At 67.8% G+C, this 53,943-nt stretch carries 50 protein-coding genes and 1 pseudogene (1 of these 51 running past the window's edge); 21 read left to right on the top strand and 30 right to left on the bottom strand.

The genetic code is table 11. The annotated features are described in order from the left end of the window. The 5 genes from L880_RS32350 to L880_RS0112825 form a co-directional block, all read left to right on the top strand. Nucleotides 1-354 carry the 3' portion of an IclR family transcriptional regulator gene (locus tag L880_RS32350; RefSeq protein WP_043329364.1) on the top strand. The gene continues 474 nt to the left of window position 1, outside the view, so only the last 354 of its 828 coding nucleotides appear in the window; the start codon falls outside the window, past its left edge; the stop codon is at nucleotides 352-354. Between the two features lie 18 nt (nucleotides 355-372). Then, entirely contained in the window at nucleotides 373-2,094 is a 1,722-nt protein-coding gene (locus L880_RS0112810; RefSeq protein WP_027476017.1) for an FAD-dependent oxidoreductase, read from the top strand. Nucleotides 2,095-2,139: 45 nt separating this feature from the next. Next, a complete protein-coding gene (locus L880_RS0112815; protein ID WP_027476018.1) occupies nucleotides 2,140-2,766 on the top strand; it encodes an NIPSNAP family protein in 627 nt (208 codons plus the stop codon). Between the two features lie 10 nt (nucleotides 2,767-2,776). Next, entirely contained in the window at nucleotides 2,777-3,580 is an 804-nt protein-coding gene (locus tag L880_RS0112820) for a sugar phosphate isomerase/epimerase family protein (protein ID WP_027476019.1), read from the top strand. 89 nt (nucleotides 3,581-3,669) lie between these two features. Next, entirely contained in the window at nucleotides 3,670-4,446 is a 777-nt protein-coding gene (locus L880_RS0112825) for an IclR family transcriptional regulator domain-containing protein (RefSeq protein ID WP_027476020.1), read from the top strand. Between the two features lie 389 nt (nucleotides 4,447-4,835). Here the strand turns inward: L880_RS0112825 and L880_RS0112830 are convergent, their stop codons facing one another. The 3 genes from L880_RS0112830 to L880_RS0112840 form a co-directional block, all read right to left on the bottom strand. Continuing rightward, entirely contained in the window at nucleotides 4,836-5,723 is an 888-nt protein-coding gene (locus tag L880_RS0112830) for a sugar phosphate isomerase/epimerase family protein (protein WP_027476021.1), read from the bottom strand. Between the two features lie 11 nt (nucleotides 5,724-5,734). Then, on the bottom strand, nucleotides 5,735-6,619 hold the full coding sequence (locus tag L880_RS0112835; protein ID WP_027476022.1) for a 4-hydroxyphenylpyruvate dioxygenase: 885 nt from the start codon (nucleotides 6,617-6,619) through the stop codon (nucleotides 5,735-5,737). A 196-nt stretch (nucleotides 6,620-6,815) separates the two neighbouring features. Next, nucleotides 6,816-7,586, bottom strand: a complete 771-nt coding sequence (locus L880_RS0112840; protein WP_027476023.1) for an IclR family transcriptional regulator domain-containing protein — start codon at nucleotides 7,584-7,586, stop codon at nucleotides 6,816-6,818. Nucleotides 7,587-7,814: 228 nt separating this feature from the next. Here L880_RS0112840 and L880_RS0112845 point away from each other — a divergent pair, with 228 nt between their 5' ends. Both L880_RS0112845 and L880_RS0112850 read left to right on the top strand, forming a co-directional pair. After that, complete coding sequence (locus L880_RS0112845) at nucleotides 7,815-9,206, top strand: MFS transporter (RefSeq protein ID WP_157462842.1); 1,392 nt, start codon at nucleotides 7,815-7,817, stop codon at nucleotides 9,204-9,206. A 119-nt stretch (nucleotides 9,207-9,325) separates the two neighbouring features. Then, nucleotides 9,326-10,162 (top strand): shikimate dehydrogenase family protein, encoded by an 837-nt coding sequence (locus L880_RS0112850; protein WP_027476025.1) that lies wholly within the window; start codon nucleotides 9,326-9,328, stop codon nucleotides 10,160-10,162. A gap of 4 nt (nucleotides 10,163-10,166) precedes the next feature. Here L880_RS0112850 and L880_RS0112855 read toward each other — a convergent pair whose 3' ends face one another. The 4 genes from L880_RS0112855 to L880_RS0112870 all read right to left on the bottom strand — a co-directional run bounded on the left by L880_RS0112855 (nucleotide 10,167) and on the right by L880_RS0112870 (nucleotide 13,805). Beyond that, the gene (locus tag L880_RS0112855) at nucleotides 10,167-10,997 is read right to left on the bottom strand and encodes a KilA-N domain-containing protein (protein WP_027476026.1); all 831 of its coding nucleotides are present in this window, start codon (nucleotides 10,995-10,997) and stop codon (nucleotides 10,167-10,169) included. A 75-nt stretch (nucleotides 10,998-11,072) separates the two neighbouring features. Continuing rightward, complete coding sequence (locus L880_RS0112860; RefSeq protein ID WP_019577516.1) at nucleotides 11,073-12,023, bottom strand: AEC family transporter; 951 nt, start codon at nucleotides 12,021-12,023, stop codon at nucleotides 11,073-11,075. A gap of 239 nt (nucleotides 12,024-12,262) precedes the next feature. Beyond that, nucleotides 12,263-12,709 carry a type II 3-dehydroquinate dehydratase gene (gene aroQ / locus L880_RS0112865; protein WP_027476027.1) on the bottom strand — a complete coding sequence of 149 codons (447 nt, stop codon included), beginning with the start codon at nucleotides 12,707-12,709 and terminating at the stop codon, nucleotides 12,263-12,265. A gap of 46 nt (nucleotides 12,710-12,755) precedes the next feature. Then, nucleotides 12,756-13,805: a Gfo/Idh/MocA family protein gene (locus L880_RS0112870; RefSeq protein WP_027476028.1), complete on the bottom strand. Its 1,050-nt coding sequence runs from the start codon at nucleotides 13,803-13,805 to the stop codon at nucleotides 12,756-12,758. 115 nt (nucleotides 13,806-13,920) lie between these two features. Here L880_RS0112870 and L880_RS0112875 point away from each other — a divergent pair, with 115 nt between their 5' ends. The 6 genes from L880_RS0112875 (at nucleotide 13,921) to L880_RS32355 (ending at nucleotide 19,447) form a co-directional block, all read left to right on the top strand. Further along, nucleotides 13,921-14,844, top strand: a complete 924-nt coding sequence (locus tag L880_RS0112875) for a LysR family transcriptional regulator (RefSeq protein ID WP_027476029.1) — start codon at nucleotides 13,921-13,923, stop codon at nucleotides 14,842-14,844. Between the two features lie 70 nt (nucleotides 14,845-14,914). Continuing rightward, nucleotides 14,915-15,070 carry a hypothetical protein gene (locus tag L880_RS35625; RefSeq protein ID WP_157462844.1) on the top strand — a complete coding sequence of 52 codons (156 nt, stop codon included), beginning with the start codon at nucleotides 14,915-14,917 and terminating at the stop codon, nucleotides 15,068-15,070. Between the two features lie 92 nt (nucleotides 15,071-15,162). After that, nucleotides 15,163-16,323 carry an acyl-CoA dehydrogenase family protein gene (locus L880_RS0112885; protein ID WP_027476030.1) on the top strand — a complete coding sequence of 387 codons (1,161 nt, stop codon included), beginning with the start codon at nucleotides 15,163-15,165 and terminating at the stop codon, nucleotides 16,321-16,323. Between the two features lie 8 nt (nucleotides 16,324-16,331). Then, nucleotides 16,332-17,942 (top strand): acyl CoA:acetate/3-ketoacid CoA transferase, encoded by a 1,611-nt coding sequence (locus L880_RS0112890; protein ID WP_027476031.1) that lies wholly within the window; start codon nucleotides 16,332-16,334, stop codon nucleotides 17,940-17,942. A gap of 60 nt (nucleotides 17,943-18,002) precedes the next feature. Beyond that, nucleotides 18,003-18,788 carry an IclR family transcriptional regulator domain-containing protein gene (locus tag L880_RS0112895; protein ID WP_019577509.1) on the top strand — a complete coding sequence of 262 codons (786 nt, stop codon included), beginning with the start codon at nucleotides 18,003-18,005 and terminating at the stop codon, nucleotides 18,786-18,788. Further along, nucleotides 18,785-19,447 carry an HAD family hydrolase gene (locus tag L880_RS32355; RefSeq protein WP_043329367.1) on the top strand — a complete coding sequence of 221 codons (663 nt, stop codon included), beginning with the start codon at nucleotides 18,785-18,787 and terminating at the stop codon, nucleotides 19,445-19,447. Before L880_RS0112895 ends, L880_RS32355 begins: the two co-directional genes overlap by 4 nt. A 1-nt stretch (nucleotide 19,448) precedes the next feature. Here the strand turns inward: L880_RS32355 and L880_RS0112905 are convergent, their stop codons facing one another. Continuing rightward, the gene (locus L880_RS0112905; RefSeq protein ID WP_027476032.1) at nucleotides 19,449-20,303 is read right to left on the bottom strand and encodes a shikimate dehydrogenase family protein; all 855 of its coding nucleotides are present in this window, start codon (nucleotides 20,301-20,303) and stop codon (nucleotides 19,449-19,451) included. A 617-nt stretch (nucleotides 20,304-20,920) separates the two neighbouring features. Between L880_RS0112905 and L880_RS0112910 the strand changes: the two genes are divergently transcribed. Next, complete coding sequence (locus tag L880_RS0112910) at nucleotides 20,921-22,009, top strand: porin (protein WP_027476033.1); 1,089 nt, start codon at nucleotides 20,921-20,923, stop codon at nucleotides 22,007-22,009. Between the two features lie 88 nt (nucleotides 22,010-22,097). After that, entirely contained in the window at nucleotides 22,098-24,005 is a 1,908-nt protein-coding gene (locus L880_RS0112915) for a bifunctional sugar phosphate isomerase/epimerase/4-hydroxyphenylpyruvate dioxygenase family protein (RefSeq protein ID WP_027476034.1), read from the top strand. A gap of 20 nt (nucleotides 24,006-24,025) precedes the next feature. On the opposite strand, the gene L880_RS36660 is transcribed toward L880_RS0112915, so the two are convergent. The 10 genes from L880_RS36660 to L880_RS0112965 all read right to left on the bottom strand — a co-directional run bounded on the left by L880_RS36660 (nucleotide 24,026) and on the right by L880_RS0112965 (nucleotide 34,647). Next, on the bottom strand, nucleotides 24,026-25,981 hold the full coding sequence (locus L880_RS36660) for a putative bifunctional diguanylate cyclase/phosphodiesterase (RefSeq protein ID WP_051443279.1): 1,956 nt from the start codon (nucleotides 25,979-25,981) through the stop codon (nucleotides 24,026-24,028). 155 nt (nucleotides 25,982-26,136) lie between these two features. Further along, nucleotides 26,137-27,321 carry an ABC transporter substrate-binding protein gene (locus tag L880_RS0112925; RefSeq protein ID WP_027476035.1) on the bottom strand — a complete coding sequence of 395 codons (1,185 nt, stop codon included), beginning with the start codon at nucleotides 27,319-27,321 and terminating at the stop codon, nucleotides 26,137-26,139. Nucleotides 27,322-27,358: 37 nt separating this feature from the next. Next, nucleotides 27,359-28,063, bottom strand: coding sequence for an ABC transporter ATP-binding protein (locus L880_RS0112930; RefSeq protein WP_027476036.1), 705 nt, complete (start codon nucleotides 28,061-28,063; stop codon nucleotides 27,359-27,361). Further along, the gene (locus L880_RS0112935; RefSeq protein WP_027476037.1) at nucleotides 28,060-28,782 is read right to left on the bottom strand and encodes an ABC transporter ATP-binding protein; all 723 of its coding nucleotides are present in this window, start codon (nucleotides 28,780-28,782) and stop codon (nucleotides 28,060-28,062) included. The genes L880_RS0112930 and L880_RS0112935 overlap by 4 nt, the downstream gene beginning before the upstream one ends. A gap of 20 nt (nucleotides 28,783-28,802) precedes the next feature. After that, the gene (locus tag L880_RS0112940) at nucleotides 28,803-29,789 is read right to left on the bottom strand and encodes a branched-chain amino acid ABC transporter permease (RefSeq protein ID WP_027476038.1); all 987 of its coding nucleotides are present in this window, start codon (nucleotides 29,787-29,789) and stop codon (nucleotides 28,803-28,805) included. 35 nt (nucleotides 29,790-29,824) lie between these two features. Then, nucleotides 29,825-30,676 (bottom strand): branched-chain amino acid ABC transporter permease, encoded by an 852-nt coding sequence (locus L880_RS0112945; protein WP_027476039.1) that lies wholly within the window; start codon nucleotides 30,674-30,676, stop codon nucleotides 29,825-29,827. Between the two features lie 16 nt (nucleotides 30,677-30,692). Next, nucleotides 30,693-31,535, bottom strand: coding sequence for an SDR family NAD(P)-dependent oxidoreductase (locus L880_RS0112950; RefSeq protein WP_043329372.1), 843 nt, complete (start codon nucleotides 31,533-31,535; stop codon nucleotides 30,693-30,695). A 186-nt stretch (nucleotides 31,536-31,721) separates the two neighbouring features. After that, nucleotides 31,722-32,099, bottom strand: a complete 378-nt coding sequence (locus tag L880_RS0112955; protein ID WP_027476041.1) for an NIPSNAP family protein — start codon at nucleotides 32,097-32,099, stop codon at nucleotides 31,722-31,724. Then, a complete protein-coding gene (locus L880_RS0112960) occupies nucleotides 32,096-33,802 on the bottom strand; it encodes an FAD-dependent oxidoreductase (RefSeq protein WP_027476042.1) in 1,707 nt (568 codons plus the stop codon). Before L880_RS0112960 ends, L880_RS0112955 begins: the two co-directional genes overlap by 4 nt. A 20-nt stretch (nucleotides 33,803-33,822) precedes the next feature. After that, the gene (locus tag L880_RS0112965; RefSeq protein ID WP_027476043.1) at nucleotides 33,823-34,647 is read right to left on the bottom strand and encodes an SDR family NAD(P)-dependent oxidoreductase; all 825 of its coding nucleotides are present in this window, start codon (nucleotides 34,645-34,647) and stop codon (nucleotides 33,823-33,825) included. A 111-nt stretch (nucleotides 34,648-34,758) separates the two neighbouring features. On the opposite strand from L880_RS0112965, the gene L880_RS0112970 reads away from it, so the two are divergent. Continuing rightward, entirely contained in the window at nucleotides 34,759-35,676 is a 918-nt protein-coding gene (locus tag L880_RS0112970) for a helix-turn-helix domain-containing protein (RefSeq protein WP_027476044.1), read from the top strand. A gap of 207 nt (nucleotides 35,677-35,883) precedes the next feature. On the opposite strand, the gene L880_RS0112975 is transcribed toward L880_RS0112970, so the two are convergent. The 7 genes from L880_RS0112975 to badH form a co-directional block, all read right to left on the bottom strand. Then, nucleotides 35,884-36,915 carry a zinc-binding dehydrogenase gene (locus L880_RS0112975; protein WP_027476045.1) on the bottom strand — a complete coding sequence of 344 codons (1,032 nt, stop codon included), beginning with the start codon at nucleotides 36,913-36,915 and terminating at the stop codon, nucleotides 35,884-35,886. 55 nt (nucleotides 36,916-36,970) lie between these two features. Then, nucleotides 36,971-37,774 carry an enoyl-CoA hydratase-related protein gene (locus tag L880_RS0112980; RefSeq protein ID WP_051443280.1) on the bottom strand — a complete coding sequence of 268 codons (804 nt, stop codon included), beginning with the start codon at nucleotides 37,772-37,774 and terminating at the stop codon, nucleotides 36,971-36,973. Then, on the bottom strand, nucleotides 37,764-38,750 hold the full coding sequence (locus L880_RS0112985) for a Bug family tripartite tricarboxylate transporter substrate binding protein (protein WP_027476047.1): 987 nt from the start codon (nucleotides 38,748-38,750) through the stop codon (nucleotides 37,764-37,766). The genes L880_RS0112980 and L880_RS0112985 overlap by 11 nt, the downstream gene beginning before the upstream one ends. A 37-nt stretch (nucleotides 38,751-38,787) precedes the next feature. Then, the gene (gene aliA / locus L880_RS0112990; protein ID WP_027476048.1) at nucleotides 38,788-40,443 is read right to left on the bottom strand and encodes a cyclohexanecarboxylate-CoA ligase; all 1,656 of its coding nucleotides are present in this window, start codon (nucleotides 40,441-40,443) and stop codon (nucleotides 38,788-38,790) included. A gap of 71 nt (nucleotides 40,444-40,514) precedes the next feature. Next, nucleotides 40,515-41,669 carry a cyclohexanecarboxyl-CoA dehydrogenase gene (aliB, locus tag L880_RS0112995; RefSeq protein ID WP_027476049.1) on the bottom strand — a complete coding sequence of 385 codons (1,155 nt, stop codon included), beginning with the start codon at nucleotides 41,667-41,669 and terminating at the stop codon, nucleotides 40,515-40,517. Between the two features lie 16 nt (nucleotides 41,670-41,685). Beyond that, nucleotides 41,686-42,468 (bottom strand): 2-ketocyclohexanecarboxyl-CoA hydrolase, encoded by a 783-nt coding sequence (gene badI, locus L880_RS0113000; protein WP_027476050.1) that lies wholly within the window; start codon nucleotides 42,466-42,468, stop codon nucleotides 41,686-41,688. Between the two features lie 40 nt (nucleotides 42,469-42,508). After that, nucleotides 42,509-43,276 (bottom strand): 2-hydroxycyclohexanecarboxyl-CoA dehydrogenase, encoded by a 768-nt coding sequence (badH, locus tag L880_RS0113005; protein ID WP_027476051.1) that lies wholly within the window; start codon nucleotides 43,274-43,276, stop codon nucleotides 42,509-42,511. 130 nt (nucleotides 43,277-43,406) lie between these two features. Between badH and L880_RS0113010 the strand changes: the two genes are divergently transcribed. The 5 genes and pseudogenes from L880_RS0113010 (at nucleotide 43,407) to L880_RS0113025 (ending at nucleotide 48,641) form a co-directional block, all read left to right on the top strand. Continuing rightward, nucleotides 43,407-43,910 carry a MarR family winged helix-turn-helix transcriptional regulator gene (locus L880_RS0113010; RefSeq protein WP_027476052.1) on the top strand — a complete coding sequence of 168 codons (504 nt, stop codon included), beginning with the start codon at nucleotides 43,407-43,409 and terminating at the stop codon, nucleotides 43,908-43,910. A 220-nt stretch (nucleotides 43,911-44,130) separates the two neighbouring features. After that, nucleotides 44,131-45,114 (top strand): Tll0287-like domain-containing protein, encoded by a 984-nt coding sequence (locus L880_RS0113015; protein ID WP_027476053.1) that lies wholly within the window; start codon nucleotides 44,131-44,133, stop codon nucleotides 45,112-45,114. 4 nt (nucleotides 45,115-45,118) lie between these two features. Then, a complete protein-coding gene (locus L880_RS36665; protein WP_027476054.1) occupies nucleotides 45,119-46,846 on the top strand; it encodes a mechanosensitive ion channel family protein in 1,728 nt (575 codons plus the stop codon). A 199-nt stretch (nucleotides 46,847-47,045) separates the two neighbouring features. Then, nucleotides 47,046-47,447: pseudogene (locus tag L880_RS36670) on the top strand (methyl-accepting chemotaxis protein); the annotation flags it as partial. Between the two features lie 81 nt (nucleotides 47,448-47,528). Then, nucleotides 47,529-48,641, top strand: coding sequence for a methyl-accepting chemotaxis protein (locus tag L880_RS0113025; RefSeq protein ID WP_281174766.1), 1,113 nt, complete (start codon nucleotides 47,529-47,531; stop codon nucleotides 48,639-48,641). A 103-nt stretch (nucleotides 48,642-48,744) separates the two neighbouring features. Here the strand turns inward: L880_RS0113025 and L880_RS0113030 are convergent, their stop codons facing one another. Genes L880_RS0113030 through L880_RS0113050 form a run of 5 tightly spaced genes read right to left on the bottom strand, consistent with a single transcriptional unit; the run spans nucleotide 48,745 to nucleotide 53,251 of the window. Further along, nucleotides 48,745-50,043 carry a tryptophan--tRNA ligase gene (locus tag L880_RS0113030; RefSeq protein WP_027476056.1) on the bottom strand — a complete coding sequence of 433 codons (1,299 nt, stop codon included), beginning with the start codon at nucleotides 50,041-50,043 and terminating at the stop codon, nucleotides 48,745-48,747. A 50-nt stretch (nucleotides 50,044-50,093) separates the two neighbouring features. Next, a complete protein-coding gene (locus L880_RS0113035; protein WP_027476057.1) occupies nucleotides 50,094-50,768 on the bottom strand; it encodes a site-2 protease family protein in 675 nt (224 codons plus the stop codon). Between the two features lie 47 nt (nucleotides 50,769-50,815). Then, complete coding sequence (locus tag L880_RS0113040) at nucleotides 50,816-51,451, bottom strand: L-threonylcarbamoyladenylate synthase (RefSeq protein WP_019577478.1); 636 nt, start codon at nucleotides 51,449-51,451, stop codon at nucleotides 50,816-50,818. Between the two features lie 17 nt (nucleotides 51,452-51,468). Then, on the bottom strand, nucleotides 51,469-52,350 hold the full coding sequence (locus tag L880_RS0113045; protein WP_019577477.1) for a DMT family transporter: 882 nt from the start codon (nucleotides 52,348-52,350) through the stop codon (nucleotides 51,469-51,471). 43 nt (nucleotides 52,351-52,393) lie between these two features. Next, nucleotides 52,394-53,251 carry a 3',5'-nucleoside bisphosphate phosphatase gene (locus L880_RS0113050; protein WP_027476058.1) on the bottom strand — a complete coding sequence of 286 codons (858 nt, stop codon included), beginning with the start codon at nucleotides 53,249-53,251 and terminating at the stop codon, nucleotides 52,394-52,396. Nucleotides 53,252-53,943: the final 692 nt, after the last annotated feature.

Below are 53,943 nucleotides of genomic sequence, written 5' to 3' on the forward strand. Positions count from 1 at the left end.
GGCCTGGGCGAGCCCGGCAAGTACGGCCCCAACGCTCCCACCAGCCTGCAGGCCGTGATGGCCGAGGTGCAGGCCACGCGCCAGCGCGGCTACAGCCTGACCTGCGAAACCTACACCGCCGGCCTCAATGCCATGGCGGCCCCGGTGCGCCTGCACGGCCAGCCGCCCCTGGGCACGCTCAGCATCGCGGGCCCCACCGTGCGCTTCACCCCGGAGCGCATGCAGGCCCTGGGCGATGAGTTGCTGGCCTGTGCCGCCCAACTGGCGGCGGCCAGCGGCAGCTCGCCTTTCTTCAGCAAACCTGCCCAGGGCCTGCGCGCCACGGCGGGCGCCAAACCCATTTACGCGGCCTGAGGGCCCCAGCACGCCTCCATGAACCCTGCCAGCACTGCTTCAAGCTCCGATGTCGATTTGCTGGTGGTGGGCTCAGGGGCCGGGGGGCTGGCCACGGCCGTGACCGCGGCCCACCTGGGCTTGAAGGTGCAGGTGCTGGAAAAAGACCCCCAGTACGGCGGCACCACCGCCTGGTCGGGCGGCTGGATGTGGATCCCGCGCAACCCGCTGGCCCTGGCGGCCGGCATCGATGAAGACCCGGCCCTGCCCGAGACCTACCTGCGCCACGAACTGGGCGACCAGTTCGATGCTGAGCGGGTGAGCGCCTTTTTGCGCCAGGGGCCGCGCATGGTCGAGTTCTTTCAGCGTCAGACGGCCTTGCAGTTCATCGACGGCAATGGCATTCCCGACTTCCATGGCCGCAGCCCGGCTGCTGCCCTGGGCGGCCGCTCGGTGTGCGCTGCCCCCTTTGATGCGCGCCGCCTGGGCCGCCACATCGACAGCCTGAAACCCCCGCTGGCCGAGACCACGTTGTGGGGCATGGGCATCGCTTCGGGGGCCGAGTTGCGGCACTTTCTGAACGCGCTGCGCAGCCCGCGCTCGTTCTGGCACGTGACCCGGCTGGTGCTGCGTTACTGGCGCGACTGCCTGCTGCACGGGCGTGGCCTGCGCCTGGTCAATGGCAATGCCCTTGTGGGTGCGCTGGCGGCCTCGGCCTTCGAGGCCGGGGTGTCGATCCGGGTCGGTACGCCGGTCAAGCGCCTGTTGATCGAGGGCGGACGTGTGGCCGGGGTGCAGACTGCGGGCCCCGAGGGCCTGCGCACCGTGCGCGCCCGCTGCGGCGTGGTGCTGGCCTGCGGGGGCTTTCCGCACGACGAGGCGCGCAAGCGCGAGTTGCTGCCACACGCCCCCACCGGGCGCGAGCACTGGTCGGCCGCCTCGCGTGGCAACACGGGGGACGGCCTGCGCCTGGGCGAATCGGCCGGCGCCGTGGTGGCGCGCGATCTGCACAGCGCGGCTGCATTGGCCCCGGTGTCCCTGGTGCCGCGCGCCGATGGCTCGGTGGCGCATTTTCCGCACCTGATCGAGCGCGCCAAGCCGGGCCTGATCGCGGTCATGGCCAATGGCCGTCGCTTTGTGAACGAGGCCGACTCTTACCACGACTTCATGAGTGCCTTGCTGGCCGCCACCCCGGCCGGCCAGCCGGCCCAGGCCTGGCTGCTGTGCGACCACACCTTCATCCGCCACTACGGTCTGGGCGCCGTCAAACCTGCGCCCATGCCGCTGGGCCCCTGGCTGCGCCGGGGTTACCTGTTGCGCGGCGCCACGCTGAGCGAATTGGCCCAGGCCTGCGGCATCGATACCGCCGGCCTGCAGGCCACGGTGCAGCGCTACAACGCCGCCGCGCTGCAAGGGCGTGACGCCGACTTTGCCAAGGGCGAGACCCCCTACAACCGCATCCAGGGCGATGCCGCCGCCGGCACGGCCAACCCCTGCATGGCGCCGCTGCAGCAAGGGCCGTTCTATGCCGTGCGGGTGCTGCCCGGCAGCCTGGGTACCTTTGCCGGCCTGCGCGCCAATGCCCAGGCCCAGGCACTGGACGCCCAGGGGCGCCTCATCCCCGGCCTGTACGCGGCCGGCAACGACATGAACAGCCTCATGGGCGGGCACTACCCCAGCGGGGGCATCACCCTGGGGCCGGCCATGACCTTCGGCTTCATTGCGGCGCACCACGCCGCCGGCGTGGCCCTGCCGGGCTGAGCCTTGCCTTCTTTGTTTTCTCTCTCACTTTCCACGGTATTGCCCATGTACTACGAACTTGCCACCCTGACCCTTCCCTTCGGCACCGCCGGCCAGGCTGCCGCCCAGGTGCAGGCCTTTGCCAGCGCCCCCGAGGCGCAGGGCGAACTGCTGGCCTGCTGGACCACCGACATCGGTGAACTCAACCGCATGATCGTGCTGCGCGGCTTTACTGATGTGGCCACGCTGGAGGCCGAGCGCCAGCGCACGCAGCACAGCGCCAGCCCCTTCGGCTGCGGCGACCTCTACCATAGCCTGAGCCTGGAGAGCTTTCGCGGCTTCCCGTGGATGAAGCCGGTGCGCCCCAGTGCCGAGTCGGGCATCGTGGGGCCGGTGTACGAGATCCGCACCTACGGCATCAAGCCCGGTGGCGTGCAGGCCACCATCGATCTGTGGGAGCAGTACGTGCCCCCGCGCGAAGCCCTGTCGCCCTGTGTGGTGGCCATGGTGGCGCTCGACGGTCCGCTGCGCTTCACCAACATCTGGGCCTACCCCACGCTGGACGCCCGCAGCAAAGCCCGCGCCGACGCGGTGGCCCAGGGCATCTGGCCGCCCAAGGGTGGGCCGGCCCACCTGACCACGCAGATGGTCTCGACCATTGCCCTGCCCACCGCGGTGTCACCTTTGAAGTGAGGCCCGGGCCATGCGGACCTACTCATTGGCCTACCTGACAGCCGGGGCTCTCACCCCCGCGGCGATGCTGCGCCTGGCCGCCGAACTGGGCTATGCCCATGTCGGGCTGCGCTTGCTGCCCAACGGCCCCGGCGGCCCCTTTCAGGCCTGGCTGGACGACCCGGTGCAGCAGCGCGAAACCCTGGCCGCCCAGCGTGACACGGGGGTGGGCGTGTTCGATCTCGAGATCATCCGCATCGGCGAGGGCTTTGACCCGCTGGCCTACCGTCCCCTGCTCGAAGCCGGCGCCGCCCTGCGGGCCAAGGCCCTGCTGGTGGCCGGCGACGACACTGACGAAGCCCGCTTGGTCGAGGGCTATGCCCGTCTGTGCGAGCTGGCCGCGCCTTATGGCCTGAGCTGCGATCTGGAGTTCATGCCCTGGACGGCCGTGCCCGACGCCCGGGCCGCGCTGCGCGTGGTGCAGGCTGCCGGCACGCCTCGGGCGGCGGGCATCCTGGTCGATGCCCTGCACGTGGGGCGCTCCAGCACCACGCTGGACGACCTGCGCGCCCTGCCGCGAGAACTGCTGCATTACGCCCAGATCTGCGATGCCCCTGGCGGCCCCGACCTGACCGTGCCCCAGATGATCCACACCGCCCGATGCGAGCGGCAACTGCCGGGCGAGGGCGTGATCGACCTGGCCGGCATTTTTGCCGCCTTGCCGGCCGACCTGCCCATCAGCGTCGAGGTGCCGCACCAGGTGCGGGTGGCCCGCCTGGGTCAGACGGCCTGGGCGCGTGCAGCTTTGGCGGCCAGCCGTTCTGCATTGGAGTGACCGTTCCTGGTGGGTAGGGTGCGCGACATGCGCGCAATGTGGGCGCCAGCCGGGTGTTTTGAGGGATATCACCAGGGGCTGGAGCGGCGATGCGCGGCACAGAATCGGTGATGGAAGTTGCGCGCAAGAACATCATCGACGGTCTGGGCAAGGGGTTGCGGGTCATTGAGGCCTTTGACGACGAGCACGCCCGGCTCACGGCCTCAGAAACCGCGATCCGGGCTGACATCTCGCGCACGGCGGCGCGGCGCTATCTGCTGAGCCTGGTGCACTTTGGTTACGCCTACACCGACGGCAAGCGTTTCTGGCTGTCGCCCCGGGTGCTGATGCTGGGGCAGAGCTACCTCAGCGCGGCGCGACTGCCGCGTCTGGTGCTGCCCTTCATCCAGCGGCTGGCGGCGGAATGCGGCGAGAACTTCAATTTCAGCGTGCTCGACGGGCACGAGGTGGTGTACCTGGCGCGCAGCCAGAGCAACCGCATGGTGACGATCGGGTTTCCGGTCGGGGCCCGCGTGCCGGCCCATGTGGTCACGCCGGGGCCGGCCATCCTGTCGGCCTGGGAGCCTGCGGCCATGGAGGCCTGGGTGGCCGAGCATGAGTTCAGCACCTTCACCGCCAACACCCCCACCCACGCCGAGGTGTTCCGCCGCGACGTGGAGGCGGCGCGCGAACTGGGCTACTGGGTGGCCGAGCAGCAGCTCAGCTCGGGCCTGCGCGGCTTTGCCGTGCCCATCAAGACGCGGCGCGGTGAATGCGTGGGCGCGGTGGGCGCCACCATGACCATGCACCAGAGCCGCGAGGCCATGGTGGCGCGCTTGCTGCCGCGGGTGATGGATGTGGCGATGCAACTCCAACAAGTGTTGTGACCCCCCCTGAGTCGCCTTCGGCGCCTTCCCCCCGAGGGGGACAACACCAGCGGCCTGGCAAAGCCAGCTCCGCGGTGTCTGCTTGCATGGCTTGCTCCGCAGCCTTTTGAATGTGTAGGCCCTTGTTCTTCAGATGCAGCGCCCAGTCGCATAGGTCTGGGTAAGGTCCCCAATTTCAGGCTATCGAGCCCCCACGGGACGACACCAGCGGCCTGGCAAAGCCAGCTCCGCGGTGTCTGCTGGTATGGCTTGCTCCGCAGCCTTTTGAACGGTGAGGGCGGGGTGGAATCGGACGGTATGGGTCCTCGCACAGTGACTTGGCTGCGTTCTGTTTTTTGCTCAGGTCTGCATGCGCAGCCCCAAGACATCTCGGTCGGCTGGGGTGCTTTTCAGCAGGTGTTTGCTTGGGCTCGGGTCCAGTGGGGCAGGGGGGCGGCGCGGTGCAGGACGTCGTCGTTGAGCCAGCCGGCGCTTTGGCGGGCTTGGGCGGCGACGTGTTCGGCTGGGAGTTGGGCGTAGTCGTCGTTGCTCACGTCCAGGCTGTAGTCGCCGTTGTAGCCCAGGCGGGCCAGGCGCAGCACGAGGTCGGCCAGTTGTTCGCTGTGGGCGCCCTGGCCGGGGAAGACGCGCAGGCTGCGCGTGGTCTGGCCGGGGATTTCGGGGGCGGGGATGTCGCCCATGAAGTCGGACAGTTGCACCTGGAAGATGCGCTCGGGTTCGAGCTCGATCAGGTCGTCCAGTGAGTCGCCGTTGGCGAACATGTGGAAAGAATCCAGGCCCAGGCCCAGGTTGCTGCAGTTGGCATCGCTCACCACATCCCAGGCATCGAGGAAGCCGCGCACGCTCTGGCCCCAGGACAGGGCCTTGTAGGCCACCTGCAGCCCCAGCGGCACGGCCAGCATGGCCAGCTTGTGCAGGTCGGCGGCGAGTCGGGCCAGGTCGGTGCTGGCGTGGGGCAGGGTGCTGGCGCTCACCAGCAGCCGCGGCGCACCCAGTTGGGCGCAGGTCTGCAGCATGCTCTTGGCCACTTCGACCTTGTACTGGTGCAGCGGCCCGCTCAGGCCTTCGAAGTCGTGCAGGGTCTGCAGGCCGGCCGGGTGCAGCCCGCTGGCGCGCAGGGCGGTCACGGCTCCGGCCACGCCACCGGGGTGGCTGACCACGTCGCGGGCGTCCAGCATCACCTTGCTGAAACCGGCCTGGCGGATGGCGGCCAGCCGGGCCTCCAGCGGGCCGGCCAGGGTGCGGCTGTCCAGGCTGTAGCTTTCAAACATCGTCATGGGGGCCTCGGTCAGTCACCCGTGCGGTGCACGAGTTCGAAGGACACCGAACCCAGTTCGCGCCGCGTCAGCGCGCCGCGGTCCTCGGGGTGCAGGCTGCTGGTTTCGATGAATTCGACACCGCGGCTCTTCAGCAGGGCCACGGCCTGCCCCACATCGGGCGTGCCCAGGCCGATGCGCTCCAGGTTCTCGGGCGCGCGGTCGCTTTCCATCCAGGGGTCGGGCTCGATCAGCTGCCACATGAACTGGCCGCAGGGGCTCTTCAGCACCTTGCCCTTGGGCAGGATGCCGTAGCGCTGGTCTTCCGGCACGGTGCTGAAGTCGAACATGGTCTCGTAGTAGCTGATCCAGTCCTCGCTGCGACCCGGGTCCACGTACTGCACCAGGCCGAAGTAGTCCAGGCCGGCCAGGGCCGGCGGGTGCTGATCGACGCCCGGGATGGGCTTGAAGTCGATGTCGTAGATCGAGAACTCGGTCCAGCGGTCCACCAGATAGATGCGGCTGCCGCCCGGGCCATGGATGGCCGGAATGTGCAGCTCCATGGCCTGGGCATGGCTGGGCACCGGCCAGGCGCCGAGTTCCACACAGCGGGTGTGGGCGCGCAGGGCGTCCTTGACGCGGAAGGCGACGGCCGAAATGACGGGCTTTTCGTCCACCAGGGCGCTCACGCGGGCGTCCTCGCTGTGGGCGTTGATGATCAGGTTCATGCCGCCCTGGCGGTACAACATGACTTCGCGCGAGCGGTGCCGTGCAATCGGCTTGAAGCCCATGGTCTCCAGCACATGGCCCAGGGCCTGGGGGCGTGTGGTGGCGTATTCGATGAATTCGATGCCGTTCAGCCCCAGGCGATTGGGCATGTCGGGCACGGCTTCGCGGTCGGTGCCAAGTGGGGTCATTCGGTCCTCTTCGGTTCGCAACAGCCCGTCCAGTGGCCTGGTGCGGCCGTTGGCAGGGCGATGGGGCGAGTATGCCGCCAATGCTGCCAAGGGCCTGCACGAAAGCCGGGTGTGCTGCCCGCATCAAACGCATGCCGCGCAGACTGCGCGATAGTCGCTCGTTTTGTGCTGTGGCACGCGCGGGCCGGCCGGGTCTTCAGACCAGGCCGCGCAGGATCTCGGCGATCTCCTTGAGCCCGGGCAGCAGTTTCTGCAGGGCGGCGTCGCCCGGGTAGGCCTCGCGCTGGAAGGTCAGGCTCAGGGCCCCCACGCTGCTGCCCTTGCGATTGACCAGGGGCACCGACAGCCCGCAGATGCCCAGGTTGATGAATTGGTCGGTGGCGGCATAGCCCTGCTGACGGGCCTGGGTCACCGATTCCTCGAAGGTGGGCTGCGAGGTGATGGTGTTGGCCGTGAAGCGGCTGAAATCGTGCTCGCCCAGCCAGTGCGCCAGCGCCGGGGGCTCCAGGCTGCTCAGCAGCACCGGGCCCGGCGACACGCAATGCGCGGGGATGCGGGCCCCGGTGTGAAAACCGATCGACAGCACGCGAGGTGAGTTGCTGCGGGCCAGGTAGACCACGTCGTGGCCGTCCAGCACGCTGAGGTTGCCGGTCTCGCCGGTCTGCATCGACAGGCGCTGCAGAAAAGGCATCACCAGCCGGGGCAGGCGGGCCGATTCGAGGTAGGTCTGACCGATGCGCAGCACCCGGGGGCGCAGCCAGTAGTGTTTGCCGTCGGTGTCGGCGTAGCCGAAGTGCACCAGGCTCAACAGGTAGCGGCGTGCCGCGGTGCGGGTCAGCCCGGCCAGCTCACCCGCCTCGGTGGCGGTCAGGCGGGGGTGTTCGTCTGAAAAAGACTCCAGCACGCGCAGGCCTTTTCCCAGGCCTTCGATCAGGTGCTGGCGGTCGATGGCGGGGGGCTGACTCATCAGGGTGACCTCCGGTGAAACCCCTATTGTGATTCATTGGCGCACAGCCGCGTTCGATCATCGCACGCGTCGAGGGGGCCGGGTCTGGTGTTTCAGGGGCTCGCCACCTACATTCGCCTCCACCCCGAAGCGGCTTGACGGCCGCCTCGACGTGTCAGGGCCCTGGCGTGCGAGCACGCGGTGCCCCAGAACGGCATTCGACAACACAACCGACGATTGGAGACATCCATGTCTGATCAAAAAGCCGCGAAACACGGCTTGCAACAAACCAAGAAAGCGACCGCCAGCGGCTGGATCGGCTCGGTGCTGGAGTATTACGACTTCTTCATCTACGCCACCGCCGCCTCGCTGATCTTCCCGCAGATCTTCTTCCCCTCGGGCAACCCGACCGTGGCCATCGTGGCTTCGCTGGCCACCTATGGCGTGGGCTATGTGGCGCGCCCCATCGGTGCCTTCTTCCTGGGCCATTGGGGCGACACCCATGGCCGCAAGCAGGTGCTGGTGCTGTGCATGTTCCTGATGGGGATCTCGACCATGGCCGTGGGCCTGCTGCCCACCTATGACCAGATCGGCCTGTGGGCACCGGCGCTGCTGGTGCTGATGCGCCTGGTGCAGGGCTTTGCCGTGGCCGGTGAGATCTCGGGCGCCAGCTCGATGATCCTGGAGCACGCGCCGCTGGGCCGTCGCGGCTATTACGGCAGCTTCACCCTGCAAGGCGTGCAGGCCGGCCAGATCCTGGCCGCCGCCATCTTCCTGCCCCTGGCCTATTACCTGCCGAGCGAGCAGTTCAACAGCTGGGGCTGGCGTGTGCCCTTCCTGCTGAGCTTCATCGTCATCGTCGTGGGCTACTACATCCGCCGCGAAGTCGAGGAAACCCCGGTGTTCGCCGAGGAGGCCAAGCAAGGCGCCGTGCCCCGTGCCCCGATCGTGCAGGCGTTTGCCGAGAGCGGCCCCAACATGCTGCGCGTGGTCTGCATGGCCTTGATGAACGTGATCCCCGTGGTCACCACCGTGTTCGGTGCGGCCTACGCGGTGCAACCGGGCTACGGCATCGGTTTTGACAAGAGCGTGTACCTGTGGATTCCCGTGCTCGGCAACATCGTGGCCGTGCTGGTGATTCCCTTTGTGGGCAACCTGTCCGACCGCATCGGTCGTCGCCCCCCGATCATCGTGGGCGCCCTCGGTGCCGGCCTGCTGTCCTTCGGCTACCTGTATGCCATCAGCACCAAGAACGTGCCCCTGGCCGTGGTGATGTCGCTGCTGATGTGGGGCGTGGTCTACCAAGGCTACAACGCCGTGTTCCCGAGCTTCTACCCCGAGCTGTTCCCGGCCCGCACCCGCGTCACCGCCATGGCCATCTCGCAGAACATCGGCACCATGTTCACGGCCCTGCTGCCGGCCCTGTTCGCTGCGGTCGCCCCTCCCGGCGCGGCCGACATCCCGACCACCGTGGGCGCCATCGCCCTGGGCATCACCGTGATCGCCTCGCTGGCAGCCTGGTCCGCCCGCGAAACCTTCCGCCTGCAGACCAAGGACCTGGGCAAGCCCGATGCCGCCCCCGTGCCGGCGGCTGAATACAACCAGGCCCGCGCCCAGGCCCTGGCCTCGGCCAAGCGCTGATACCCGCCACACCCCCTGCCATGGCAGGGGGCGCTGGCCCGAGGGCCCGCCCTGGGCGGGCCTTTTTTCATGGACCCTGACCACCGGCGCACCACCTCTCTTTGACTCCTGGAACTGACATGCCCATCAGCGGAAAAACCCGACTCATCGCCCACATCGGCTACCCCACCGAGAGCTTCAAGGCGCCCATGATCTACAACCCCTGGTTCGAGCAGCAGGGCATCGACGCCGTGGTCGTGCCCATGGGCGTCAAGGCCGACGACTACCGTGACACCCTGCAGGTGCTGCGCCGCTTCACCAACCTGCACGGGGCCCTGATCACCATGCCGCACAAGGTGGTCACGCTGGACCTGGTGGACGAAGCCACCCCCACGGCCCGCATCGCCGGTGCCTGCAACGCCATCCTGCTGCGCCCCGACGGCAGCCTGCTGGGCGACCAGTTCGATGGTGCCGGCTTTGTGCGCGGCGTGGAGCGCAAGGGCTTTGCCCTGGCGGGCCGGCGAGTGCTGGTCTCGGGCTGCGGCGGCGTGGGCTCGGCCATCGCCGCCTCGCTGGCGGCCGCCGGCGTGGCCGACATGGCCTTGTTCGACTTCAACACCGCCGCCTGCGAGGCCCTGGCCGGCCGCCTGCGTGCCCACTACCCGGCGCTCACCGTGAGCACGGGCTCGAACGACCCGGCCGGCTTCGAACTGGTCGTCAACGCCACCCCCCTGGGCATGAAGGACGGCGACCCGCTGCCCTTTGATGTGGACCGCATCGCCCCCGGCACCTTTGTCGGTGAAGTGGTGATGAAGCAGGCCTACACCCCCTTGCTGCAAGCCGCCATGGCCAAGGGCTGTCCGGTGCAGCTGGGCACCGACATGCTGTTCGAGATGATCCCGGCCTACCTGGAGTTCTTCGGCTTCGGCAGTGCCACCCCCGAGCAACTGCGCGCCGTGGCGCAGATCCAGTATTGAGGGTTCAGGCCGGGGGCGGCCCCTGCAGGGCCCGCAGGTCGGGCAGGCCCAGCAGTGAACGCATCTGGGTGATGGCGATGGCGTTCAGCTGAGCCAGGCGCTGCTCAGAATCTAGCCCCTGGTGAATGAAGACCGCGTTGATGCTTTCAAGGTTCGAGAGCACCACCAACTGCTCCAGTGTTGCCGTGTCCCGTAGGTTTTCGCCCGCTTTGGCCTGGCCCTGGCGCCACTGGGCGGCCGTGAGGCCAAACAGGGCCATGTTCAGAAGATCGGCTTCACTGGCATAGATGATGCGCGCCTGCTCCTGCGTGATGCGTGGTGGAATCAGGTGTTCCTGGATCGCATCGGTGTGGATCTTGTAGTTCACCTTGGCCAGAGTCCGCTGTACGTTCCAGGCCAGCGATTGACTGCGGGCTTCAGCGTCCTTGAGACGCTGGAATTCCTTGATGAGGTAAAGCTTGAATTCAGGGCTGAGCCAGGAGCCGAATTCGAAAGCAATGTCTTTGTGGGCGTAGGTGCCACCATAGCGCCCGGCGCGTGCGTGGAGCCCGATTGCGGCCGTACTGGCTATCCATTTCCTGGCGGACAGGAAGAAGCTGTTTCGCCCTGCATTTGTTTTAATTCCCTCGAATTCGAGGGAATTAAAACCCGGGTTGTTGAGCTGTTCCCAAACCCCCAGAAACAAGACCGTCTCCTTGTTTTTGAGCCACTGTTCGATCAGGGCGTTGCCCCCCTCGAAGCCCTTCACCATGTCAGTCAGCGAGAGGTAGTCTTGCTGATGCCTTGAGGTGATTGTGACGGCTGTCCCTTTGACGTTGATGTTGCGTGTGTTCATGGCAGAGCCCATTCTGGGATGCCCTGTTGATTGGGGGCGGGCAGCCTGTTCCTTGGATCAGGCTGTTCGTCGATCTCACACTGTGTGCAACGCCATCAACAAGCCGCTGACCGTGAAGAACGAGGCCACGGTGCCGGCCAGCAGCGACGCGGCGGCGGTGTCTTCCTCGCCATAGGCCTGGGCCAGGATGGTGTAGATGCCCATCATGGGCATGGCGGCGCTGAGCACGGCAGCCAGTTTGAGTTGCGGTGCCAGCGGGGCCAGCCCGATCAGCGGCAGAGCGGACACGGCGGCCAGCACGGCCAGCGGGTGCAGCAGCAGCTTGCCCGCCACGATGGGGGCCACCCGGCGCAGCAGGCCACCGAATGACAGCCCCGTCAGCGTGCCGCCGATCACGAACAGCGACAGCGCCCCGCTGGCCTGGGCGAACAGGCCCACGCTGCGTTCCAGCGCGGTGGGCAGGTGCAGGCCCGACAACGACACCCCGAAGCCCAGCAGCAGACCGATCACCATCGGGTTGGTGATCAGGCGGCGGCTGGTGTCCACCAGCAGGTGGCGCCAGCCCGTGGCGTGGCCGCGGGCGCGCTCGGCCATGGCCAGCAGCAAGGGGATCATCACCACGTTCTCGACCACCATGTTCAGGGCCAGGGCCACGCCGGCCACGGGGGCCAGGGTCAGCACCAGGATCGGGAAGCCCACAAAGCCGCTGTTCGAGCACGACAGGCCCATGGCGTAGCAGGTGCTCTGCAGGGCCGGGGTGTGGGCCAGGCGGCGGTAGGCGGTGTAGCCCAGGCCCAGGGTCAACAGCGAGCCCGCCAGATAGGCCAGCAGGTAGCTGGTGTTCAGGATCTCGCCGATCGGGTGCTTGGCCAGGGCATTGAACAGCATGGCCGGCAGGGCCAGGTTGATCACGAACTTGCCGAACACGCGCATGTCGGGCTTGCTGAACAGGCCCGCGCGCGTGGTCAGAAAGCCCAGGGCAATCGCGATGTAGATGGGGCCGGTGATGGCCAGGATATCGAGCATGAAGGTGGCTGAAAACGGCTCAGCGCCCGCGGCCTTCGGCCGGCGGGCGCTGAGCGGGGAGGGTTAATTCCAGGCCGCCGCCCGGCCGCCCGAAGGCGGCCTGCGGCCCCCTCGGGGGGCAGGGAGCGACACGCAGTGCACGACCGTGGGGGCCAGGCCGCCGCCCGGCCGCCCGAAGGCGGCCTGCGGCCCCCTCGGGGGGCAGGGAGCGACACGCAGTGCGCGACCGTGGGGGCCTTTCAGGTACGGGCTTGCTGCACGGCCGAGACGGCGGCACGCAGGGCCAGCATGTAGCTGTCCACGCCAAAACCGCAGATCTGGCCCTTCACGATCTCGGCAAACACCGAGACGTGGCGGAAGGCCTCGCGGGCATGGATGTTGGACATGTGCAGTTCCACCACCGGCACGGTCAGGATGGCCAGGGCGTCGCGGATGCCGTAGCTGTAGTGGGTCCAGGCGCCGGCGTTGATCAGCACCGCGTCCATGCCTTCTTCGTAGGCCTGGTGGATGCGCTCGCACATGGCGCCTTCGTGGTTGGTCTGGAAGCTGACCACCTCGGCACCCAGCTCACGGCCCAGGTCTTGCAGCTGGCCATCGATCTGTTCGAGCGTGATGGTGCCGTACTGCTTGGGGTCGCGCTTGCCGAACATGTTGTGGTTGATGCCATGCAGCATGAGGATCTTCATCGCTTGTCTTTCTGTGTTGCTTGAATCGGGTGGTGATCAGGGGGCTTCAAAGGAGTTCGACCGTGTCGCCGCTGGCGGCCGCATGCGCGATGGCTTCGGTCACCCGCAGGTTGGCCAGGCCGTCGCGCGCACTCACCAACGGGGGCGCTTCGCCACGCACCACAGCCCCGAAATGCGCCATCTGCTGCACGATCGGATCGTCGCGCACCAGGCCCACCACGCCCACCTCAAAAGGCTTCCACCAGGAGGGCTCGCCGGTGCGGGGGTAGGTTTTGAGTCGCATCGTCGGGACCGCCAGGCTGCCCTGGGTGCCGGTGATGACGTAACAGTCCTCGTCATCGTAACTTGGATAGGCCTTGTTTTCCTGCGAGGTCTGCTCCCAGCTGCGTGCGCAGGCGGCGGTGTCGGACAGCATGAAGCTGCCCAGCACGCCATTGGCAAAGCGCAGGTTGATGCTCACCGTGTCTTCCACCGCGTGGCCGCGCACCGCGTTCGAGGCCAGGGCCTGCACGGCCACCACCTCGCCGCACAGCAGGCGCAGGTTGTGCACCTCGTGGATCAGGTTGAGCAGGATCGGGCCGCCGCCGGGCTCGCGTCGCCAGGGGCCCTCGTCGAAGTAGCGTGCCGGCTTGAAAAAGGTGGCGCTGCCCATCACCGCCACCAGGCGGCCCAGGGCGCCGGCCTGCACCACCTCGCGCGCCTTGGCCATGATGGGGCTGTGGGCCCGGTGATGCCCGATCAGCACCCGGCCCCCGGTGGCCTCCACGCGCTCGACCAGGGTCAGGGCTTCGGCCACGCTGGGGGCGATGGGTTTTTCCAGCAGCACCGGCAGGCCGGCCTCCAGGCATTGCAGGGCCTGGGGCACATGCAGGGTGTTGGGGGTGGCCAGCACGATGCCGTCGGGCCGGTCGTGGCGCAGCAACTCGTCCAGGCTGGGGTAGAGCGGCACACCGGCCGCTGCCGCCAGGGCCGGGGCGGTGGGGGAGGGGTCGACCACGGCGCTCAGGCTGGCGCCCGGGGTCTGTTGCAGGGCGGCGATGTGGGCCTGGCCGATGTAGCCGGCGCCAGCCACGGCGATGCGAAGGGGGTGGGTCATGCGTGTCTCAGTGTGGGTGGGTCTTCTAGCGCCGGCCCCGCCACGATAAAACCGCTTGATCGATTCACAATGCGCTTGAAATTCCATTCACAATTTCCTGATGGTGAATAAATAAATGAATCAAGCCTGGGATCTGGTGGACCTGCAGGTCTTCTGCCTCGCGGCCCGGCGGGGCAGCTTTGTGGGGGCTGCGACCGAACTCGGCATCTCGCCGGCCTATGTCACCAAGCGCATCGCCGGCCTGGAGCGCGCGCTGGGCGTGACCTTGTTCCACCGCACCACGCGCCGCGTGCTGATCAGCGAAGCCGGCGAGGCCGCCTACGCCTGGGCCCGGCGGGTGCTGGACACCGCGGGTGAGTGGCATGCCCAGGGCCCTGCCGGCGATGGGGCGCTGGCGGGCACCTTGCGCATTGCCACCAGCCTGCGCCTGGGGCGCAACCACCTCTCGCCCATCCTGGCCAGGCTGTCTGACCAGCACCCCGCGCTGGAGCTGTGGCTGGAGCTGGTGGACCGCCGCATCGACTTGCTGGGCGAGGGCTTTGACATCGACATCCGCATGGGTGAGGTGAGCGAGCCGCACCTGATCGCCCACCCCATCCTGCCCAGCGTGCGGGTGCTGTGTGCGGCACCGGCCTACCTGGCGCGGCGTGGCACCCCGCGCCAGCTGGCCGACCTGGCGCAGCACGACTGCCTGCTGTTCCGCGAACGGCACCAGAGTTTTGGCGTGTGGCGCCTGCAGGGGCCGCGCGGGCCCGAGACCGTCAAGGTCACCGGCACCCTGGGCTCCAACCACAGCGATGTGGTGAACCACATGGCCCTGGCCGGCAAGGGCATCGTGCTGCTGTCGAGTTGGGATGTGGATGAGCAATTGCGCAACGGCAGCCTGGTGCGCGTGCTGCCCGACTACCGCCAGAACGCCGATGTCTGGGCCGTGACGGCGGCGCGGGCCCAGCAGTCGCCCAAGCTGCGCCGTTGCCTGTCGTTTCTGGTGGACGAACTGCGCAGTGGCCCCAACGCCCTGCACACCTTCACCACCTGATCCGGCAGGCCTGGAGGGTTGATATTGGAATGATCTTCAAAAATGGAATAAGATTCCACAAATTGAATTCATGCCCAGCTCACCCATGTCCGCGCTCTCGATGTTCCTGTTGCCCCGCCCGCTGATGGCGGGGTGGGTGTCGTGCTGCGCAGCCCCGGTGTCGCAGGGGGAGGCGCTGTCGCGCCTGCCTTTCTTTTTCGGAGCCCGCTGGTACAGCAGCGCCTGAGCGGCGCCAGCCTTGCCTTGCTGTTGCCACCCCGGGCCCGCCGCGCCATCCAGGTGCGGGGGCCTGCTGTCCCCCGAATCCGAAAGACCCCCATGAACTTTGCCCTCAATGACGAACAGAAAATGATGATCGACACCGTGCGTCGATTCATCGCCGAAGAACTGCAGCCCCTCGAAGACGAGGTCGAGCAGCAGGGTTTTCTGGCCCCCGACAAGGCCCGCGCCGTGCACGAAAAAGCCAAGGCCCTGGGCCTGTACGGCCTCAACATCCCGGCCGAGCATGGCGGTGGTGGCCTGGGCGTGGTGGACCGCATCCTGTGCGAGGAGCAGTTCGGCCACACCAGCGACATCCTGATCCGCCGCGCCTTCGGCAACATCTACGAGCCCCTGCTCAAGTGCCAGGGCGAGCAGGTCGAGCGCTGGCTGCGCCCCACGGTGCGCGGCGAGCGCACTTGCGCGATTGCCATCACCGAGCCCGGCGCCGGCTCGGATGCCCAGGGCATCCGCACCCATGCCCGGCGCACCGACAGCGGCTGGGTGCTCAATGGCAGCAAGCATTTCATCAGCGATGGCGAATGGAGCGATTTCTTCCTGGTCTCGGCCAAGACCGGCGAGCGCGAGATCTCGATGTTCATGGTCGACAAGGGCCTGCCCGGTTTCACCGTGGGCAAGGACCAGAAGATGATGGGCCTGCGTGGCACGCCCCACGTCGAGCTGTTCTTTGACAACGTGGCGCTCGAACCCGTGGCCTTGCTCGGTGAGCAGGGCCAGGGCTTCAAGCTGGCCATGGGCGCGCTCAACGTGGTGCGCCTGGCCCAGGTGGGTGCGCGCGCCGTGGGCAAGGCCAGCCATGTGCTGGAGCAGGTGGTCGACTACGCTGCGCAGCGCCAGCAGTTCGGCCAGCCCATCGGCGACTTTCAACTGGTGCAGCAGATGCTGGCCGACAGTGTGATCGAGATCAATGCCGCGCGCTGGATGGCGCTGCACGCGGCCTGGCAACTCGACCAGGGCCAGGACGCCCGCGAGAGCATTGCCCAGGTCAAGGTGCATGCGGCCGAAACCCTGGGCCGCGTGGTCGACCGGGCCGTGCAGGTGTTCGGCGGCATGGGCTTCTGCAAGGAGCTGCCGATTGAGCGCTACTACCGCGACGCCCGCATCTACCGCATCTTCGACGGCACCAGCGAGATCCACCGCACCGTGATCGCGCGCAGCGTGCTCAAGAAGGGCGCCGCCCTGTTCGACCTGCACCGCTGAGGCCTGGCATGAGCGAACTCAACGCATCCAAATTCATGAGCGCGGCCCAGGCCGCGGCGCTGATCCGCGATGGCGACACCGTGGGCCTCATGGGCGGCGGCGGTGGCCTGATGGAGGCCACCTGCCTGTTCGAGGCCGTGCAGGCCCGCTTTCTGGCCAGTGGCGCCCCGCGCGACCTCAGCGTGGTGCATGCGCTGGGCATCGGCGACAAGAAGAGCAAGGGCATGAACTGCTTTGCCCACGAGGGCCTGGTGCGCCGCGTCATCGGCGGCCACTGGGTGTGGTCGCCGGCCATGCAGCAGCTGGCGCTGGACAACAAGATCGAGGCCTACATCCTGCCCGGTGGCGTGTCCAGCCAGCTGATGCGCGAGATCGGCGCCGGCCGCCCCGGCCTGCTGACCCATGTGGGGCTGGGCACGGTGTGTGACCCGCGCCAGGGCGGCGGCCGCATGAACGAGCGCGCCCGCGACGACCTGGCCGAGGTGCTGCAGCTCGATGGCCGCGAGTACCTGCGCTACAAGCCCTTCGCTATCCACATCGCCCTGGTGCGCGCCAGCGCGGCCGATGAGGACGGCAACATCAGCTTCGAGCACGAAGCCGCCAACCTCGATGCCCAGTCGCTGGCCCTGGCCGCACGCAACAGCGGCGGGCGGGTGATCGTGCAGGTGAAGGAGCGGCTGCCGCGCGGCGCCCTCAAGGCGCGCGAGGTGCGCATCCCGGCCGCCTGGGTCGATGCCATCGTGGTCGACCCCGAACAGCGCGCCAGCTACGACATCCCCTTTGACCCGGCCCTGAGCGGCGAGTTGACGGGTGAGGCCCGCCGCGCCAGCGAACAGGCCGATCAGGTGGCCGAGCAGGCCGCTGCCGCCCAGGCCTTCGGCGAGCGCCAGGCCGTGGCCCGGCGCGCGGCCGAAGAGCTGTTCAACACCGGCAAGCCGCGCCCGGTGGTCAACTTCGGCGTGGGCGTGCCCGATGCCGTGGCCAAGCTGATCGCGGCGCGGGGCGAACAGCACCGCCTGTACCAGACCATCGAACACGGCACCTATGGCGGCACCCTGCTCGACGGCGTGCTGTTCGGCTATGCGCGCAACGCCAGCGCCATGCTCGATGCCGCCACGCAGTTCGACTTCTATGCCGGCGGCGGTCTGGACATCGCCTTCCTGGGGCTGGGCGAACTCGATGCCCAGGGCAACGTCAATGTGTCGCGCCTGGGTGGGCTGACCGTGGGCCCCGGCGGCTTCATCGACATCGCACAGAACGCCCGCAAGGTGGTGTTCTGCGGCACCTTTGCCGCCAAGGGGGTGAAGCTGCAGACCGGTGATGGCCAGATGCGCGTGCTGCAACAGGGCAGCGTGCGCAAGCTGGTGCGCCAGGTCGACCAGATCACCTTCAGCGGGCCGCAAAGCCTGGTGCGGGGTCAGCAGGTGCTGTACCTCACCGAGCGGGCCAGCTTCCGGCTCACGCCGCAGGGGCTGGAGTTGTTCGAACTGGCGCCGGGCATCGACCTGCAGCGCGACGTGCTCGATCAGATGGACTTCCGCCCCCGGATCGCCAGCGCGCTCGCCACGATGGCGCAGGCCCATTTTTGCGAGTCAAAAGTGCCGGCGCTTGAGGCATGATGCAGCCCATGGCGGCACTCCAGCGGGTGCCGCCCCGTCTACCCTGAATGCCATACCGCCATGTCCACTGCGCCCGCCGCTTCCAAAGACAACGCTGAATCCAGCGACATCATCGACAGCCTGGGCCGGGGCTTGCGCGTCATCGAGGCTTTCGACGACGCGCACCCGCGCCTGAGTTCGTCCGAGGTGGCCGCCCGCTCGGGCATCACCCGCACGGCGGCGCGCCGCTACCTGCTCAGCCTGGTGCACTTCGGCTATGCCGACACCGACGGCAAGCGCTTCTGGCTCATGCCACGCATCCTGCGCCTGGGCCAGAGCTACCTCGACTCGGCCCGCCTGCCGCGCCTGGTGCAGCCCTTCTTGCAGCGCCTGTCGGCCGATTGCGGCGAGACCTTCAACTTCAGCGTGCTCGACGGCCACGAGGTGGTGTACGTGGCGCGCAGTGCCAGCAACCGCATGGAGTCCATCGGCTTTGCCGTGAGCGCCCGCGTACCGGCCCATCTGGTGACCCCAGGCATTGCCATGCTGTCCACCTTCACCCCGGCAGCCCTGGAGGCCTGGGCCGCGGTGCACGAATTCAATGCCTTCACCCAGAACAGCGCGGCCAATGCCCCGCAGTTTCTGCAGACCGTGGCCGCCGCCCGCCACCAGGGCTACTGGACCAGCGAAGGCCTGCTCACCCTGGGCCTGCGCGGCATCGCCATGCCGGTGAAAGACCGCAAGGGCGAATGCCGCGGCGCCATCGGCTCGACCATGCCGGCCCAGCCCTACACCCATGACGAGATGGTGCAGCGCTTTCTGCCGCGCCTGACCGAGGTGGCCAACGTGCTGCGCGATCTGGTGTGAGCACCGCCTTGCTGCACGGCATCGAGGCGCTGATCTTCGATTGCGATGGCACCCTGGTCGACAGCGAGGAGCCCGGGCTGGAGGTGCTGCATGCGCTGGCGCTCGAAGAAGGCCTGAGCCTCAGTCTGGCGGAGGCCCGGCAGCGTTTTCGCGGTGTGCGCATGGCCGACTGCGTGGCCTGGATCGCGGCCCGGCGCGCCGACCGGCCGGCGGGCTTCGAGGCCGAGTTCATGGCCCGGGTGCGCCGCCAGACCGAGCTGCGCTTTCGCCAGGGCCTGCAGCCCATGCCGGGCGCTCCCGAGTTGCTGGCCACCCTGCGCGCGCAAGGGCGGCCGATGGCCGTGGCCACCAACGGACCACGCGAGAAGGTCGAGCTGTCACTGGGCCTGACGGGCCTGCGTGAGCCCTTCGGCGCCCACGTCTACTGCGCCTATGAGGTGGGCAGCTTCAAGCCCGAGCCCGGTCTGTTCCTGCATGCGGCCCAGGCCCTGGGCATGGCGCCGCAACACTGCGCGGTGGTCGAAGACAGCCTGCCCGGTCTGCAGGCCGCTCTGGCCGCGGGCATGCGGGCCTTTTCACTCCACCCGCGCGCCGGCCTGCCCGAGGCCCTGGTGCAGCGTGTGCACTTCATCGATCGGCTCAGCGAGCTGTTGCCCTGAATCAGGCGACGCGTTGCAAGGCCTGGCGCACGGGCGTCAGGTCGGCCGCCAGCGCATCGGCCATGGCCTCGAAGCCGAAGAAGCGCAGGTACTCGGGCACCTGCTGGGTCAGCATCTCGAAGCCTGGGTGCACGGTGATGCCCCGCTTTTCGCAGGCCTGTTGCAAGGGCGTGGCATAGGGTTTCATGAGGATGTCGACCACCGCGGCGCCCGGCGCCAGGGCCTCTACGTCGAAAGGCAGCGGATCATCCCGGTTCAGACCCAGCGAGGTGCAGTGCACCACCAGGTCAAAGCCGCTGGCGTCGGGCGTGGCCACGGCGTGCACCGGGGCGGCGGCACCGTCGGCCAGACGCGCCGCGATCCGCTGGGTGTGGGCGGGGTCACGGTCCCACAGGGCCAGCGTGCCCAGCCGGCGTTCGGCCAAGGAGGTGGCGACGGCGGTGCCCGCGCCGCCCAGGCCCAGCACCAGCACCCGGCGGCCTTCGGGCGCCAGCCCGAAATGGTCCAGCGACTTCGACAGGCCCAGGCCATCGAACAGCGCGCCGCGCAGGCTGCCATCCGGCTCGCGGCGCAGCGCGTTCACCGCCCCGGCGCGCCGGCCCAGCCGGTCCACGTGTTGAGACAGGGCCACGGCGGGCGTCTTGTGCGGGATGGTGAGCCACAGGCCCGGCACGTTGGCGGCCGACAGGGCGCCGCGCACAAAGCCCTCAAAGCGCTCGGGCGCCACCTCGGCGGGCAGCAGCACGGCGTTCACGCCATGCGTCTGGAACAAGGGGTTGAACACCTCGGGCGCGCGCACCTGGGTGACCGGGTGGCCGAGCACGAAAAAGACCTGGGTGTGTCCGTCGATGAGCATGCAAGAAAAGGGGCCGGAGGCGGCCCGTCAATGAACCAGGCCCGCACGATAGTGGCTCGGTGGCCGGGCTTCAAGCGCGTGCTGCAGCGGGTGGGCGCACAGCGCGCAGGGCGTGCGGAAATGCCTTCATCACAGGGTTTTTCCTTTCAGTGGCAAGGACTTGGCGCTGGGTGGGTGTTGTTTGCCGGTGCCCGCGAACGCTAGGGATATCCCCTGAATCGGGTGTGAGGCGCTCGACTTGCGCGCTATGCGCACGGTGGCTGCGGGCTTGCATTGAATTGACCCGGGGCGATGCCTAGCATTCAGCCATCCAAGGTGCCGGGTTGGGGCGCCGTGCCTTCGCGAGGGGGCGGTGCCCCACTGGTCTTTTGCTCTGCGGCTGCCACCGCGGGCGAGGGGGAACGATGCCTGGATACCTGTTCCCCCGGGTTGCTGACGACAGCAGCCCGGGCCCCCTGCAAAAGAGCGCCGGCCCGCGTGCCGACGCTGTTTTGTTCACCCGGCACGCAAACGGGTGATGAGTCTGAGCAACGCGCCGATTGAAACGCACAAGCAAGTCAAAACAAAGTCACCAGGAGCACTCCGTGAAGAAGACAAACCCCATCATCGCCGCCGTCATGGCCCTCGGCCTGGCCGGTGCCGCCCAGGCCCAATCCAGCCTGACCATCTACGGCAGCATCGACCAATACTTCAACCACATGACCAGCAGCAGCGGTGCCAAGCTGAACACCCTGCAAGATGGCAAGGACCTGCGCAGCCGTCTGGGCTTCCGCGGCGTGGAAGACCTGGGCGGCGGTCTGTCGGCCAAGTTCCAGCTCGAAATGGGCATTGCCGCCGTGTCGGGCGCCACCGCAGACGCCAGCCGCGCCTTCGACCGCCAAAGCTGGGTCGGCCTGGCCGACAGCAGCCTGGGTGAAGTCCGCATCGGTCGCCAGAACACCGCCATCTTCTACCGTGGCGATTACATCGACTACACCTCGCGCACGCTGGGCTCGATCGTCAACAACTTCGGCGTGCCTTCGCGCTACGACAACGACGTGTCCTACATCTCGCCGCGTTGGGCCGGCCTGCAACTTGAAGGCCATTTCGCCCAGCAGCAAGCCAGCGCCACCACCGGCCAGGTCACCACGCCCATCACCCAACTGGCCGCGGACTACCTGAACGGCCCGTTCCGCGTGGGTTACGCCGGCCTGCAGGCCAAGGCCCCGCAGAACGCGGCGATCAATGCCAATGTGTTCTATCACAACCTGTACGCCAACTACGACTACGGCAAGGGCAAGGTCTACGCCGTGTACATCAAGTCGAACAACATTGCCTCGAGTGCCAACGGCAACAACGCCGCCCAGGTGCTGGGCAATGTGGGCGGTGCCGTCAGCTGGACCAGCGCCAGCGTGAACCGCACCTTTGACGTGTTCCAGGTCTCGGCCGATTACAACGTGAGCCCGCAGCTGCGCGTGGGTGCCCTGTACGGCCGCATCAGCGACAAGTCGGGTGCTGGCCAGAACGCCAACGGCGGCTCGATCGGTGCGTACTACGCCCTGTCCAAGCGCACCACGCTGTCGGCCCTGTGGGAAACCATGCGCAACGACACCAATGCCGGCTTCCGTCCCTCGGGTTCGGCAGGCCTGGCGCCCAACTTCGCCGGTACCGACGTGAACGGCCGCACCATCAGCGGCTTCCAGGTGGGCGTTGTTCATCGTTTCTGATCAAGGGCCCCTTGGGGCCTCTTGGAGGGCCTGGGGCTGTGCTCCAGGCCTTGTCGTTTCATGAATTGTTTTTCCGGGCCTGACTCCGATGCGCCGTTCCATTGCCACCGTCTCCCTCAGCGGCACCTTGCGTGAAAAGCTGGAGGCGATTGCCGCCGCCCGTTTCGACGGCATCGAGCTGTTCGAGAACGATTTCACCCACTTCACCGGTTCGGCGCGCGATCTGGGCCGCATGGCGCAAGACCTGGGCCTGGGCATCGACCTGTTCCAGCCCTTTCGCGATTTCGAGGCCATGCCCGAGCCGCTGTTCCGCAAAAGCCTGGACCGGGCCGAGCGCAAGTTCGACCTGATGCAGGACATGGGCGCCCAGCTGATGCTGTGCTGCTCCAACACCTCGCCGGCCGTGATCGACGACCCGGATCTGGCGGCCGCCCAGTTGTACGAACTCGCCGAGCGGGCCGCCCGGCGCAACCTGCGCGTGGGCTTCGAGGCCCTGGCCTGGGGCCGTGTCACGAACCTGTATGGCCAGGCCTGGGACATCGTGCGCCGCGCCAATCACCCGCACCTGGGTCTGATCCTGGACAGCTTCCACACCTTGTCGCTGCGCGACGACCCGAGCGCCATCGCCGACATCCCGGGCGACAAGATCTTTTTCCTGCAGATGGCCGATGCGCCCTGGATGCAGCTCGACGTGCTGCACTGGGCGCGCCACCACCGCAATTTTCCGGGCCAGGGCCAACTGCCCGTGGTGCCTTTTCTGCAGCGCGTGCTGGAGGCCGGCTACAGCGGACCGCTGTCGCTGGAGATCTTCAACGATGTGTTCCGCGGCACGCCCAACCGCCGCATCGCGGTGGATGCCATGCGCTCGCTGTTGCACCTGGAAAGCGAGGTGCGCAAGCTGCGCGAGGCCGCAGCGCCCGGCACCCCGGCCGCCGCCCCGCTGCAGGTGGAGCTGTTCAGCCCGCCGGCCGCGCCCGCGCTGGAGGGCTTTTCCTTCCTCGAATTTGCCGCCCAGGGCGAGTCGGCCGCCGACCTCGGTCGCTGGCTGGGCCAGATGGGTTTCGAGCGCGTGGGCCGGCACCGCTCCAAGGCGGTGGATCTGTACCGCCAGGGCGGCGTGAACCTGATCGTGAACGCCCAACCGGGCTCGGTGGCCAGCCAGCGCTTCGAGGCGCATGGCCCCTCGGTGTGTGCCTGGGGCCTGCGCACCGGCAGCCCGCTGGCCGCGGTGAACCGCGCCACCGCCATGTGCTCGCAACGCTACGACGGCCCCATCGGCCCGAGCGAGATGCACGTGCCTGCCATCGTGGTGCCCGGTGGCAACCTGAACTACTTCGTGCCGGCCGCCCTGGGCGAGATGGGCTTGTTCGAGGCCGACTTCGAGCTGGCGCCCCTGCCCGAGCAGCCCGCCGTGGCCGATCTGCAGCACATCGACCACCTGGGCCTGGGCCTGGCGCTGGACCAGCGCGACACCTGGGTGCTGTTCTCGCGCGCCGTGCTGGGCCTGGAGACCGGCGACAGCGTCAACATTGCCGACCCCTTCGGCCTGGTGCGCAACCAGGCGGTGTTCAACCCAGCCCGCAGCGTGCGCCTGGTGCTCAATGTGTCCGACAGCCAGCGCACCCGCACGGCCCGCGATGCGCGCCAGCAGGGCGGGGCGGCGGTGCAGCACATTGCTTTCGCCTGCGCCGATCTGGTCGGCACGGTGAGGCGCCTGCGCGAGCGCGGCGTGGCCTTTGTGCCGGTGTCGCCCAACTACTACGACGACCTGCCGACCCGGCTCGACATCGAGCCCGCCCTGCTGCAAAGCCTGCGCGAGGCCGGCATCCTGTACGACGCCAGCGCCGATGGCGCCTACCTGCACATCTACACCGAGCGCTTTGACGGTCGATTCTTCTTCGAGTTCGTGCAGCGCATCGGGGGCTATGACGGGCAGGGCGGCTTCAACGCCTCGGCGCGCATGGTGGCCCAAGTGGACGACCCGGTCGGGCACTGAGCGGACAGTGACCCTGCGGTTCAACCCGGGCTGAGTTGCCTGACCATGAGCTGCTGCGCCAACTCGTCCACCGGCACGGGCTGGCCCAGGGCATGGCCCTGGAAGGTGCTGCAGCCCAGGGCCAGCAGTTGCTCGCGCTGAGCCTCGGTCTCGACCCCCACGGCCACCGGCTCCAGCCCCAGGTTGTGGGCCGTGTCGATCAGCGTCTTCACCACCACGATGGCCTGGCGGTCGTCGGGCAGGCCCTGCACGATGCGGCGTGACAGCTTGAGCTGATCCAGTGGCAGCCGCGACAGATCGGCGGCTGAAGAGTGGCCCGCCCCGAAGTGGTCCACCCCCAAGCGCACCTCATGCGCCCGCAACTGGGCCAGCTTGCGCGCGCAGCTCTCCAGGTCTTGCAGGATCAGGCTTTCGGTGATTTCCAGGCGCAGGCGGCCCGGCGGCACCTGGTGGCGCTCCAGGGCCTGCAACACCTGGCTCACGAAATCGGCCTGGGCAAACTGCACCGGGCTCACGTTCACGCTCAGGTAGAGCTCCTGCAGCAGGGGCTGGCCGCGCCACAGCGCCAGCTGGGCGCAGGCCTGCTCCAGCACCCATTGGCCGATGGCCTGGATCTGCTGGCTCTGCTCGGCCAGCCCGATGAACTGCTCGGGCAACAGCACGCCCGCTTGCGGGTGGCGCCAGCGCAGCAGCAGCTCGGCGCCGCAGAGACCACCCACCTCGCGCGCCTGCAGCTGGTACAGGCAGAACAGCTGTTGCCCCGGCAGCGCCCGGCGCAGCTCCGTCTCCAGCGCGGCCCGCTGGTTCACCTCGTTTTGCATGGCCTCCTCGAAGAAGCGGAAGGTGTTGCGCCCGGCGGCCTTGGCCTGGTACATGGCGATGTCGGCGCGGCGCAGCAGTTCGTCGCAATCGGGGCCACCCGGGCGGAACAGCACCACCCCCAGGCTGGCGCTGGTCGGGAAGCCCGGGTAGGCCTGGCCCAGCACCTGTTCCAGCTGGGCCAGGATCTTCTTGGCCACACGGGCCGTGTCCAGGGCGGCCACGGCGGGGCTGGCATCCAGTTCGGGCAGGATCACCACGAACTCGTCGCCACCCAGTCGGGCCAGGGTATCGCCCTGGCGCAGGCAACGGCCCAGCGCCTCGGCCACGGTCTGCAGAAAGCGGTCGCCCACCTGGTGGCCCAGCGTGTCGTTGATGGTCTTGAAGTTGTCCAGGTCGATGAAGATCACCGCCCCGTGGGCGTGGCCTTCGCCCTGTTGGCGGCTGGCCAGGGCCTGTTGCAGCCGGTCCTGCATCAGGCGCCGGTTGGGCAGGCCGGTGAGGGCGTCGAAATAGGCCAGCTTCTGGATCGCCTGCTCCGCCTCGTGGCGCTGGCTCACGTCGGTCAGGATCAGCAGCACGCCCTCGCCCTCGCCGCTGCTGCGCACCAGGCTGCTCAGCGCCAGATCGACCCAGATCACACGCCCCGTGGGGCCGGTGATGCGCTGGTTCTGCAGAATCAGTCGACCGCTTTCAGTGCTCAGCTGCTGCAGATGTCGGCGCACGGTGGGCAGGTCATCGGGGTGCCACCAATCGGCCAAGGCGGACTGCATGTTCAGGCCCAGAGGCTGCATGCGCTGCAGGGCGGCGGGGTTGATGCGGGTCACCTGAAGCTGGGCGTCCAGGGTCAGCACGCCCAACGGCGTGGTCTCAAAGATGAGGTGCTGCATCCGCAGCTGCTGGCGCAGGCTCTGCCGGGCCGCGCGCTGCAGCACGCGGCCGGCCAGCCACAGCACCACGGAGGCGACCAGCACGGCAGTCACCAGGCCGGTGAACAGGTAGTCGGGCGGCACATGGCCCTTGATCAGGTAGCCGATGGGGGCGACCAGCAATTCCACCATCAGCACGCTCAGGCCCACCCCGAGCAGCCAGATGTGCTGCCGGGGGAGTGCTTCCAGCCAACGGAACAGGCGATCAATCAGTGTGTTGCGATCCATGAGGAGGGGGCCGGGTCATCGCCTTGATGATCCTATTCTGGCGCCCTCTCGGAATCGTCGGCCTGTGAAGAAGTTGGTGGAAACCCCGCCTTTTCACTTCATGTTGATCGGATTTGACGGAAATTGAGCTCTCCCGTCGCTCCGGATGGCCGCCATCACATTTTGCAAAGCGGCGAGGGTGCCGGTGTGATCGAGGCTTCGAACTGACGCTCGATGGTGGGGCGCAGCACGCCGTCCACCACCTTGGCGCGGCCCACGAAGTTGGGCAGCAGCAGCTGGTTGTCCTGGCTGCGCATCGTGACCGGGCCGTACAGGCTGTCGAAGCTGGCGCCACGCAAGGCCTTGCTGACGTCGCCCGGTTTGGCACTGGCCGCCTTGCGCACCCCTTCGAACATCACCTGGGCCCCGTTGTAGGCCTGGCCTTCGTTGTCGGTGGGCAGGCGATTGAACTTGGCCTTCCAGGCGGCCACAAAGGCCTTGTTGCGCGGGGTGGCGATGTCGGGGGTGTAGCCGGTGGTGCCCACGGTGTCCTTCAAGGCGTCGCCGGTGGCGTTGACCATGAAGTTCAGGATCAGCGCGTGGCCGATCAGCTTCTTGGCCGGGATCAGGCCGAACTCCTGCGCCTGCTTGACGAAGGCGATCGCGTCGCGGCCGATCTCGGCCACCCAGATGGCCTCGACATTGGCGGCCTTCAACTGGGCGATGTAGGGTGAGAAATCCTTGGTGCCCATGGGCACGTACAGCGACAGCGGCACGCTCTTGCCGGCCGCCTCGGCGGCCTTCTTGAACGACTCACCCGAGTCGCGGCCCCACACATAGTCGGCCGCCAGCACGGCAAACGACTTCTCTTTCAGGTCCTTGGCCCAGACGTTGATCATGGCGATGTCCATCGCATCGGCATGGTTGGTGCGGAAGCTGCGTGGCTTGCAGGTGTCGCCGGTGAGCTTGTCCGATTTGCTGGCGACCACGAAGTAGGCGGCATCCCAGCGCTCCAGATTCTGCGCAATGGCCAGCGAGATCGACGAGGGGATGGCCCCGATCAGCAGGTTGTAGCCGTCGCGCGCGAGCTTCTCGGCCACTCGGCGCCCGGCATCGGGCGTACCCTCGTCGTCGGCGATCTGCACCTCGACCTTGCGGCCATCCACGCCGCCCGCGGCATTGGCCTCGTCGATGGCGAACTGCACGGCGCGCAGCACCTCCTCGCCCTGCTGGGCGAACACGCCCGACTTGGAGGTGACCAGGCCGACGCGCACCGGGTCTTTGCCTTGGGCGAGGGTGGCGAGGGGGGCCGATGCCAGCAGGGCGGCGAGGGCCAGGGTCAGGGGGTTGGCTTGGATCATGGTGTGTCTCCTTGGGTTTTACGGGGGAAAAATGGGTTCAGACCATCACATGGGCTTCAAGGTCGCGCAGACCGGCGGGCGAGTTCTCGACCCGCCCCTGCGCCACCACCGAGCCCTTGGCCATGGCGCAGTAGCGCTCGGCCACGCGCACCACCAGGCTCATGTTCTGTTCGATCAGCAGCAGGGCCGTGCCCTGGTCGGCCACGGCGTTGAAGATCTGACCCAACTGGTCGACGATCACCGGGGCCAGGCCCTCGGTGGGCTCGTCGAGCAGGATCAGCGAGGGGTTGGCCATCAGGGCCCGGCCCACCGCCAGCATCTGCTGCTGCCCGCCCGACAGCGCGGTGCCCGGGGTGTGGGCACGCTCTTGCAGGATGGGGAACAGGCGGTAGATCTCGGGCACGGTCCAGGGGCCTTTGCGACCGTTGGCGGCACCGAGCAGCAGGTTCTCCTCCACCGTCAGGTTGGCCACGATGCGCCGCCCCTGGGGCACCACCACCACGCCGTTCTGCGCCGCCAGGTAGGGGCGCGGCCGGGGCAGCTCGCGCGCACCCAGCCGGATGCGCCCGCCACGCAGGCTGGCCAGGCCCAGGATGGTGTTCACCACCGTGGTCTTGCCCACGCCGTTGCGCCCGATCAGGGCCACGCGTTCGCCGGGCTGCACCGTCAGGCTCAGTCGGTGCAGGATGTGGGCCGATCCATAGAAGGCATCGACCTGTTCAAGGTTCAGCAAGGCGCTCATGCGGCACTCCCGAGGTAAGCCTCGCGCACGCGAGGGTTGGCGCGCACGGCGGCGGGCTCGCCGCTGGCGATCACGCGCCCGAGTTCAAACACCGTGACGGCATCCGAGATGCCGAACACCACGTCCATGTCGTGTTCGACCAGCAGCACCGAGACCTCCCAGCGCGAGGTCAGCGCCTTCAGGTGGCGCGCCAGGTCGTGCGACTCTTTCACCGACAGGCCGGCCATGGGCTCGTCGAGCAGCAGCACGCCGGGGCGGCCCACCAGGGCCAGCGCCAGGTCCAGGCGGCGTTGTTCGCCGTAGCCCAGTTCGTCGGCCGTGATGTCGGCCAGGTCCAGCAGTTCGAGCTCGCGCAGCACCGCATCGGCGTCGGCGTGCGAGTCGGCCACGCCCATCTTGTGCGAGGCCAGTTCCACCTGCTTGCGCACCGGCATCTGGCTGAACACGCTGGTGCGCTGGAAGCTGCGCGACAGGCCGCGCTGGCGCCGCTCGGTGGCGCCCAGGGCGCTCACGTCCTGGCCCTTGAGGTGCACCGTGCCGCGGGTCAGGCGGCGGCGCCCGGTGATGGCGTCGATCACGGTGCTCTTGCCCGCGCCGTTGGGGCCGATCAGACCGCGGATCTGGCCCGGCTCCAGCGTCAGCGAGACACCGTCCAGGGCTTTCACGCCGCCGTAGTGGATGGCCACGTCCTCGGCCTGCAATGCGTATGAAGGGTTCATGGGGCTTTCTCTCCGTGCTCTCAGTGGGCTGCGGGGGCGGTGCGGCGGGCCGGCTTGGCGGCGCGCGGTCGCAGGAGTTGGCCCAGCGCACCGGCCAGGCCGGTGGGGGCGAACACGATGACGGTGATCAGGGCGATGCCGAAGATGGCCATCCAGTGGTTGGCGTAGTCGCCCAGCACGTCCTTGGCCAGGAAGTACACGACGGCGCCCAGGGCCGGGCCCCACAAGGCCTTGTAGCCGCCCACCACCACCATCATCAGGGCCACGCCCGACAGGCTCCAGTGCAGGTTCTCGGGCGACACAAAGCCGGTGTTGAGGGCCGCCAGCAGGCCGGCCAGCCCGGTCACCATGGCCGACAGCGCATAGATGGCGGCACGCGGCACCAGGGTGCGGATGCCGATGAAGCGGGCGCGCTCCTCGTTGTCGCGCACGGCCTCGGTGATGGCGCCGAAGCGGGTGCGCAGCAGCAGCGTCAGCCCGGCCATCACCAACAGCAGCACCGCCCAGCTCAGCAGGAACAGGCCCTTGGGCTGCAGCAGCAGCGACAGTTCGATGCCGAACAGGCGCGCCGGCCAGTCGATGTTCATGCCATCGGCACCACCGGTCAGGCCGCGCGAGCGCGAGGCACTGAGGTAGAACACCTGGCCGATGGCCAGGGTGAGCATGCCGAAGGCCACGCCCGGCACGCGCACGATCACCAGGCCGATCAGGAAGGCCACCAGGCCCAGGCCCAGCAGGGTCAGCAGCAGGGCCAGCTCGGGCGGCATCACCTGTTGCTGCAGCAGCAGGCCCACGCCGTAGCCGGCGCTGCCGAAGTAAAGCGCATGGCCGAAGCTGACCATGCCGTTCTGGCGCAGCAGCAGGCCTACGCCCAGGGCGAACACGGCATAGATGGTGGCCTGGGTGAGCAGGGACAGCACGGTGCCCGAGCTGATCGACAGCGCCAGCGCAGCGCCGACCACGGCGCCTGCCAGCAGGCGAATCGGAAGGGAGTGGAAGAAGGTCATGGGACAGATCCAGGGAAAACCAGGAAAAAGGGGGGTCAGGTGCGGCTGCCGGCAAAGCCGGCGGGCTTCCAGATCAGCACGCCCACCATCACGGCAAAGGGCAGCAGCACGGCCACATCGGGCAGGTAGACCGCGCCCAGGGCCTGGATCATTCCGAGCACCATGGCGGCGATGAAGGCCCCGGCCAGCGAGCCCAGCCCGCCCACCACCACGACCACGAAGGAGTCGATGATCACGTCGCTGCTCATGGCCGGCGACAGCGACAGAAAGGGCGCGGCCACCACCCCGGCCAGGCCGGCCAGGGCGGTGCCCAGGCCCACCACGCCGGCGCTCAGCACATCGGTGTTCACGCCCTGCATGGCGGTGGTCACGGGGTCGGTGCTGGCGGCGCGCACGAACAGGCCGATCTTGCTGAAGCGCAGCCACAGGCTCAGGCCCAGGGCCACGGTGATGCCGGCGCCGATCACGGCCAGGCGGTAGGCCGGCACGGGGGTGCCCAGCAGGTCGAGCGAGGTGTTGAGCAGCTCGGGCACGGCCATCGAGAGGTTGCTCTTGCCCCAGACGGTCTGCACCGCGTCTTCGATCACCAGCAGCAGGCCGAAGGTGACCAGCACCACGCTGAGCGGGTCGCGGTCTTGCAGCAGGCGAAAGCCATAGCGGTCGAGCAGCACGCCCAGCACGGCCATGAGGGCCGGGGCGGCCACCAGCGCGACCCAGAAGTTGCTGTGCGCGGCAATCGAGTAGCCCAGGTAGGCACCCAGCATGTAGAGCGAGCCGTGGGCGAAATTCACCACCCGGCGCAGGCCATAGATGAGGGCCAGGCCCGAGCACATCACGATCAGCAATGCGCCGTAGACCAGGCCGTTGAACAAGTTGATGGTCAGCATGTCGGCTTTCAGGGGGTCAGAGAGGGAGAGGGGGCAGGGTGTTGTCGGGCGCGCCAAAAGCGCTCCAGCCGCCGTCCACCGGCAGCACCGCGCCGGTGACGTAGCTGGCCTGCGGCGACAGCAGAAAGGCGATCACGGCGGCCACCTCGGCGGGCTCGGCCAGGCGGCCCAGGGGCGTGCGCTGGGCGATGGCGGCCGCGTCGAGCGCACCCTGGCGCGCCAGCTCGCCCACCAGGGCGGTCTGCACATAGCCCGGGGCCACGGCATTGACGCGGATGCCGGCTCGGGCCCACTCGCAGGCCAGGGCGCGGGTCAGGCCCAGCACGCCGGCCTTGGCCGCGCTGTAGGCGTTGCGCGTGGGCAGGCCACCCAGGCTGGCGATGGAGGCCAGGTTGACGATGGCGCCACGGGGCTGGCCGACGGCCTCGCCGGTCCGGGTGGGCTGGGCCAGCCAATGCCGGCCCAGGGCCTGGCTCATGAGAAAGCTGCCGCGCAGGTGCACGGCCAGCACGCGGTCGAAGGCGGCGGCGCTCTGCGCCACGGTGGGGCCGGTCTGGTCGCCGATGCCGGCGTTGTTGACCAGGCCGTCGAGCCGGCCGAAGCGGGCCAGCGCGGCCTGCACGGCGGCTTCAACCGCCTCGCCCTGGGTCACATCGCAGGCCAGGCCCAGGTGCTCGGGGCCCAGCTCGGCGGCGCGCTGTGCGGCGCTGGTGCCGTCCAGGTCGAGCAGGGCCACGGACCAGCCCTGGGCGGCCAGGGCCTGGGCGCAGGCCCAGCCGATGCCCTGGGCGGCGCCGGTGATCAGTGCCACCGGGCGTGCAGCGACCGGCGCCCCGTTGGGGGCGAGGTGTGAACTCATGTTTGTCTCCTCTGGGAGGGTTGGGTGTGGCCGCCTTGGGGCGGCTCTTGTGGGCTCTTGTGGGCTCTCGTGGGCCCTGGCAGGGGCCTGGGGTCTGGGGCAGATTGTGTTTTTCGAGGGCTGCTCAACCCATCACGATTGGCGCAAAAAGCAGGACAAATCGTGCATGGGTGACTCGGGGTTTCCCTAGGTTGCGCGCACAGCGGGCAGCGGGGGCACCGAAGGCAGGGCGGTGGCGCGGATCAACCGCGTCTCCTGCGCCGTGATCAGGTGGCCCGAGGCAGCCAGGTAGGCGGCAAAGTCGGGGTGGTTGTCACGTGCGGCGCAGCGTTGCTCGTAGTCGGCCAGGCTGTCGTAGCCCCACAGGTGCACGAACTGGTTCTGCGGCCCGACCAGGCTGGTGTAGAAGCCCAGCGGGTGGCCCAGGGTCTGCAGCAGCACCGGCATGGCCAGGCGGTTGAACACCTCCAGGAACTCGGGCATCTTGCGCAGCGCGATGGTGTAGATGCGGTGGTCCACCAAGGGTTTGGCGGGGGTGGACAGGGGGGGCATTTGCAGGTTCATGCGCGGGCTCCAGCCTGGTCGGCGATGTGGTGGGCGGTGACAAAGCCGAAGGTCATGTTGGGCCCGTGGGTGATGCCGGCGCCCGGGTAGTTGCCGCCCATCATGCTGGCGCGGTCGTTGCCCACGGCGTACAGGCCCTCGATCACGCTGCCGTCGCGCTTCAGCACCTCGCCGGTGACGCGGGTCTGCAGGCCATCGAAGGTGCCCAGGTCGCCCATCAGCACCTTGACCGCATAGAAGGGCCCGGTCTGCACCGGGGCCACACAGGGGTTGGGGCGGTGCTCGGGGTCGGCCAGGTAGCGGTTGAAGCTGGTGCGGCCGCGGCCGAAGGCCGGGTCTTCACCGCGCACCGCGTCCACGTTGTAGGCGCGCACGGTGGCCTCCAGGCCCGCCGCGTCGATGCCGGTGGCCTTCGCCAGATCGGCCAGGGTGCGGCCCTCGAACAGGTAGCCGTTGCGCAGGAAGCGGCCGATCGGCATCGGTGCCGGCTTCACATAGCCCAGGCCGTACTTGGCCAGGGTGCTCTTGTCGCAGACCAGCCACATGGCGGTCTCGCTCTGGCCTTCGCAGGCGCGGATCAGGGCGGCGCCCACGTCGTGGTACGAGTTGGACTCGTTGGTGAAGCGCCGGCCATTGCGCAGCACGCCGATCACGCCGGGCTTGTAGCGGTCCAGCAGGTGCGGGAACACGCCGAACTCGCCCTGGCCGAAGGGCACGCGTGACACGGGCATCCAGGCCGCGCTGTCGCCGAAGCGGATGTCGGCCACGCCGCCCGCGGCCTCGGCCAGGCGCACGCCGTCGCCGGTGTTGCTGGTGGGCGTGGGTGACAGGTGCTCGCCGCCGCGTTGCACATGGGGGTAGGCCTGGGCGATGCGTTTGGCGTCATGCGGAAAGCCGCCGCAGGCCAGCACCACACCGTGGCGGGCGCGCAGCGTCTGGCGCCCGTGTTCGCCCTCGGCCACCACGCCTTGCACGCGGCCGTCCTCGATCAGCAGTTCGCGCACCGGGGTGCTGGTGCGGATGGGGATGCCGCGCTGCAGGGCCGAGTGCGCCAGCCGGGCCGCCAGCGCATTGCCGCTGGTGACCTGGATGCCGCGCCGGTACAGGGCCAGTTCCTTCAGGTGGGTGACCAGGCGCTTGGCCACGTACACGAAGGAGGTGAGCGACTTGGTGGCGCGGAAGAAATGCTTCAGGTCGGCGTTCGACGAGTTGAACATCATGCCGATGAAGGTGATGGTCTTGAGCGGCGGCTTGAGCCGGGCCATGTCGGCCCCCAGCGTGCGGATGTCGAAGGGCGCCGCCAGGATGGAGCGGCCGATGTCCACGCCACCGCCCACGTCGGGGTGGTAGTCGGGGTAGAGCGTGGGCACGAACTGCATGGCGGTCTCGCGCTGGAAGAACTCGACCATACGCGCTCCGTTGTCCAGGAAGGCCTCGACGCTGGCCTCGTCATAGAACTTGCCGGTCTCGTTCATCAGGTACTGGCGCACCGCGTCGCGGTGGTCTGCAGCGTTCTGCTGGCGGCCGTGCGGGCCCAGCGGAATCCACAGCACGCCGCCTGACAGGGCGGTGGTGCCGCCGAAGACGGGTTCTTTCTCCAGCACCACCACCTTCAGGCCGCGCGATTGGGCGGTGATGGCGGTGGCCAGGCCGGCAGCGCCGGAGCCGACGACGATCAGGTCGCATTCGTATTGAGGGGTCATGGGGGTCTCCGGGGCGGGGGTCAGGCGGTCTGGTTGAAACCGGGGCGGGGCACCATGTCCATCAGCATCGAGCTCATGCCGCCGTCGACATTGAGCTCGGCACCGTTGACATAGGCGCTGCGCGGGCTGGCCAGGAACAGCACCACGTCGGCGATGTCCTGCGGCTCGCCGATGCGGCGGCTGGCGGTGACGGCGGCGCGCTTGGCCTCGAAGCCCGGCTCTTCGTAGAACCTGGCCGACAGCGCGGTGCGGATCATGCCGGGGCACACCGCATTGCTGCGCACGCCGCGCGGGCCCCACTCCACAGCCATCTGGCGCGACAGCAGCAGCACGCCGCCCTTGCTGGCGCTGTAGGCGCCGCTGCCGGTCTGCGGAAACTGCCCTGCGATCGAGGCCACGTTGACGATGCTGCCCGCGCCTTGCTCGCACATGGCGGGGGCGAACTCGCGCGCGCACAGCAGGTAGCCGGTCAGGTTCACGGCGAGCACGGTGTTCCAGTCGTCCAGGCTCACGCTTTGCAGCGGGCCGGCGCGCAGCAGGCCGGCGTTGTTGATCAGGCTCTGGCAGGGGCCGAAGTGCTGGCGCACCGCGCTGGCCGCCCGGGCCACGCTGGCCGTGTCGCTCACATCGCAGGGCACCACCAGGGTGTTGCGGCCGGTGGGGTCGATGCGGGCGGCCACGCCCTGGGCGGCCTCGGCCTGGCGGTCCAGCAGGGCCACCTGGGCACCGGCGGCCACCAGGCTCTCGGCGATGGCGGCGCCAATGCCGCTGCCCGCGCCGGTGACCACGCACACCCGTTCTTGCAGGCCCAGCCAGTCGCGGCCGGCCTCGGCTTCTTGCTTCATCTTGTCTCCTTGGTTTGACCCGGCGGATTGTTGGATTCCAGGCGCTTTCCGCCTTTGACGATTCGGGCCAACAATTGGACAATTCGTGCAAATCAAGCCACCCTCTCCCGCATGTCCAGAATCATTCCCAACTACGCGCTGTACGGCGACCAGGACCCCCCGGGCTGGGAGGCCGGCTTCGATTTCGAATGGATCCCGCAGCGCTCGGTGCCCTACAACTTCGACATCAAGCCGCACACGCATGGCGCGTTTTTGCAGATCCTGCTGTTGCAACGTGGCGGTGGCGAGGTCTTCATCGACCACAGCCGCACCGAGGTGCAGGCCCCCTGCCTGCTGCTGGTGCCTGCACAGACCGTGCATGGCTTTCACTTCACGCCCGATGTCGATGGCCCGGTGGTGACGGCGGCGCAGCGCCCGCTGGAGTCGCTGGCGGCGGTGGTGATGCCCGAGCTGCTGCAGACCCTGCGCCGCCCCGCCGTGCTGTCGCTGCAGGGGCAGGAGCGGGCGCTGGACAACCTGATGCCTCTGTTTCTGGCGGTGGAGCGCGAGGCCCGGGCCTGCGCCCTGGGGCAGGTGGCGGCGGGGCTGTCGCTGCTGATGGCGGTGCTGGTGCAGATCGCGCGTGTGCAACAGCTGCAGCAGGGCTCCGGCCCGCACGCCAACTCGCGCAAGGCGCAGCAGATCGAGCGCTTTCGCAGCCTGGTGGATGCGCACTTCCGCCAGCGCTGGCCCTTGCAGGCCTACGCCGAGCACCTGGGCATTTCACCGGGCCAGCTCACGCGCCTGTGCCGCGAGCTGCTGGGCCACTCCAGCCTGGAGGTGATCAATGCCCGCATCGTGCACGAGGCCCAGCGCGAGCTGGTCTACACGCGCAACAGCATCAAGCAGGTGGCCGACCACCTGGGCTTTGTGGACGAGGCCTACTTCACCCGCTTCTTCCGCAAGCACACCGGCCAGACCCCGCGTGAGTTCCGCACCCGCACCCTGGCCGCCATGGCGCCGGGCTCAGCAGAGCCTGCAACGCCGTGACCTGCTTGGCGCCAGCTTGTACAGGGTGAACGCAGTCTGCGCATCGTGGCCTCACCAGGGGTGGCACGCAATGAAGGGCTGTCAGGCCCCGTTCGGAATTCAGCCAGCCTTGAACGAAGAGGTCAGGCCGGCGCCGGGCCGCCCCAAGGCGGCCTGCGGCCCCCTTGGGGGGCAGGGAGTGACACGAAGTGCACGACCGTGGGGGCGTCATTCCAAATTCAGCGCAATCTTGCCGAACTGGGCGCCTGACTCCAGGCGTGCCAGCGCAGCGTGCACCTCGTCCAGCGGGTAGACGCTGTCGATCACCGGGCGCAGCAGGCCGCGCTGGCACAGGGCCAGCACCTGGGCCAGTTCGCCCGGGTTGCCCAGGGTGGAGCCCAGCACCTGCAGCTGGCGGATGAACACCCGGCGCAGGTCGGCTGGGGGCTGGTCGCCGGTGGTGGCGCCGCAGGTGACGATGCGCCCGCCGCGCACCAGCGAGCGCAGGGCGCTGTCCCACACGGCGGCGCCCACGTTTTCGATCACCACGTCCACCCCGCGCCCGTCGGTCAGGGCCATGACCTGGCGGGCCACGTCCTCGCGCTGGCTGTGGATGGCATGGTGCGCGCCCAGGGCCAGGGCGCGCTGCAGCTTGAGCTCGTCGCGCGAGGTGACGATGGTGCGGGCCCCGATCAGGCGGGCCAGTTGCAGTGCGGCCAGCGACACGCCGCCGCCGATGCCGAAGATCAGCACCGTCTCATGGGCCTGCAACCGGGCCTGGGTGTTGACCATGCGCCAGGCGGTGAGGTGGTTCACGCCCAGGGCCGCGGCCTCGGCATCGCCCAGGGGGTCGGGCACCGGGAACAGGTTGGCCGCCGGCACGCTGAGGTACTGGGCAAAGGTGCCGTCGCGGTGCTCGCCCAGCAGGCTCATGCTGGCGCACAGCACGGGCTGGCCGGCCAGGCAGAATTCGCAGCGCCCGCAGGTGATGCCGGGGTAGACCAGCACGCGCTGGCCCGGGCGCAGCCGGGTTTCTTCAGGCCCCACCTCTTCGACCACGCCGCAGCCGTCCAGCCCCATGATCTGGGGCAACTGGTGGCGGATGCCGGCGCCGCTGTTGCGCATGTACAGGTCGACCTGGTTCAGTGTGGCGGCGCGCAGGCGCACCAGCACCTGGCCGGGGCCCCGTGGGGGCAGGGGGCGCTCGCCCACGCTGACCACCTCGTTGCCGCCGTGGCCGGTGATGAAAGCTGCTTTCATGGGATCTCCTGGGGCTTCTGGTCCTGGCGCCCGATTCTGACGCAGCGCGGGCGTCTCAGCGGTGGCTGAACTCGGGCGCACGGCGTTCCAGGAAGGCGTTCATGCCCTCTTGCGCGTCGGCGCTGGCAAAGCGGGCGTACAGGGCGCGGCGCTCGAACAGGATGCCTTCGGTCAGCGGGCCCTCGAAGGCCCGGTTGACCGATTCCTTGATGGCCATCAGCGCGGGCGCCGAATAGGCGGCCATCTGTTGCGCCAGGGCCAGGGCCTCGGGCAGCAGGCGATCGTCGGGCAGCACGCGCGAGACCAGGCCGCAGCGGTCGGCCTCGTCGGCGCTCAGGGTGCGGGCGCTCAGGCACATGTCCATGGTCTTGGCCTTGCCGATGGCACGTGGCAGGCGTTGTGTGCCGCCGGCGCCGGGCAGCAGGGCGAGCTTGATCTCGGGCAGGCCGAAGCGCGCGCCCTGGGCCGCCAGCACCAGGTCGCAGGCCAGGGCCAGCTCGCAGCCGCCGCCCAGGGCCAGGCCGGCCACGGCAGCGATCACGGGCTTGCGCACCTGGCGGATGGTCTCCCAGTTGCGGGTGATGAACTGGCTGTGGAGCATGTCCATATAGCCCGCGCCCTGCATCTGGGCGATGTCGGCCCCGGCGGCAAAGGCCTTGTCGTTGCCGGTGATGACGATCACGCCGATGTCGTCGCGGGCGTCGAAGCCGAGCAGGGCGGCGCCCAGGGCGTCCATCAGGGCGTCGTTGAGGGCGTTCATCTGGCGTGGCCGGTTCAGCCGGACCAGGGCCACCCGGCCCTGGGTTTCGCTGAGGATGGGGGTGTCGTCTTGCACCGGGGTCTCCTGCTCAATCCACATTGATTTTCTGCTGCTTGATGAGGGCGGCCAGGCGCTTGTTCTCGTCGATCAGCAGCTTGCGGAACTCGGCGTTGTCGAGGTAGGCGGTCTCGCCGCCCAGGTCGGCGTAGCGGGCCTTGACGTTGGGCTGGTTCAGGATGGACGCCACCTCGCGGCCCAGGCGGGCCAGCACCTCGGGTGCTGTGCCGTTGGGGGCCCAGAGACCGAACCAGATGTCGAGGTCGGCGCCGGGGAAGCCCTGCTCGGCCACGGTGGGCACATCGGGGAAGAAGGGCGAGCGGCGGGCGCTGACGATGCCCAGCAGCTTGACCTTGTTGCTGCGGATGTGGGGGAAGGCGATGCCGGGGTCGCAGACGAAATCGGCCTGCCCCGACAGCACGTCTTGCAGCGCGGGGGCGGCGCCCCGGTAGGGGATGTGGGTGACGAAGGTGCCGGTGGCCACCTTGAACAACTCACAGGCCAGGTGGGGCGCGGTGCCGGCGCCCGATGAGGCATAAGACATCTTGCCGGGGGCGGCCTTGGCCTGGGCCACCAGCTCTTTGACGTCGTGCGCGGTGCTTTGCGGCTTGGCCACCAGGTACATCTGGGTGCGGCCCACGGCCACCACGGGCGTCAGGTCGCGCGAGGGCAGCAGGTTGGACTTGAACAGCCAGGGGTTGGCGGTCTCGACCGAGGTGGGGGCGATCAGCAGGGTGTGGCCGTCGGGGGCGGCGCGGGCCACTTCGGCGGCCGCGATGTTGCCGCTGGCGCCGGGTTTGTTGTCGACCAGCACGGGCTGGCCCAGGGCCTCGGCCAGTTGTTGCGAGATCAGTCGGGCCATCACGTCGGTGGTGCCGCCGGGGGCGAAGCCGACCACGACGCGCAGCGGCTTGCTCGGCCAGGCCGGTGTCTGGGCCTGGGCCAGACCCGCGCAGAGGAGGGTGCCGATCAAGGCCAGGGTGCTGCGGCGCAGGCCGCTCAAGGTGTTTGAAATCATGGTTGTCTCCGTGTTGGATGCGGGGCCTGGCCCCGGGTCAGAGTTGGCCTTCGCGCAGCAGCTCGCGCAGGCGGAACTTCTGGATCTTTCCGGACGGCGTGGACGGGATCTCCTGTCGCAGCACCAGCTTTTCGGGGATGTACTGCAGCGCCACGTGCTGGCTCTTGAGGAAGTCGACGATGGCGGGCAGGTCGATGCTGTGGCCGGGGCGCGGCACGACCACGGCGCAGGCCCGTTCGCCCAGGCGCTCGTCGGGGTAGGCCACGATGCTGGCCATGGCAATCGCCGGGTGCTTGAAGAGCAGGGCTTCGATCTCGACCACCGGGATGTTCTCGCCGCCGCGGATGATCACGTCCTTGCTGCGGCCGGTGATGCGCACATAGCCTTGGGCATCGATGCGGGCCAGGTCGCCGGTGTCGAACCAGCCCTGCTCATCGGTGCCGTTGAGGTGGGGGCGCTTGAGGTAGCCGCCGAAGTTGGAGCAGGCGCGCAGCAGCAGGCGGCCGATCTGGTCGGGCGGCAGGGGCTGGCCGTCGATATCGACCACTTTGATCTCGACGCCGGGCAGCGGGCAGCCGTCGGTGTTCACCGAGCGCTCGTCCGCGTCGTCGAGCCGGGTCAGGGTGACGGCGCCGTTTTCGGTCATGCCCCAGGCCGACACGATCTTGGCGCCCAGCGATTGACGGGCCTGTTCCACCAGCGGGCCGGGGATGGGCGCGCCGGCGCACAGAAAGCTGCGCAGCGTGGGCACCGGGGTGGCGCTGTCGATCACGGCCTTGGACAGGTCGCTCAGAAAGGGGGACGAGGCCATGGTGAAGGTGCAGCCCTCGCGGTTGATCACTTCGATGGCGGTGCGTGGCTCCCAGATGTCTTGCAGCACGGCGCTGGCGCGCAGTTCGATGGGCATCATCAGGCCGTACATGAAGCCGGTCTGGTGGGCCATGGGCGAGGCCATCAGCACCACGTCATCGGCGCCCAGCTGCAGGCGCTGGGCGTAGGGGATGATGTTGGCCAGGGTGGTGTTGGCGCTGTGCATCACGCCCTTGGGCTCGCCGGTGGTGCCCGAGGTGTAGATCAGCTGGGTGATGTCGTCGGGGCCGGGGCGCGAGCGGCTCAGCACGTCGGCGGCCTCGGGGCTGCGCTCCCACTCGGGGCCGCTGAGCAGGGCCTCGAAGCTGTTGGCGCCAGCGCCATCCACGATCACCAGGTGCTTCTGGTGGGGCAGGCTGGGTTGCAGGGCGCTGTGCATGGCTTCGAAGTCGAAGCCGCGGAAGGTCTTGGGCGCGATCATGACCTTGGCCTCGCCATGCTGCAGCATGAAGCTGAGTTCGCGCTCGCGGAAGATGTGCATCAGCGGGTTCATCACCGCGCCCAGGCGTGTGCAGGCCAGGTAGGTGAGGGTGAACTGCCACCAGTTGGGCAACTGGCAGGCCACCACGTCGTTGCGGCCCACGCCCAGGCGGGCCAGGCCGACGGCGATGCGGTCGGCCATGCACGACAGCTCGCGGTAGGTGAAGCGGGTGGTCTGGGGCTGGGGCGCGCCGCCGCTGACCTGGACGGCGGTCAGGGCCAGCTTGTCCGGGCATTCGGCCACGCAGGCGGCCAGCGCGTCGTTGAGGGTGCGGTCGTGCCACAGGCCTTGGGCCACCATGGTGGCTCGCCGGGCGGGCAGCAGCAGGGCGTCGAATTCCATGTCTTGTCTCCTGGTTCTACTTGGCGGGGGCAGGGCGCCCGCGCTCTGTGGCGCAGGTCACCCCGTGGGGATCAGGCGGGCACAGCCTGGCGGCCGGCGCGGGTGCGGGCCACGATGGTCTTCATGATCTGGGCCGTGCCGTCGCCGATCTGGAAGCCCAGCACGTCGCGCAGGCGCTGCTCCATGGGGCCGCGGTCGTAGCCGCCGTGACCATGCATCAGCAGGCACTGGTGGATGGCCTCGTAGGCCAGCTTGGGTGCCCACCATTTGCACATGGCGGCCTCGGCGGTGTGGGGCTGGTGGTGGTCCTTGAGCCACAGGGTCTGCAGGCACAGCAGGCGCGCGGCGGTGACCTGGGTGTCGAAGTCGGCCAGCGGGTGCGATACGCCCTGGAAGGCCGACAGCGGTTTGCCGAAGGCCTCGCGCTGGGCCACGTAGTCCCAGGTTTCTTCGAGGGCCACGCGGGCCACAGCCAGCACCTGCAGGCCGATGAGGGCGCGCGAGAAGTCAAAGCCCTGCATGACCTGCACAAAGCCTTTGTTCTCGTCGCCCAGGCGGTGGCTGACGGGCACGCGCACATTCTCGAAGAACAGCGAGCCGCGCCCGATGGCGCGCTGGCCATGGCAGTCGAAGCGGTTGCGGGTGAGGCCGGGCACGTCGGTGGGCACCAGCAGGGCGGTGACGCCGTGGGCGCCGCTGTCCACCGCCCCGGTGCGACCGAACACCACGCAGGCATCGGCCTGGTCGGCCGCCGAGATGGAGGTCTTTTCGCCGTTGATGACGTACTCGTCACCCACGCGCTCGATGCGCAGGCGCAGGTTGGCCGCGTCCGAGCCACCGCGTGGCTCGGTCAGGGCGATGGCGAACAGGGCCTGGCCCTGGGTGAGTTTTTCCAGCCAGGGCTGGACCACCTCGGGCTGGCCGTGTTCGGCCAGGATCTGGCCGTTCAGCGAGGCCAGCAGGTTGATGTAGGACAGGCTCAGATCAGCCCGGGCGATCTCTTCGTGGATCACGCCGGCGGCCAGGCAGCCCAGGCCCTGACCGCCGAAGCGCTCGGGCAGCTCGGGCGCGATGAAGCCCATCTCGCCCATCTCACGCATCAGGGGGCGGTCGAGCACGCGGGTCTGGTCGCGCTCCAGAAAGCCGGGCGCCACGCGCCCGTTGGCAAAGCGGCGCGCGTGTTCGGCCAGCGCCTGCAGGTCTTCGTCGATGTAGGGGTTGTTCATCGCGGGGCTCCCGGGCTTATTTGGCGTACTGGCGGAAATCGGGCTTGCGCTTTTCCTGCAGGGCCTTCACCCCTTCGCGCGACTCTTCGGTGTCGTAGTACAGCTTGAGGGCGTACATGCCCATGCCGGCAATGCCGGATTGGTGGGCGGTGTCCATGTTGAAGCTGCGCTTGGCGATGGCGATGGCGGTGGGGCTGCGCTCGCAGATGGTCTCGGCCCACTCCTGCACGGTGGCGTCGAGTTGTTCGGGGGGTACGCAGACATTGGCCAGGCCCATGGCGACGGCTTCTTGGCCGGAGTAGCGCTTGTTCAGGTACCAGATCTCGCGGGCCTTCTTCTCGCCCACCACGCGGGCCAGGAAGGCGGTGCCGTAGCCGGGGTCCACCGAGCCCATCTTGGGGCCGACCTGGCCGAAGATGGCCTTGTCGGAGCAGATGGTCAGGTCGCAGATCGTGCACAACACGTTGCCGCCGCCGATGGCAAAGCCTTGCACACGGGCGATCACGGGCTTGGGCACGTCGCGGAGGGCGGTGTGCAGCTCTTCCATGGGCAGGCCGATGGTGCCGCGGCCGTCGTAGTTGCCGTCGTGGGCCGATTGGTCGCCACCGGTGCAGAAGGCCCGGTCGCCGGCGCCGGCCAGCACGATGCAGCCCACCTCGCGGTCGTAGCCGGCCTTGTTCAGGGCCTTGATGAGTTCATCGCAGGTGGTGCCGCGGAAGGCGTTCATCTTCTCGGGCCGGTTGATGGTGATCCAGGCCACGCCGTTGCGGACCTCGTACAGGATGTCTTCGAATTGCATGTGTTGCTCCAGAAAGGTGGGGGTGATGTGGGTGGGGCGCTCAGCCGTGCATGGTCAGGCCGCCGGAGACGCTGATCACCTGGCCGGTGATGAAGGCCGCGTCGTCGCTGCCGAAGAAGGCGATGGCGCCGGCCAGGTCGTCGGGCTGGCCCAGGCGGCCCAGCGGGATGGCCTTCTTGAAGGCGTCGATCAGCTTCTCGGGGTTGGCGGCGCCCTCGGCCACGCCGGCCAGCAAGGCGGTGTCGGTGGGGCCGGGGCAGACCACATTGACCGTGATCTGGTGGCGCGCGTGCTCGCGCGCCAGGGTTTTGCTCAGGGCCACCAGGCCGCCCTTGCAGGCCGCGTACACCGCCTCACCCGAGGAGCCGCCGCGGGCCGCGTCGGAGGCGATGTTGACGATGCGCCCGCCGCCGCGCGCCACCATGCCCGGCAGCACCGCGTGGTGCATGTGCAGCGCGCCTGTGAGGTTGATGGCGATCAGGCGGTCCCATTCGGCCGGTACGGTCTTGGTGAAGGGCTTGAAGATGTCCCAGCCCGCGTTGTTGACCAGCACGTCGATGGGGCCGAGCTCGGCTTCGGTGGTGGCGACGGCGGCATCGACCTCGGTGCGCGAGGTGATGTCGCAGCGCACGGCCAGGGCCACCCCCCCATCGGCCTGGATGGCTTCGGCCACCTTCTGGGCGGCTTCGAGGTTCAGGTCGAACACCGCCACCTTGGCTCCGGCGCGCGCAAAGCGCCGGCAGGTGGCACTGCCAATGCCGCCGGCGCCGCCGGTCACGATCACGGTCTTGTCTGTCAATCCTTGCATGTGTTTCTCCTGGGTGAGGGCTTTGGCCCTATGCTTTCAATGAATGTTTGCTTTTAAATATGTAAACATATGGACGTATTATGGATTCGGTCTGTTGTGGGCTGCAATCCGCTTTCAGGCTGGAATAACTATGGAAAACCCTAGTAAAAATACCGATATTGCCCGCATGGAATTGGCCAATAGGTTGTTCTTTCGGCTCTATCAATGTGCAAATATGTTGCATAAAACCGGGTCGAGGGCGGTGGAGGATGAAGGCCTGACGACGCAGCAGTGGGCGGTGCTGGGGGCCTTGTCGCGCCCGGAGGCGCAGGGCGGCATGAGCGTGGGGGATCTGGCGCGCTACCTGATGGTGAGCCGGCAGAATCTGTCAGGACTGATCAGCCGCATGGAGCGCGACGGGCATATCCAGACCGCGCCCGACGGCCGCGATCGGCGCTCGCGCCTGGTGACCATGACCGAGGTGGGGCAGCAGGTCTGGTCGGTGAAGGCCCAGCCCAAGATCCATGCCTATTACGAGCAGGCGCTGCACGACTTCTCGGTGGGGGACCTGACGCACACCCTGCACTACCTGCTCAAGCTGCTGGACAACATGCGCGCGCTCGATGGCCTGGATGCGGCGGCAGACGAATCGTGAAAACGCAGGGGCTGAATGTGACAGCTTGATGAAGAGCATGCGGGCGCCTCCATCGGTGTTGCTGGAACGCTCCATCGTCTGCAACAGCGCTTGCAGACGGCAGCGAGGCGAGGATGATCGGCGGATTCTAAGAATCAAGAACCCCTGTCGTCTTTGACGCCCCGATGGGGCCGTTGCGGCCTTGGGTGCCGCAGGCTGGCAGGGGTGCTCAGGGGGTGTCATGCGTCTGGAAACCCGCTTTGCCGGGATCATTGCCTCGTGTTTTGTCTTTGGTATCTGCACGGCCGGCTACATCTCGTACCGACTGGAGGCGCGCCAGGCTCGTGAAGAGGTCAAGCAGAAGGCCGACATGGTGCTGGAGACGGCCATGGCGGTGCGGGCCTACACCTCGGAGGAAGTGGCCGTGGCCTTGCAGGCCCTGGACGACAAGGGCAGCTTCCATGCGGCCCAGGTGCCGTCTTTTGCGGCGCAAAGTGCCATGCGCCGGCTGGCGCAGAAACTGCCCGAATACCAATACCGGGAGAGCTCGCTCAACCCCACCAACCTGAATGACCGGGCCACCGACTGGGAAGTGGGGCTGCTGCGTACCTTCCAGGCCGATCCCCAACGCACGGAGCTCAGTGGCGAACTGGGTGCAGGCCAGGACCGGCAGTACTACGTGGCGCGCCCGATCCGCATGGGCTCGCCGGCCTGCCTGTATTGCCACAGCACGCCGGAGGCGGCACCCAAGGCCATGGTGGCGCGCTACGGCGCCGGCAACGGCTTTGGCTGGCGCATGGGCGATGTGGTGGGCCTGCAGCTGGTGCGGGTGAGCACGGCGCCGGCCGAGGCCAAGGCCTTCAACAGCGTGGTGGTGACGATCGGCTCGATCACCAGTGTGTTTGTGCTGGCCGCAGCGGTGATGCTGTTGCTGTTGCGCCGCCACGTGACCAGCCCGCTGGAGGCGCTGACCCGCGTGGCCCTGGCCACCAGCCTGGACAAGCCCTTGGACAAGGCGCAGGAGGAGGTGCCCCTGCCGCCGGGGCATGGCCAGTTCGAGGAACTGCAGCGCGCGATCCAGCGCCTCAAGGCCAGCATGGACCATGCGCTGCGTCTGATCGAGCGGCGCCCGGCCGCCTCACCCGGGCCGACCGCCACTTCCGCGCCGTCGCCAGCCGTGCCTGCCGACACGGCGCCCGTGGCGGACACAGACCCTCGGAGCTGACCTCATGTGGCCCTTGATCACCCTGGCCCTGGCGGCCCTGTTGTGGCTGATGCAGGTGACGCTGGGCAGCGACCCCGAATTGTCGGGTTGGCTGGCCGAGGGCGCCTGGCTGAAGCCGTTGGCCATGGGCTTCAGCGCACTGGCGCTCGGGCTGGTGCTGCGCCGTCTGCTGGTGCACCTGCTGCGCGGCAGCCATCGCTTTCGCGTGGGTTCGGGCTCGGATCTGCTGCAGTCGGTGCTGTCGATGCTGCTGTTCGGCGTGCTGGCGCTGGTGTTCATGGGCTGGGGCCTGGGGCAGGATCTGGGCCGTCTGCTGGCCACGTCGGCGCTGCTGTCGGCCATTGTGGGCTTGGCACTGCAGCCGCTGTTGGGGCACTTGTTTGCCGGGGTGTCGATCGAAGTCGAGCGGCGACTCAAGGTGGGTGACTATGTGCGTCGCGACGAGCTGGAGGGGCAGATCGTGTCGCTGGGTTGGCGTTCGGTCACGCTGCGCACCGATCGGGGCTCGCTGGTGGTGATGCCCAACAGTGATTTCACCAGCCGGTCACTGGAGCTGGTGCCACGCGAGCAGCCCTACCGGCATCTGGTGCCGTTGCAGGTGAGCAGTGAGTGGCCGCCCGGCCAGGTGATGCGCATCGTGATGCAGGTGCTGGGCAGTGACCTGCCCGGCATCTGCAGCCACCCCGCACCCAGCGTGGTGCTGATGTCAAACGACCCCGGCAGCGGCACCTTGCGCTACGGGGCGCGTTTTTACACCACGCGCTTTCTGGACCGGGGCGCGCTGTCCTCGGCCTTTCTGGAGCGCTTCTGGTACGCCATGTCGCGCGAGGGGCTGGCTTTCGAGACGCCACCCCCGTGGGCTCTGTGGCCACCTCAGGGCGAGGCCGCGCCTGCCAGCGACAAGGCCTCGGTGGCTTCAGAGGCGACGGGGCAAGCGCCTGGTGGCACGCCTGCCCGGGTGGTGCCTCCGGTGCCCGTCGGGGCGCGCACCACGGGGCGCCGTGGCCAAGGGGCCGCCCTGGATGCCGGGCGCATCGGCGGCCTGCATTCCTTGAGTGCGCAGGGCCGCGAGGCATTGCTGCAGGCCGGGCGGCTGCAGCACTTTGGCCGGGATGAGCGCTGTGGCGGGCCCGATTTCATGCTCTTGCTGCAAGGGCGCCTGCGCGAGGTCCGCCCCTGGAGGGACGGGGGCGCCACCGAAGACGCCCAGGCCGAGTTGGAGGCCTTGCTGAAGGCGCTGGCTGAGCAGCCTGAGCCGGAGGCTGCGGTCTGCCGACTGGAGACGGCGGTAATGCACCAACTGGTTCAGCAAGGCAGCCTGGTGCTGGGGCCGGTGGCGCAGCGCCTGTGTGCCCGCCTGGGGGCGCTGACCGAAGATCCCTGGCTGGCCTGGCAGGCGCTGGCGCATTCGGTGGAGGAGCCTCAGGCCCGGGCGGCCTTGCTGCAGCAGGCGCCTGCAGAGCGCACACGCACCCTGCACCCCGGCGCCTGGCTGGTATCCGGGGCGGTGCTGGGTTTGACCGGCGACGCCCGTGACTGCCAGGCCAGCCAGGGCTGCACCTTGATGACCTGGCCGCCACAGGTGTTGCACGCCGTGTTGCAGGGCCTGCCGCAGGCCGACCAATGGGCGGTGGGCGAATTGTTGGCCTGGCGCGCTGTCGGTGCCGATGGCCTGAGCGCCAGGTTGTGGGCGCACTGGTTGGTATCGCCCTTGCCACTTCGGGCGGTTTGAGCGACTGGCTGGGCTTGGAAACCTAGGGTTGTCCCGGAGGGTGTGGCATGAGTGGCACTTTTTGGGACACTGGCGGTGTTTTCCGCTCGTATGATGAACATCCGGCATGGCAAGGCGCCCCCCTTTAGGCCCCAGGGTGGCTTGTGGATGGCGGTGAATCTCATCAGCCTTGGAGACCATTTTGGCTTTTCTGGACAACTTGAAGATCAGCACCCGCCTGGCTTTGGCCTTCGGGTATGTGGTGGCCCTGGCGGCGGCCATCGTGTTGGTGGGCGTGAGCCGCCTGGGTGAGGTGGACCGCAGTTACCAGGCCGTGGGCAAGCTCAGCCGCGTCGAGCGTGACGCCCTGAACGGCATTGTGCAGGGCACCGAGGCTGCGGCGCGCAGCGCGCTGGTGATGGCCCAGGTGGACAGCGACAAGTCCAAAGTGGCTCAATCTGCGCAGCAACTGGAAGCGCAGTTGAAAGTCGCAACGGATGCCTCCCGCGAGTTGGGCGCCATGGACCTGCCGACTGCCGAGAAAGACCTGGCCCGTCGCCTGGGTGAAAGCGCGGTGCGCGCCCAGACTGCCGTGCGTGCCGTGGCGGCCCAACTGGCGCAGGGCGACCACGACGGCGGCGTGCGCAAACTGCTGGGTGAGGTGTTGCCGGCCCTGGACGGTCTGCGCGAATTGGGGGTGCAGATGGCCGATGTGCAGCGCCAGCGCCTGGACCAGAGCGTTGAGCAGGTGGACAGCGAGATCGTGGCCACCCGCTATTGGATGCTGGCGATCGGTCTACTGGCCGCCATCGTGGCCACGGTGGCGGTGTGGTCCTTGCGACGCAGCATTGTGAAGCCTTTGAACGATGCCTTGCTGATCGCGGAGACCGTGGCTTCGGGTGACCTGAGCCAGGAGTTTTCAACCGAACTGGGCGGCGATTTCGGGCGCTTGCTGGGGTCTTTGGGCACCATGGAGGACACGCTGACCGATCTGGTGAGCCGCATCAAGCAGTCGACGGACTCGATCGCGCTGGCCTCGCACGACATCGACTCCGGCAACTCGGACCTGTCGCGCCGCACCGAAGACCAGGCGGCCTCTCTGGAGGAGACCGCGGCCAGCATGGAAGAGCTGACCTCGACCGTGCGGCAGAACGCCGAGCGGGCCCGATCGGCCAGCAGCCTGGCGGTGAACGCGTCGGGCATCGCTCAGCGTGGTGGCCAGGTGGTGGACCAGGTGGTGAAGACCATGGACGCCATCAGCGGCAGCTCGAAAAAGATCGTGGACATCATCCAGGTGATCGAAGGCATTGCCTTCCAGACCAACATCCTCGCGCTGAATGCTGCTGTTGAAGCGGCCCGTGCCGGTGAGCAGGGGCGGGGTTTTGCCGTGGTGGCCAGCGAGGTGCGATCACTGGCGCAGCGCAGTGCCGTGGCGGCACGCGAGATCAAGTCGCTGATCGGTGACTCGGTGGAGCAGGTGCAAAGCGGTGCCGATCTGGTGGGCCAGGCGGGTAACACGATGGCGGAGATTGTCTCCGCCGTGGGTCAGGTGACTGGCTTGTTGGCGGAGATCTCGGGCGCGCTCAACGAGCAGAGCACCGGCATCGAACACGTGAACCAGGCCGTGGCGCACATGGACTCGGTGACCCAGCAGAACGCGGCGCTGGTGCAGCAGGCGGCCCAGGCTGCGGCTTCGCTGTCGAGCCAGGCGGCGCAGTTGCAGGCGGTGGTGGGTGAGTTCAAGCTGGATGCCGATGACGCGCCGGCAGTGCCCGCTCTGGGCCATGCCCAACAGCCTCGCCTGAGCGCGGCCTGAAGACCGCACTTTCGCCGTCAGACATTGAAAAAGCGGCCGCCCTTGGCAGGGACGGCCGCTTTTTTCATGGGCAACTGCTCGCTGCAGCAGATGCCGTAGCCGCTCAGGCGGCTTCTGCCAGCGATTGCAGGGCGGCAATGATCTGGGCGGTGCTCACGCCATCGGCTGCAGCCCACTGGCCTTGCAGGGCGTTCAGCGTGGCTTCGGGGCTTTGCTTGAGTTGCGCAATGGCCTGGCCCGCGGCCTTGGGGGCTTCAAAGCCGGTGCTTTGCAGCAGCAGCTTGCCCTGGCCGTCTTGCAGCTTGAAGTAGAAGCGGCCGTCGTTTTCGCGGTATTGCTTGAAGCTGGGCAGGCTCACCTTCTCGGCCTGTGCGGCGCGGGCCGGGCTGGCGCTGCTGCCCAGGCGGCGCAGGCCCACGGCCTGGCGCAGGTCGGCGATCAAGGCCGTGGACAGCTTGCGGGCCTTGGCGGCGCCGGCCTGCAGAATGTCTTCCAGTCGCTCGGGGTGGGCGATCAGGTCTTCGTAGGTGGCGCGCATGGGGGCCACTTCACGGGTCACGCGCTCCCACAGCAGTTGCTTGGCATCGCCCCAGGCAATGCCGTCGGCATAGGCCTGGCGCAGGGTCTGGGTTTCTTCGGCGCTGGCAAAGGCCTGGTAGATCTGGAACAGGGCCGAGCCTTCCACCTCTTTGGGCTCACCGGGGGCGCGTGAGTCGGTCAGGATGCCGGCAATCAGTTTGCGCATCTGCTCGGGCGGGGTGAACAACGGGATGGTGTTGTCGTAGCTCTTGCTCATCTTGCGGCCGTCGAGGCCGGGCAAGGTGGCAACCGATTCTTCGATCAAGGCCTCGGGCAGGACCAGGTGCTCGCCATAGAGGTGGTTGAAGCGCTGGGCCATGTCGCGCGCCATCTCGATGTGCTGGATCTGGTCGCGGCCCACGGGCACCTGGTGCGCCTTGAACATGAGGATGTCGGCGCCCATGAGCACGGGGTACATGAACAGGCCGGCGTTGACGTCGGCATCGGGGTCCACACCGGCCGCTTCGTTGCGGTCAACCGCCGCCTTGTAGGCGTGGGCGCGGTTGAGCAGGCCTTTGCCGGTGACGCAGGTCAGCAGCCAGGTCAGCTCGGGGATCTCGGGGATGTCGGATTGGCGGTAGAAGGTGACGCGTTCAGGGTCCAGGCCCGCGGCCACCCAGGTGGCGGCGATTTCGAGCGTGGAGCGCTGGATGCGGGCCGGATCGTCACATTTGATGAGCGCGTGGTAATCGGCCAGGAAGTAGAAGCTTTCGACGCCCGGTTGGCGGCTGGCTTCGATGGCCGGGCGAATCGCCCCCACATAGTTGCCGAGGTGAGGGGTGCCGGTGGTGGTGATGCCGGTCAGGACGCGCTTGATGCTCATGGCGGAAACAGTTCGGTTGCAGTCAACAAAAAACAGGAAGGGGGCAGGCGTCAGCGGAACAGGGCGGAGGCGGGGCCGACCACCAGGGTTTCGATCACCCCGTAGCCGAGCGCCATCAGGGGGCGCAGCCAGACAGAGCCGACCACACCGGCCACCACCAGGCCCATCACGATGAAGAAGCCCCAGGGTTCGACCCGGGCCAGCCACTGGGCTTGCTTCCAGGGCAGCAGGCCGACCAGGATCCGGCCGCCATCGAGCGGGGGCAGCGGAAACAGGTTGAAGGCCCACATCACCAGATTGACCAGCACCCCGGCGCGGGCCATCTCGAGGAAGAAGCGTTCATGGATGCCGGTACCCGCCAGCAGCACCAGCACCAGGGCCCAGATCATGGCCTGGGCGAAGTTGGCTGCCGGCCCGGCCAGTGCCACCCAGATCATGTCGCGCTTGGGGTTGCGCAGGTGGCTGAAGTTGACGGGTACAGGCTTGGCGTAGCCGAACAGGAAAGCACCCGAGGTGGCAAAGTACAACAGCAAGGGCATCACGATGGTGCCCATGGGATCGATGTGCCGGGTGGGGTTGAGCGAGATGCGCCCCATCATCGCCGCGGTGTTGTCACCGAAATACCGGGCCGCATAGCCATGCGCTGCTTCGTGCAGCGTGATGGCGAACAGCACCGGCAGTGCGTAGATCAGAACGGTCTGGATGAGGTCGGAAAAGGAGTTCACGGCGTCATTGTCTCAGACGCGCCGAGGTGCGGCGCGGGGCAAATGGGTCACAGACCCAGAGCGGCCAGGGACCCGCGCCCCTCGCGAATCACCACGGGCTCGTCGCCCTGGTCGATGGGGGTGAGGTCGACCACGGTGGTGGGCTCGTGCGGGCAGGCACCGGCATCCACCACGGCGGCCAGGGCCTTCTCGTAGCGGCTGCGGATCTCGGCGGCATCGTTCAGGGGTTCGGATTCGCCCGCAGGGATCAGCGTGGTGGCCAGCAGCGGAGCACCATGCAGCTCCAGCAGTGCCTGCAGGGCCTTGTGTTCGGGCACCCGCAGGCCGATGGTCTTGCGCTGGGGGTGGCTGACACGGCGTGGCACCTCTTTGGTGGCTTCCAGGATGAAGGTGTAAGCGCCTGGCGTGGCCGCCTTGAGCAGACGGTACTGCTTGTTGTCCACCTTGGCGTAGCTGGCCAGTTCGCTCAGGTCACGGCACAGCAGGGTCAGGTGGTGTTTGTCGTCGACCTGGCGGATGCGGCGCATCTGCTCGGTGGCGTTGCGGTCATCCAGCTGGCACACCAGGGCATAGCTGGAGTCGGTGGGCACAGCGATCACCTCACCGGCCTGCAACAGGGCCACAGCTTGCTTGAGCAGGCGGGGTTGGGGGTTGTCGGGGTGAACTTCGAAGAATTGAGCCATGGTGTTTCTCTGGGTGCTCAGACCTGGTCGGCTTGGCGTGAGGGAATGTGCCCTTCACGCAGCGTGAGCCAGGCGCCGGCGGCACCGGACAGGGCGATCAAGGCGATGCCCGTGAGCGACCAGGTGTCCGGCAGGTGGGAAAAAATCAACCAACCGCCCAGCATGGCAAAGCCGATCTGGGCGTAAAGGTAGGGGGTGAGGATGGCCGCAGGGGTTCGGCTGTAGCCCAGGATCAGCATGAAGTGGCCCACGCAACCCATCAGACCCATCAGCAACATGCCTGCCCAGGCTTGCCAGGGCAGGTTGGCCGCCCAGACAAAAGGCAGCATCAAGGAGGACAGCAAGGTGCCGACCCAGCCCGTGTAGAAGTGCATGGTCAGCGGATCTTCAGTCCTGGCCAGGCGACTGGTGACGATCTGAAAGGCCGCATTCGTGCTCACCAGCCCCAGAGGCAGCAGAACGGCCCAGCCACTGCTGCTGGCGCCGCTGGGGCGGATGATCAGCAGCGTGCCCGCAAAACCCATCAGCACGAGCAGCCACCGCAGCACCGATACCTTTTCGTGCAACACGATGGCTGCCAGCACGGTGATCACCAACGGAGCAATCATGACGATGGCGGTGAATTCGCCCACGGGCATGTGTTTCAGACTGAAAAAGGCGAACATGCTGCTGCCCATCAGCAGCAGTCCTCGCAAGAGCTGGAACTTGGGGTTGGCCGTCTTCAGCAAGGCCTTGCCCCGGGCCGGCAGGGCGACCAGGGTGGTGGCGACGGCCTGCGAGGCATAGCGAACCCACAAGGCCATCATCAAGGGCACGGAGGCGCTGATGAATTTGGTGGTGGTGTCCAGCGTGGCAAAGCAGGCCGTGGCCGCGATGGCCAGTCCGATGCCCGCCAGCATGCCGCGGGGCGTGTATCCCGAAGCCAGACTCACGATGTCGCTCTCACTGGATCCGATCGGCAAGCAGTTCCCAGACCGGCGTCAACTTGCCCGGTAGGTAGGGCAAGGCGCCCAGGTCGGTATGGGATTCATCCGGGCTGTGGAAATCGCTGCCGCGAGAGGCGGCCAGACCAAACTCAATGGCCATGTCGGCATAGGTCAGGTACTCTGAGGTGGAGTGACTGCCTGTCACGACTTCGACGCCCTGCCCGCCATGGGCCTTGAACTCGGAGAACAGCGCGTACTGTTCGTTGGCCGTGAAGCGGTACCGCCCCGGGTGGGCAATCACAGCCACCCCGCCACCGTCGGTGATCCATTGAATCGCTTGCTGCAAGTTGGCCCAGCGATGGGGCACGTAACCAGGCTTCCCCTCGGTGAGAAAGCGCCGGAACACCTCACCGGTGTCTTTGCAAACCCCTGATTCGACCAGAAACCGGGCGAAATGCGTGCGTGAAATCAACTCGGGATTGCCCACGAATCGCAGTGCCCCCTCGTAGGCATCCGCGATGCCCACTTTGGCCAACTGATCGGCCATCTCCCTGGCGCGTTGGCCGCGTCCCCCTCGGGTCTGGTGCAGCCCATCGGTCATCCGTGTGTCTGTCGCATCGAAACCCAGACCCACGATGTGGACCGTCTCCCCGGCGAAGGTCACGGAGATCTCGACGCCTGTCAGGTAGCGCAGCCCCAACTCGCGCGCGGCAGCCGCCGCACGCAACTGGCCACCCACTTCGTCGTGATCCGTCAGGGCCCAGAGTTCAACGCCATTGGCCTTGGCTCTCGCAGCCAGGGCTTCTGGGGTCAGGGTGCCGTCTGAAACAACGGAATGGCAGTGCAGGTCTGCGTTGAGGATAGAAGTAGTCACAGGCCCATTTTAGGGGGCGCGCGCCTTTTGTCGCCGGCCCTTGTGGCCGGAGGGGCTTGGCGCTCATGCGTTGCAGGTGAATGCCGCACTGCGACTCTGGCTGCGAGCGCTTTCTGGTTGCGGTGTTTGCTGCTCTCTATATATATAGAGGCCGTGACCCCACACCTCAGGGCAAGCAGCAGGCTGAAGTGGGCTTGGCAGCACTGTGTGAATCCTCTGCGCTCCACGTGAGACGATTTGATATTTAATAACCAAGAAAGTAACTTGGTTATTAATGAATTCTGCGCCGCTTCATCTTTCCGTCGCGTTTCCCTGTGTATACTAGCGGGCTCGGCTGCACAGAACAGTGCTCTACGGGTGTTGGGGGTGAGAAGCCTCTGGTGCCTGGTTGGGGTGGTGGTTGTGAGTGGTTTGAGAAGTTTTCTGGTTTTGAGTTTGCTGCTGTAAAAAGCGATGTATAATTCGAGGCTCTGCAGAAAGCGGTGCTGCCAGGTTGGTGGTGTTGCTGAAGCAGAAAAGAAAAAAAGTTTTGCCAGTTACTTAAAAACTGTGCTAAGATAGAGGGCTTCGCTGATCGCAGCGAAGTTTGCGAAAAGAAGAGATTCTGAGTAGTTGGATCCTTAAAAATATACAGCCGATAAGCGTGGGTGTTTGAAGGTGATTGCCAAGTTCTTTGGAACTAGTGCTTAGCA

Origin of the sequence: Curvibacter gracilis ATCC BAA-807 (assembly GCF_000518645.1) — a bacterium.
Taxonomy (GTDB): domain Bacteria; phylum Pseudomonadota; class Gammaproteobacteria; order Burkholderiales; family Burkholderiaceae_C; genus Curvibacter; species Curvibacter gracilis.

Excerpts from the sequence above, each read along its gene's own strand:
- L880_RS0112930 (WP_027476036.1), bottom strand. The coding sequence starts at position 28,063 with ATGAGCGCCTTGCTGAACCTTGAACAGGTCGATGCCTTCTATGGATCG.
- L880_RS0113010 (WP_027476052.1), top strand. The coding sequence starts at position 43,407 with ATGGAAAACCCTAGTAAAAATACCGATATTGCCCGCATGGAATTGGCC.
- L880_RS0112970 (WP_027476044.1), top strand. The coding sequence starts at position 34,759 with ATGTCCAGAATCATTCCCAACTACGCGCTGTACGGCGACCAGGACCCC.
- L880_RS0112940 (WP_027476038.1), bottom strand. The coding sequence starts at position 29,789 with ATGACCTTCTTCCACTCCCTTCCGATTCGCCTGCTGGCAGGCGCCGTG.
- L880_RS0113015 (WP_027476053.1), top strand. The coding sequence starts at position 44,131 with ATGCGTCTGGAAACCCGCTTTGCCGGGATCATTGCCTCGTGTTTTGTC.
- L880_RS0112875 (WP_027476029.1), top strand. The coding sequence starts at position 13,921 with ATGAATCAAGCCTGGGATCTGGTGGACCTGCAGGTCTTCTGCCTCGCG.
- L880_RS0112915 (WP_027476034.1), top strand. The coding sequence starts at position 22,098 with ATGCGCCGTTCCATTGCCACCGTCTCCCTCAGCGGCACCTTGCGTGAA.
- aliA (WP_027476048.1), bottom strand. The coding sequence starts at position 40,443 with ATGGAATTCGACGCCCTGCTGCTGCCCGCCCGGCGAGCCACCATGGTG.
- L880_RS0113030 (WP_027476056.1), bottom strand. The coding sequence starts at position 50,043 with ATGAGCATCAAGCGCGTCCTGACCGGCATCACCACCACCGGCACCCCT.
- aroQ (WP_027476027.1), bottom strand. The coding sequence starts at position 12,709 with ATGAAGATCCTCATGCTGCATGGCATCAACCACAACATGTTCGGCAAG.
- L880_RS0112850 (WP_027476025.1), top strand. The coding sequence starts at position 9,326 with ATGCCCATCAGCGGAAAAACCCGACTCATCGCCCACATCGGCTACCCC.
- L880_RS0112975 (WP_027476045.1), bottom strand. The coding sequence starts at position 36,915 with ATGAAAGCAGCTTTCATCACCGGCCACGGCGGCAACGAGGTGGTCAGC.
- L880_RS0112905 (WP_027476032.1), bottom strand. The coding sequence starts at position 20,303 with ATGCTCATCGACGGACACACCCAGGTCTTTTTCGTGCTCGGCCACCCG.
- L880_RS0112885 (WP_027476030.1), top strand. The coding sequence starts at position 15,163 with ATGAACTTTGCCCTCAATGACGAACAGAAAATGATGATCGACACCGTG.
- L880_RS0112855 (WP_027476026.1), bottom strand. The coding sequence starts at position 10,997 with ATGAACACACGCAACATCAACGTCAAAGGGACAGCCGTCACAATCACC.
- L880_RS36660 (WP_051443279.1), bottom strand. The coding sequence starts at position 25,981 with ATGGATCGCAACACACTGATTGATCGCCTGTTCCGTTGGCTGGAAGCA.
- L880_RS0112830 (WP_027476021.1), bottom strand. The coding sequence starts at position 5,723 with ATGACGATGTTTGAAAGCTACAGCCTGGACAGCCGCACCCTGGCCGGC.
- L880_RS0112860 (WP_019577516.1), bottom strand. The coding sequence starts at position 12,023 with ATGCTCGATATCCTGGCCATCACCGGCCCCATCTACATCGCGATTGCC.
- L880_RS0112980 (WP_051443280.1), bottom strand. The coding sequence starts at position 37,774 with ATGTGGATTGAGCAGGAGACCCCGGTGCAAGACGACACCCCCATCCTC.
- L880_RS0112870 (WP_027476028.1), bottom strand. The coding sequence starts at position 13,805 with ATGACCCACCCCCTTCGCATCGCCGTGGCTGGCGCCGGCTACATCGGC.
- L880_RS0112815 (WP_027476018.1), top strand. The coding sequence starts at position 2,140 with ATGTACTACGAACTTGCCACCCTGACCCTTCCCTTCGGCACCGCCGGC.
- L880_RS0112810 (WP_027476017.1), top strand. The coding sequence starts at position 373 with ATGAACCCTGCCAGCACTGCTTCAAGCTCCGATGTCGATTTGCTGGTG.
- L880_RS35625 (WP_157462844.1), top strand. The coding sequence starts at position 14,915 with ATGCCCAGCTCACCCATGTCCGCGCTCTCGATGTTCCTGTTGCCCCGC.
- L880_RS0112820 (WP_027476019.1), top strand. The coding sequence starts at position 2,777 with ATGCGGACCTACTCATTGGCCTACCTGACAGCCGGGGCTCTCACCCCC.
- L880_RS0113025 (WP_281174766.1), top strand. The coding sequence starts at position 47,529 with ATGGCCGATGTGCAGCGCCAGCGCCTGGACCAGAGCGTTGAGCAGGTG.
- L880_RS36665 (WP_027476054.1), top strand. The coding sequence starts at position 45,119 with ATGTGGCCCTTGATCACCCTGGCCCTGGCGGCCCTGTTGTGGCTGATG.
- badH (WP_027476051.1), bottom strand. The coding sequence starts at position 43,276 with ATGCAAGGATTGACAGACAAGACCGTGATCGTGACCGGCGGCGCCGGC.
- L880_RS0112935 (WP_027476037.1), bottom strand. The coding sequence starts at position 28,782 with ATGAACCCTTCATACGCATTGCAGGCCGAGGACGTGGCCATCCACTAC.
- L880_RS0112960 (WP_027476042.1), bottom strand. The coding sequence starts at position 33,802 with ATGACCCCTCAATACGAATGCGACCTGATCGTCGTCGGCTCCGGCGCT.
- L880_RS0112890 (WP_027476031.1), top strand. The coding sequence starts at position 16,332 with ATGAGCGAACTCAACGCATCCAAATTCATGAGCGCGGCCCAGGCCGCG.
- L880_RS0112925 (WP_027476035.1), bottom strand. The coding sequence starts at position 27,321 with ATGATCCAAGCCAACCCCCTGACCCTGGCCCTCGCCGCCCTGCTGGCA.
- L880_RS0113040 (WP_019577478.1), bottom strand. The coding sequence starts at position 51,451 with ATGGCTCAATTCTTCGAAGTTCACCCCGACAACCCCCAACCCCGCCTG.
- L880_RS0112965 (WP_027476043.1), bottom strand. The coding sequence starts at position 34,647 with ATGAAGCAAGAAGCCGAGGCCGGCCGCGACTGGCTGGGCCTGCAAGAA.
- badI (WP_027476050.1), bottom strand. The coding sequence starts at position 42,468 with ATGCAATTCGAAGACATCCTGTACGAGGTCCGCAACGGCGTGGCCTGG.
- L880_RS0112955 (WP_027476041.1), bottom strand. The coding sequence starts at position 32,099 with ATGAACCTGCAAATGCCCCCCCTGTCCACCCCCGCCAAACCCTTGGTG.
- L880_RS0112835 (WP_027476022.1), bottom strand. The coding sequence starts at position 6,619 with ATGACCCCACTTGGCACCGACCGCGAAGCCGTGCCCGACATGCCCAAT.
- aliB (WP_027476049.1), bottom strand. The coding sequence starts at position 41,669 with ATGAACAACCCCTACATCGACGAAGACCTGCAGGCGCTGGCCGAACAC.
- L880_RS0112910 (WP_027476033.1), top strand. The coding sequence starts at position 20,921 with ATGGCCCTCGGCCTGGCCGGTGCCGCCCAGGCCCAATCCAGCCTGACC.
- L880_RS0112840 (WP_027476023.1), bottom strand. The coding sequence starts at position 7,586 with ATGAGTCAGCCCCCCGCCATCGACCGCCAGCACCTGATCGAAGGCCTG.
- L880_RS0113045 (WP_019577477.1), bottom strand. The coding sequence starts at position 52,350 with ATGCTGGCGGGCATCGGACTGGCCATCGCGGCCACGGCCTGCTTTGCC.
- L880_RS0112895 (WP_019577509.1), top strand. The coding sequence starts at position 18,003 with ATGTCCACTGCGCCCGCCGCTTCCAAAGACAACGCTGAATCCAGCGAC.
- L880_RS0112985 (WP_027476047.1), bottom strand. The coding sequence starts at position 38,750 with ATGATTTCAAACACCTTGAGCGGCCTGCGCCGCAGCACCCTGGCCTTG.
- L880_RS0112825 (WP_027476020.1), top strand. The coding sequence starts at position 3,670 with ATGCGCGGCACAGAATCGGTGATGGAAGTTGCGCGCAAGAACATCATC.
- L880_RS0112845 (WP_157462842.1), top strand. The coding sequence starts at position 7,815 with ATGTCTGATCAAAAAGCCGCGAAACACGGCTTGCAACAAACCAAGAAA.
- L880_RS0112945 (WP_027476039.1), bottom strand. The coding sequence starts at position 30,676 with ATGCTGACCATCAACTTGTTCAACGGCCTGGTCTACGGCGCATTGCTG.
- L880_RS0112950 (WP_043329372.1), bottom strand. The coding sequence starts at position 31,535 with ATGAGTTCACACCTCGCCCCCAACGGGGCGCCGGTCGCTGCACGCCCG.